Origin of the sequence: Helicobacter apodemus (genome assembly GCF_000765745.2) — a bacterium.
Lineage (GTDB): Bacteria > Campylobacterota > Campylobacteria > Campylobacterales > Helicobacteraceae > Helicobacter_D > Helicobacter_D apodemus.
In genome coordinates this window covers 1-42767 of record NZ_JRPC02000021.1, presented here as the reverse complement: position 1 = coordinate 42767, position 42767 = coordinate 1, and the positions used below count along the sequence as shown (strand labels likewise).

The 42767-nt window shown below is 32.8% G+C and carries 37 protein-coding genes; 9 read left to right on the top strand and 28 right to left on the bottom strand.

Annotated elements, in window-relative coordinates:
• The 3 genes from LS72_RS08080 to wecB all read right to left on the bottom strand — a co-directional run.
• On the bottom strand, positions 1-4166 hold a 4166-nt coding region (locus tag LS72_RS08080), incomplete at its 3' end, for an FkbM family methyltransferase (protein WP_138155254.1).
• The gene (gene wecC, locus LS72_RS08075) at positions 4166-5389 is read right to left on the bottom strand and encodes a UDP-N-acetyl-D-mannosamine dehydrogenase (RefSeq protein WP_034554739.1); all 1224 of its coding nucleotides are present in this window, start codon (positions 5387-5389) and stop codon (positions 4166-4168) included. The genes LS72_RS08080 and wecC, both read right to left, overlap by 1 nt.
• Entirely contained in the window at positions 5386-6534 is a 1149-nt protein-coding gene (gene wecB, locus LS72_RS08070; RefSeq protein ID WP_331250515.1) for a non-hydrolyzing UDP-N-acetylglucosamine 2-epimerase, read from the bottom strand. Before wecB ends, wecC begins: the two co-directional genes overlap by 4 nt.
• A 298-nt stretch (positions 6535-6832) precedes the next feature.
• On the opposite strand from wecB, the gene LS72_RS08065 reads away from it, so the two are divergent.
• The 9 genes from LS72_RS08065 to LS72_RS08025 all read left to right on the top strand — a co-directional run bounded on the left by LS72_RS08065 (position 6833) and on the right by LS72_RS08025 (position 16644).
• On the top strand, positions 6833-7534 hold the full coding sequence (locus LS72_RS08065; protein ID WP_138155253.1) for a glycosyltransferase family 2 protein: 702 nt from the start codon (positions 6833-6835) through the stop codon (positions 7532-7534).
• The gene (locus LS72_RS08060) at positions 7531-8148 is read left to right on the top strand and encodes a hypothetical protein (RefSeq protein ID WP_138155252.1); all 618 of its coding nucleotides are present in this window, start codon (positions 7531-7533) and stop codon (positions 8146-8148) included. The genes LS72_RS08065 and LS72_RS08060 overlap by 4 nt, the downstream gene beginning before the upstream one ends.
• Entirely contained in the window at positions 8145-9434 is a 1290-nt protein-coding gene (locus LS72_RS08055; protein ID WP_138155251.1) for a glycosyltransferase family 2 protein, read from the top strand. The genes LS72_RS08060 and LS72_RS08055 overlap by 4 nt, the downstream gene beginning before the upstream one ends.
• Positions 9431-10138 (top strand): IspD/TarI family cytidylyltransferase, encoded by a 708-nt coding sequence (locus LS72_RS08050; protein ID WP_034554804.1) that lies wholly within the window; start codon positions 9431-9433, stop codon positions 10136-10138. Before LS72_RS08055 ends, LS72_RS08050 begins: the two co-directional genes overlap by 4 nt.
• A complete protein-coding gene (locus LS72_RS08045) occupies positions 10135-11103 on the top strand; it encodes an alcohol dehydrogenase catalytic domain-containing protein (protein ID WP_052087358.1) in 969 nt (322 codons plus the stop codon). The genes LS72_RS08050 and LS72_RS08045 overlap by 4 nt, the downstream gene beginning before the upstream one ends.
• A complete protein-coding gene (locus LS72_RS08040; protein WP_034554805.1) occupies positions 11096-11767 on the top strand; it encodes a ribulose-phosphate 3-epimerase in 672 nt (223 codons plus the stop codon). Before LS72_RS08045 ends, LS72_RS08040 begins: the two co-directional genes overlap by 8 nt.
• Complete coding sequence (locus LS72_RS08035) at positions 11764-13911, top strand: bifunctional glycosyltransferase/CDP-glycerol:glycerophosphate glycerophosphotransferase (RefSeq protein ID WP_034554806.1); 2148 nt, start codon at positions 11764-11766, stop codon at positions 13909-13911. The genes LS72_RS08040 and LS72_RS08035 overlap by 4 nt, the downstream gene beginning before the upstream one ends.
• Positions 13904-15931: a hypothetical protein gene (locus LS72_RS11410; protein ID WP_138155250.1), complete on the top strand. Its 2028-nt coding sequence runs from the start codon at positions 13904-13906 to the stop codon at positions 15929-15931. Before LS72_RS08035 ends, LS72_RS11410 begins: the two co-directional genes overlap by 8 nt.
• Before the next feature lie 149 nt (positions 15932-16080).
• A complete protein-coding gene (locus LS72_RS08025; protein ID WP_138155249.1) occupies positions 16081-16644 on the top strand; it encodes a hypothetical protein in 564 nt (187 codons plus the stop codon).
• Here LS72_RS08025 and nuoN read toward each other — a convergent pair.
• The 25 genes from nuoN to LS72_RS07900 form a co-directional block, all read right to left on the bottom strand.
• Positions 16637-18115, bottom strand: a complete 1479-nt coding sequence (nuoN, locus tag LS72_RS08020) for an NADH-quinone oxidoreductase subunit NuoN (RefSeq protein WP_034553710.1) — start codon at positions 18113-18115, stop codon at positions 16637-16639. The genes LS72_RS08025 and nuoN overlap by 8 nt on opposite strands.
• Positions 18099-19658, bottom strand: coding sequence for an NADH-quinone oxidoreductase subunit M (locus LS72_RS08015; RefSeq protein WP_034553711.1), 1560 nt, complete (start codon positions 19656-19658; stop codon positions 18099-18101). The genes nuoN and LS72_RS08015 overlap by 17 nt, the downstream gene beginning before the upstream one ends.
• Before the next feature lie 12 nt (positions 19659-19670).
• Complete coding sequence (gene nuoL, locus LS72_RS08010; protein WP_034553712.1) at positions 19671-21506, bottom strand: NADH-quinone oxidoreductase subunit L; 1836 nt, start codon at positions 21504-21506, stop codon at positions 19671-19673.
• Positions 21507-21508: 2 nt separating this feature from the next.
• Positions 21509-21811, bottom strand: a complete 303-nt coding sequence (nuoK, locus tag LS72_RS08005) for an NADH-quinone oxidoreductase subunit NuoK (protein ID WP_034553713.1) — start codon at positions 21809-21811, stop codon at positions 21509-21511.
• Positions 21808-22368, bottom strand: a complete 561-nt coding sequence (locus tag LS72_RS08000) for an NADH-quinone oxidoreductase subunit J (protein WP_034553715.1) — start codon at positions 22366-22368, stop codon at positions 21808-21810. The genes nuoK and LS72_RS08000 overlap by 4 nt, the downstream gene beginning before the upstream one ends.
• Positions 22361-22966 carry an NADH-quinone oxidoreductase subunit NuoI gene (gene nuoI / locus LS72_RS07995; RefSeq protein WP_034553717.1) on the bottom strand — a complete coding sequence of 202 codons (606 nt, stop codon included), beginning with the start codon at positions 22964-22966 and terminating at the stop codon, positions 22361-22363. Before nuoI ends, LS72_RS08000 begins: the two co-directional genes overlap by 8 nt.
• Entirely contained in the window at positions 22963-23961 is a 999-nt protein-coding gene (gene nuoH / locus LS72_RS07990) for an NADH-quinone oxidoreductase subunit NuoH (protein ID WP_034553718.1), read from the bottom strand. Before nuoH ends, nuoI begins: the two co-directional genes overlap by 4 nt.
• Positions 23961-26432, bottom strand: coding sequence for an NADH-quinone oxidoreductase subunit G (locus LS72_RS07985; protein ID WP_034553719.1), 2472 nt, complete (start codon positions 26430-26432; stop codon positions 23961-23963). The genes nuoH and LS72_RS07985 overlap by 1 nt, the downstream gene beginning before the upstream one ends.
• A complete protein-coding gene (locus LS72_RS07980) occupies positions 26432-27268 on the bottom strand; it encodes a hypothetical protein (RefSeq protein WP_034553720.1) in 837 nt (278 codons plus the stop codon). The genes LS72_RS07985 and LS72_RS07980 overlap by 1 nt, the downstream gene beginning before the upstream one ends.
• 2 nt (positions 27269-27270) lie before the next feature.
• Positions 27271-27501, bottom strand: coding sequence for an NADH-ubiquinone oxidoreductase subunit E family protein (locus LS72_RS07975; RefSeq protein ID WP_034553722.1), 231 nt, complete (start codon positions 27499-27501; stop codon positions 27271-27273).
• On the bottom strand, positions 27498-28730 hold the full coding sequence (nuoD, locus tag LS72_RS07970) for an NADH dehydrogenase (quinone) subunit D (RefSeq protein ID WP_034553724.1): 1233 nt from the start codon (positions 28728-28730) through the stop codon (positions 27498-27500). The genes LS72_RS07975 and nuoD overlap by 4 nt, the downstream gene beginning before the upstream one ends.
• A 1-nt stretch (position 28731) precedes the next feature.
• Complete coding sequence (locus tag LS72_RS07965) at positions 28732-29532, bottom strand: NADH-quinone oxidoreductase subunit C (protein ID WP_034553725.1); 801 nt, start codon at positions 29530-29532, stop codon at positions 28732-28734.
• Between the two features lie 9 nt (positions 29533-29541).
• The gene (locus LS72_RS07960) at positions 29542-30051 is read right to left on the bottom strand and encodes a NuoB/complex I 20 kDa subunit family protein (RefSeq protein ID WP_034553727.1); all 510 of its coding nucleotides are present in this window, start codon (positions 30049-30051) and stop codon (positions 29542-29544) included.
• Positions 30033-30422, bottom strand: coding sequence for an NAD(P)H-quinone oxidoreductase subunit 3 (locus LS72_RS07955; RefSeq protein WP_034553729.1), 390 nt, complete (start codon positions 30420-30422; stop codon positions 30033-30035). The genes LS72_RS07960 and LS72_RS07955 overlap by 19 nt, the downstream gene beginning before the upstream one ends.
• Positions 30423-30589: 167 nt before the next feature.
• Positions 30590-30967: a chaperone NapD gene (locus LS72_RS07950; RefSeq protein WP_034553731.1), complete on the bottom strand. Its 378-nt coding sequence runs from the start codon at positions 30965-30967 to the stop codon at positions 30590-30592.
• Between the two features lie 9 nt (positions 30968-30976).
• Positions 30977-31954, bottom strand: a complete 978-nt coding sequence (locus LS72_RS07945) for a WD40 repeat domain-containing protein (protein WP_138155248.1) — start codon at positions 31952-31954, stop codon at positions 30977-30979.
• A complete protein-coding gene (locus LS72_RS07940) occupies positions 31947-32477 on the bottom strand; it encodes a 4Fe-4S binding protein (RefSeq protein ID WP_034554653.1) in 531 nt (176 codons plus the stop codon). Before LS72_RS07940 ends, LS72_RS07945 begins: the two co-directional genes overlap by 8 nt.
• Positions 32478-33002, bottom strand: a complete 525-nt coding sequence (locus tag LS72_RS07935; RefSeq protein WP_034554652.1) for a nitrate reductase cytochrome c-type subunit — start codon at positions 33000-33002, stop codon at positions 32478-32480.
• Positions 32999-33826: a quinol dehydrogenase ferredoxin subunit NapH gene (napH, locus tag LS72_RS07930; protein ID WP_084590182.1), complete on the bottom strand. Its 828-nt coding sequence runs from the start codon at positions 33824-33826 to the stop codon at positions 32999-33001. Before napH ends, LS72_RS07935 begins: the two co-directional genes overlap by 4 nt.
• Positions 33810-34589, bottom strand: coding sequence for a ferredoxin-type protein NapG (gene napG, locus LS72_RS07925; RefSeq protein WP_034554650.1), 780 nt, complete (start codon positions 34587-34589; stop codon positions 33810-33812). The genes napH and napG overlap by 17 nt, the downstream gene beginning before the upstream one ends.
• A 5-nt stretch (positions 34590-34594) precedes the next feature.
• The gene (napA, locus tag LS72_RS07920; RefSeq protein ID WP_034554649.1) at positions 34595-37375 is read right to left on the bottom strand and encodes a nitrate reductase catalytic subunit NapA; all 2781 of its coding nucleotides are present in this window, start codon (positions 37373-37375) and stop codon (positions 34595-34597) included.
• A gap of 194 nt (positions 37376-37569) precedes the next feature.
• Positions 37570-38517, bottom strand: a complete 948-nt coding sequence (locus LS72_RS07915; RefSeq protein ID WP_034554648.1) for a chemotaxis protein — start codon at positions 38515-38517, stop codon at positions 37570-37572.
• Positions 38518-38587: 70 nt separating this feature from the next.
• A complete protein-coding gene (locus tag LS72_RS07910) occupies positions 38588-40279 on the bottom strand; it encodes an ABC transporter ATP-binding protein (protein WP_138155247.1) in 1692 nt (563 codons plus the stop codon).
• Complete coding sequence (locus LS72_RS07905; protein WP_034555074.1) at positions 40263-42200, bottom strand: transglycosylase domain-containing protein; 1938 nt, start codon at positions 42198-42200, stop codon at positions 40263-40265. The genes LS72_RS07910 and LS72_RS07905 overlap by 17 nt, the downstream gene beginning before the upstream one ends.
• A gap of 135 nt (positions 42201-42335) precedes the next feature.
• The gene (locus LS72_RS07900; RefSeq protein WP_138155246.1) at positions 42336-42623 is read right to left on the bottom strand and encodes a hypothetical protein; all 288 of its coding nucleotides are present in this window, start codon (positions 42621-42623) and stop codon (positions 42336-42338) included.
• Between the last annotated feature and the right edge of the window lie 144 nt (positions 42624-42767).

The following is a 42767-nucleotide window of genomic DNA, read 5'->3' as shown; positions in this document are numbered from 1 at the left end:
ACCCTATTAGTAACAGGCACCAATCCACTAGATCCTGCTTCATCTCTTGATACACCTTGTGAATCCATACGCGTTGGATTTAAGAAGATTCCATATTCTCTATGGAGTTTAGCGATTTCCTCTTGTTGTAAGAATTTTTGTTGAATGGTTATATTTTTAAAGTCTCTTAAAGGTTTAAGTGTTTCTTTGAATAATTCTCCATCTCCAATGATAAGAAACTCTAACTCTTTAAAAAAGTCTTTTTTACTAAGTGCTAATATGGCTTTAACCGATAAATCATTAGCGTATTTTTTACTAGCAAAAGGTCTAATAGAAAGAATTTTCTTTCTAGCTTCTATGTCTTTTGGGATATAATCAAAGAGAGTCGTGTTAATTGGATTATGAATGATAGAATAAGAATCTTTTGGTAAATCCATTCCAATATCTCCTAAGCATTCATTTTTAAAATGTTCTGAAACAAAGACAAAATGGAGATTTTTATGGTTTGCATGAATAACTTTTTGCCAAAATTTTTTTCTTCGCTCACTCATTGATTTTTGGCGATTGATTTCAGCTTCTCCTAAATGTTCAAAGTTAAATAATCTCCTATGCCACATTTGTATTTCATAGCCGTGAATCCATACAATAATTTTCATTTTATCTATAAATTGGCTTAAAATTTCCCACATCCCCTCATCTAAGAAATGCACCAAAATATGCGTGTATTGCTGACTTTGCAAAGAGTGCAGTAAAACTTCCTTAGAGGCACTCATTACATCAATTCCCTCAAATTCATAAGTGGAGTATTTGCAATCATTATTTAGTCTAAAAACATCCACTAAAACACCCTTTTCTTTATAGGCTTTTATCCTTGTGTGTAAGAACCCAAATTTATAAATGTCTTCATAAGAGGGGTATTGTCTAGTTAGAACTAATGTTTTAGATTTGGCTAACATTAAATAGGGCTCATTACTCACATCATCTAAAATTAGCTCTTTAATCTGGATTGTGCCACTCCCTTTAATCCTTAACCCAAAGCGAATATAAGCGCAATGATTTGGCAAACTTAAAGTAATAATGTCTCCTATCTCATTGAGGCTTTTAGAAATACTATGCTTACCTTTATCTAATAGCTCACAAACACTCCTTAAATCTTCTACATCATATTCACATTTAAAGAGAAGTTTTGAGTTATAGAGCAGATTCATCGCTTCTTTTTCTAAGGGCTTTTTGAAATAGATGGTTTCTTCCTCGTGTTTTTGGAGTTTTGAGGTAAGTATTAAATGAGAATCCTGGAGCTTCATAGAGACTTTGTGGGAGTTTTTAAAAAGCTCATAGAGTTTAGAGGCAGAGAATTTATAAATATCTTTTGTGGTGCATTCTTCTTTCAAAGAAGCGGGAATGAGTTTTGTGATTTTGGGATTTATATGTTTAAAAGTGATGCCGCTATCTTGTAGATACAGATCATCAATAACTTCGAGTTTATCATCAGGAAGTAAGGCTCCATTTTTGCAATAATTAAATCGATCAAGTGCTAACATATGTTCTAAGTGATAATTTGTTTTGCCATCTAAGAATTGGTGAATTAAATCTTCTTTTAGTTCTTTTACACAAAGAATGGATGAGCAAATATCAAGCTCTTTGACTAAGCGGTATTCTAAATCCTCATTTTGTAGTATTAATTTTTCTGTATAAGCATAGAGACAAGCTTTGCCAAAAGCTTTATAATCGGAATATTTTTGTGCTAAAAGTAAATCTGTGAGATAGGATTTGCCATAATAATCCTTAGGATTAAAAATACTAAAAAATCCTGATTCTAAATTTTTTAAATAGTCTGCACATTCTTTTTTAGTATCTTTTAATAAAATATTTTTATCTTGTGCCTCTAAATTTTGGTTGAAGTTTTTATAAAGGATTAAAGTCTTGTTATTAATGGTTTTTTGCTCTTTAAAATAAGCGATAACTCTTTGGTATTCTTCTAAAGAGTTTATTTGGGAGTAGATATAAATAGGAGGCTTACAATAAGGCGTAAAATTTTTAAATATCACAGAACATATAAAGGAAAATCTATCTTTGTAGGTATGCTCACTCATAACCTTCCTAAGTCCTAATAATCGGAATTTTCTGTAATATAAATCTTCTTTTATGAGAGGGCTTAAATTTTTATGAATCTCTTGAATATTATCAGAGGCAATCACTAAATCACCAAAAAAATATCGGAGCGCTCTTGAGAAATTGCTTAATACTATGGTATTGGAGGCTAAAAGTTCAAAAACTCTTCTAGCAAACATTGTTTGTGAGTTTTTAATGCTATTAATGTTAATTCCAAATTTATAGCCTTTATAAGCTTTTTGTATTTCTTCAAAATTTAAGCCTCCAATAATAAGATCTTGAAATTCTTGAGGGTAGGAGTTATGTGCGTGGCTTTTGCCATAATTTCTATCATAAATAGCCACAGGCTTTAGTGCTTTAGCAGCGTCAATAATGGTACTAAAGTCTTTGTGTCGGTTTGGAAAACGCATATAATAAGAACCTGCAAAGCAAAAACCATCTTTTCTGCTCAATTCTTCAATGGGATTGCAAAATTTCGTTTGTGCGGCAAAAGGGAGACAATAAACTCTAGAGTGTTTCGCGTAATATTTGTATTTGGCTACACAATCTATATCACTTGTAAATATAAAATCCACTTTCTTTGCAAGGTATAAAAATCTTTCAAAATCAATAGGGTCTTCTTTGTTCCAAAACGCTGTTGGAATTTTTGCTTTTTTACAAAATTCAAGTAATGTTATAATCTCCTTGCTTGGCATTGATAATTTCTCTTTCCACGAAGTATCAAGCCCACTCCACGCTGATTCTATTAATACAAAATCTGGTTGAAATTCTTGAATTTGGGATTCCCATTTGCTAAATGTAAGATAGAGCAAATTGCATTCATATCTGAAACAATGGTAGCTAAACTCATCAAGGATACAAGCTACTTTGATCGAATTAGGTTTTGATTGAAGGATAAATTGTTTTTGAGCATTGTCTATATTGTGCGTGGGGAATAGGAAGCTATGCTTATTAGAAGTAAATAAAATATTAGGCTTGATTTTGCCTTTAAAGGCTTTATAGTCTTGATGGAGATCATAAGGTAGAGTGAGGATTTTTTTCAAAGACTTTGCTTTAATGATTCTATTCCCCCATCTAAAAGAAAGGGTGTTTTTTAACCGCTCTTCGTTTTGTTGGGAGGTATTGAGTTTTAGTAAGAGATTTTGATTTTGTTCTTTTAGATTTGTGATAGTTTGCTTTAACTGTTCTTCGTTTTGTTGGGAGGTATTGAGTTTTAGTAAGAGATTTTGATTTTGTTCTTTTAGATTTGTGATAGTTTGCTTTAACTGTTCTTCGTTTTGTTGGGAGGTATTGAGTTTGTTGTCTAGTTTTTTAATAGCTCCATAGCTATAGAGTGTGTAATAATTATCATAAGTGAGTTTTGATAATACCTTATTTAACATTTTTTTTTCATCTAAGTGCTCATTGGGAATATAAAGATGGGTAGGTGTGGTATTGAAAGTTTCACAACAGCTAAAATTTAAGGCTTCTAAAAGAGTGTTGATACGATGATAAGAAGAAATATCTATAGCTTCAATATAAATAAGGGGTCGATTTTTTTTAATAGTTTCTTTAGCCCCCAATAAAACTTTTTCCTCCATTCCTTCAACATCAATTTTTATTACCCCTATTTTTTCTTCAAATTTAAAATCATCTAATCTTTTACATTGGATATCGCCTTTTCCTAAAGTAAGTGCATTTCCTCCTAAGTTGCTCGTATCTAAATGTGTAAATTCTCCTAATTCCTCTCTATCACTTAAGCCATAATTATAAATTTTTACATTGTTGGATAATTTATTGAGTTCTATGCTTTTTTGAGTTATTTCACAAAGCTCTTTATTGGCTTCAAAGGCATAGACTTTAATCCCATTAGCTGCTAAAAATAAAGAATGGTTGCCTATATTTGCTCCTATATCTAAAAAGGCAGAATTTTTGTCTATTCTTTTTAGAATATCTTGTAGCATTGCATATTCGTAAGGGATTAATTTAGCAGTAATTTCTTTTTGAATATAATCACTTTCTTTATAAGGGAGATAGAGTTTATAGGTTACATTCTCTTCATTTAATATTAAAGTTGTAATTGTTTGTGTTTCCATTACACTTCTCTAATATTAACAAAATCTAAAATTTCTTGGGTTGGGATATTTAAATTTAAAAATGCTTTATGTGCTACTAAGATAATAATGAGTTGAGATTCATCTAAAGCTTCTTGTAAAGTGCATAGTCTAACATTTGGATAACTTAATTCTTGAGGTAAATGTTTGATATGGGGTTCAACAATGAAAATTTCTCTTTGGGTATCTGATATAATGGTTTTGGTGATTTTTACTGCTGGACTCTCTCTTAAGTCATCAATATCTGGTTTAAAAGATAATCCTAAAATAGCAATTTTTTTATAATCCTTTTGTAAGAGTCTATGCGTGATTTTTTGAGTAACAAAATGTATTTTGTAGTCATTAACTTCTCTAGCGGTTTTAATGAGTTTAGATTGTTTAGGAAAATCACTTATAATAAACCAAGGATCAACAGCAATGCAATGTCCACCAACTCCACAACTTGGCTTTAGTATATTCACTCGTGGGTGATGATTAGCAAGTTTAATAAGCGTATAAACATCAATACCCGCTTCCTCACAGATTAAAGATAATTCATTAGCAAAAGCAATATTAACATCTCTAAAAGCATTTTCTGTAAGTTTTGTCATTTCGGCAGTTTTTGCATCTGTAGGGATACATTCTCCTTTAACAAAAATCTTATAAAGCTCTATAGCTTTTTTTGTGCATTGGGTTGTAATCCCGCCAATAATCCTGTCATTTTCTACTAACTCTTTGAGGATAGATCCCGGTAATACTCTCTCTGGAGTATAAGCTACAAAAATATCTGGCTGTTTATTGTTATGAGGAAATTTCAAATCCTCTCTTATTGTGCTAAGATATTGGGATATTTTTTCTGTAGTGCCGCAAGGAGAGGTTGATTCTAATAGCACAAGATTACCTTTTTGTAAGTATTTTGCAATAGCCTTAGAGGCTTGTTGTATATAATCTATATTGGGTTGATGATTTTGCTTAAAAGGTGTTGGCACACAAATAATAAATACATCTGCATAATTAGGCTTTAAACTTGCTTTTAAAAATCCTTGTTTTACCGACTCAAAGACAAGCTTGTCAAGCTCTGGCTCTATAATGTGTGTTTTGGCTTGATTGATAGTATCAACAATGGTTGGATTAGTATCTACGCCTAAGACTTCTAATCCTTTTTGCGCAAAGATAGCAGCTGTGGGTAGTCCAATATAACCAAGTCCAATTACACATACTTTCATTCCTTATCCCTTTGAAAGTTTTTGATGAAATCTACAATCCTTTCACAAGCCTTTCCATCGCCATATGGATTAATAGAGTGAGACATTGCTTGATAATCTTTAGGATTATCCAAAAGATTTTGTGCCTCTTTTGTAATGCTTTGAATGTGCGTTCCGACTAATTTCACTACCCCAGCCTCTAATGCTTCAGGTCTTTCTGTGTTGTTTCGCATTAATAATATAGGCTTTCTTAGTGAAGGTGCTTCTTCTTGAATACCTCCAGAATCTGTCATTATGAAATAACAATGAGACATTAAATAGACAAAATATTCATAATTTAAGGGTGGAATTAAAAAGATATTTGGGGTATCAGTAAGTAAGCTTTTTGTAGTTTTTTGCACATTAGGGTTAGGATGTGTAGGATAAACAATATCTATTTGTGGATTATTATAGGCAATTTGTTTTAAAGCCTCACAAATTTGGATAAGCCCTTCTCCAAAATTTTCTCTCCTATGAGCTGTTACAAGGATAAATTTTCTTTGGGGGTTTAAAGGATAGTAAAGCGATAAATCTTTTTTAATCTTTTGCTCTAGATTTTGATTGGATTTTATAAGATTGAGCGTTAGAAAAAGTGCATCAATAACGGTATTTCCGCTAATGCAGATATTTTTTTCTTTTTTGCCTTCAAGGAGTAAATTATTTTTTGAATCGTTGGTTGGAACAAAATAGTAATTTGTTAAAGTATCAATCATTTGTCGATTGGCTTCTTCGGGGTAAGGGGATGCAAGATTGTGTGTCCTAAGACCTGCTTCGATATGGGCAATTGGGACTTTTTCATAAAACCCCGCTAAAGCACCGCTTAATGCCGTTGTAGTATCTCCATGAACTAGGATTAAATGAGGTTTAAAGTCTTTTAGAATATCTTTTAAAGCTAATAGGATTTTTGAAGTGATACTAAATAGGTCTTGATTAGATTCCATAATATTTAAATCAAAGTCTGGTTGTAAATTAAAAAAATTTAAAGTTTGATCTAACATTTCTCTGTGTTGAGCACTCACACAGAGTTTGGTTTCAAAATCAGAATCTTTTTTAAAAACATTCACTAAAGGAGCCATTTTTATGGCTTCTGGTCGAGTTCCAAAAACAAATAAGACTCTTTTTATCAATTTATAACCCCCTAACACTATTGAAAATTGCACTTTTCAAACTTTTTTAGTTCATTTACTTTAAAAATAATTAATCTTTTAAGAATGTAATACATTTTGTCGAATGTAGAGCATAATTTAATCTTGATCCCCCTGAAGTTTAAGAAATTTTTATTGAATTTTTAACTATAATCCGCAGCTAGAATTTATACAAAAGTTACTGCAAAAACTCGTAGCGGCTTTTAGAATATTTAAAAAATACAAGTATGTTTTAGTTTGAAAAGTGCAATTTTCAATAGTGTTAGGGGGTTATAAATTAATGAAATCCAAAGTTGCGGTTATTATTCCTGTTTATAATGTAGAACAATACCTAAGGCAATGTTTAGATTCTCTACTCTCCCAAACCCTTAAAAGCTTACAAATCCTTTGTGTTAATGATGGTTCAACAGATGAGAGCTTAAGCATTCTTGAAGAATATGCCAAAAAAGATAAACGCATACAAATACTTAATAAACAAAATGGCGGACAAGGGAGTGCTAGGAATCTAGGTATTGCTTATGTAAATGCTGAATGTGTGTATTTTGTAGATTCTGATGATTGGTTAGAAATAGATGCTTTAGAAAAGTTTTATACCCTACTCCAAAAAAGTAATGCGGATATAGTGTTAAGTGGAGCATTAGCCTATGTTGATGATACGCAAAAATTCTTTCCAACAGACTTTTCTAGTATTCTCCATAAAACCCCTTATGTTTCTGGCAAAACCTATTACTACCAACAAATAAAGCCTCTTATTTTTACAGGATTTGGAGTGCCTTTTAAATTCTACCGCTACAATTTTTTAAAAACCCTTTTAACTAATGAAAAACTCTATCCAGAAAACAATAAAATGACGGGGGGGGGGGCAACAAACTATTATTCGAAGATGTCTTCCCATCTATTAAGGCTCTATTACTTGCAAAAAGAATTTGCATATTCAAAGAAGACTTATACTACTACCGCATACGAAAGGATTCCACGATGAGAAGCAGTTATTCTTGCAATGAGGGAATTTTTGATATTTTTGTAGTGATAAAGCAAGTTGAGCAGTTTTTATTAGCTTATCATATTATGGATGAACTAAAAAATGAATTTTCTCTATTTGTGTGTGAATGTATAAACTTCCACCTTAGACGCTGCTCCAAAGGATTCAAAGAAAGGTTTATTCAACAATCCCAAGAGATTATCAATGGGTATGATGATTCTTATTTTACAGACCCAAAAACAGAAGCAATGGCAGAGCATATCTTAAAACTTCAAGGCAAAGGTGCCACACAAAGAATAAAAAATCATCTAGCCTATAAACTAGGTCAAGAAATGCTAAAAGCAAAATCTCCTTTAAAGGTTTTAAATCTTCCCTTTACTCTTATTCAAACTATTCAAGCTCATAGATTTGAATCTAAAGTTTTAAAAATTCTTTATAAATCTCATCCACAACTTAAACCACCTGCCCTAGAGCATTATGCAGATTATAAAGAAGCATTAAAAGTTAAAGAGTATTTAAGTTATTGCTTAGGAGAGGCTATGCTTAAAAATCCTTTGACTTTTGTGTTTAAAATAACTTTTATTTATAGGGATTATAAAAGGAAAAGATTATGAAATCCAAAGTTGCGGTTATTATTCCTGTTTATAATGTAGAACAATACCTAAGGCAATGTTTAGATTCTCTACTCTCCCAAACCCTTAAAAGCTTACAAATCCTTTGTGTTAATGATGGTTCAACAGATGAGAGCTTAAGTATTCTTGAAGAATATGCCAAAAAAGATAAACGCATACAAATACTTAATAAACAAAATGGCGGACAAGGGAGTGCTAGGAATCTAGGTATTGCTTATGTAAATGCTGAATGTGTGTATTTTGTAGATTCTGATGATTGGTTAGAAATAGATGCTTTAGAAAAGTTTTATACCCTACTCCAAAAAAGTAATGCGGATATAGTGTTAAGTGGAGCTACCATATATTACCAACTCTTAGAAAAATATGATACGAAGTTTTTATCCACTTGCTACGATAAGCAAGATGAAGAAATTTGCGATTTTAAAGCCATAGAATCTAAGATTTTTACTAGAATTGCACCCTTTTTTAAGTTTTACCGCTTTAGCTTCCTCCAAACACTTTTAGAAAATGGAAAACTCTACCCAGAAAATATACTCTTTGAAGATATACTGCCCCATATCAAATCTTTGCTTTTAGCAAAAAAAATCACCTTTTTAAACCAAAATAAATATTTTTATCGCGTGCGAGAAAATTCTACAATGACAAGCCAATATTCTCGTAATGCAGGTATTTTTGATTCCCTTGTTGCGGTTAAACAAATCGAAAAATTTTTATTAACCCACCATTTAATGGATGCCTTAAAAAAAGAATTTTTCATCTTTGTTTGCGAGCATACCCAATACCACTTTAATCGCTGCTCTAAAACATTTAAACCAAGCTTTGCACAAAAGGCTAAAGAATACTTAGCCACCTTTGATAATCCCTATTTTATCGATGAAAAAACACAACCCTATAAAGAAAAAATTTTAAAAACTTTAGATTTAAACAAACCAAGAGGTGCCACACAAAGAATAAAAAATCATCTAGCCTATAAACTAGGTCAAGAAATGCTAAAAGCAAAATCTCCTTTAAAGGTTTTAAATCTTCCCTTTACTCTTATTCAAACTATTCAAGCTCATAGACTTGAATCTAAAGTTTTAAAAATTCTTTATAAATCTCATCCACAACTTAAACCACCTGCCCTAGAGCATTATGCAGATTATAAAGAAGCATTAAAAGTTAAAGAGTATTTAAGTTATTGCTTAGGAGAGGCTATGCTTAAAAATCCTTTGACTTTTGTGTTTAAAATAACTTTTATTTATAGGGATTATAAAAGGAAAAGATTATGAAAATAGCCGTTGTTTTAGCTGGTGGTGTCGGAAAGAGAATGGGAGATGTGAAGCTACCTAAGCAGTTTTTAGAAATTAATGGCATTGCTACGATTATTTTAACCTTAAAAAATCTCCTAGATTCACAACTTTTTGATTCTTTATATATTGTAATCCATAAAGATTGGAAACAATATCTTGAGGAATTGCTTACAAACTCTTGTGTAAATATCCCTAAAGAAAACATTATTTGTGGTGGAAAAGAGAGAATAGATAGCATAGAAAACGCCCTTAATGTTTTAAAGACAAAAGGCACAAAAGATAATGATATAGTGCTTTTTCACGATGCTGTCCGACCTTTTATCACCAAAGAGTTACTCAATAGAGGCTTATTAACAGCCCTTAAATATGACGCTTGTGTCGCCATCACCCCAGTTAAAGATACGATGATTATTGTAGAAGATGAAGTAGCCCTTGCAATGCCTAATCGCTCCTGCTTATTTCACGGACAAGCCCCTGATATATTTAAATTTAGTCTCATTTATGATTGTATCAAGAGCTTAAAAGCTGAAGAAAAAGCCACTATCACCGGCACTGCACAAATTTGCCAAACAAAGGGGATTAAAGTGTATACCTTTTTAGGGGATGAAAGGAATATAAAAATTACAAGCATAATGGATTTATTCTTAGCTAAAGCAATTTATAGAGAGATGTATGAGCAATGAAAGCGTGGGTATTAAAAGGAATTGAAGATATAGAGCAAACCCAAGTGGAGACGCCGCTTATCAATAAAGGTGAAGCGTTAGTGAAAATTAGAGCTTGCGGTATTTGCAGCAGTGATTTAGATAGATTCTACAAAGGGGCTTATCACTATCCCCTAATCTTAGGGCACGAAATCGCTGGAGAAGTCATTGAAGTAGCAGAGGATTTAGATAAAAATCTCATCGGCAAAAAGGTGGTGGTATTCCCCCTACTACCTTGCAACAAATGCCAAAATTGCTATAACAAGAATTACGCACAATGTGAAAATTATAACTACTTTGGTTCAAGGAGAGATGGAGGATTTGCAGAGTTTTTATCTGTCCCATTGTGGAATCTTAAGATTTTTGAAAATAGATTTGATTTTCTAAACGCTTCCCTTTGTGAGCCTGCTGCGATAGCAAAACATACCCTCTCTAAGATTGAGGGAAAAGAGATTTGTATTATAGGCTCGGGCGTAATTGGGATTTTAATAGGCATTTGGGCTAAACTTGCGAATTTAGAGGTATTTTTCTTAATTAGAAATAAAGCAAAAGCAAAATTCTTAGAGCAATTAGGCTTTGGAGTGATTTTTTCAACAACTAAAAAATTTGACTCTTGCATAGAATGTGTAGGTAGTGAAGAATCCTTGCAATCTTGCATAGAAATTACGAAAAGTAGGGGTAAAATTATCCTTGTAGGTAACCCTAAAGCTGCGATAAATCTACCCCAAAAAGTCTATTGGAAGATTTTAAGGGAAGAGTTGCAAATACAAGGAGTTTGGAATAGTGAGTATCCCAAAGATTGGGATTTTGTTTTAAAAAACCTAGATAAAATCCCCGCACAAAAACTCATTACGCACACCTTTAAACTCCACGAATGCCAAAGGGCTTTTCAAACACTCTCATCCACTTCTAACTTCCATATAAAGGGGACTTTTATTAATGAGTAAAATTTCTGCTTCTTTAATGTGTTCTAACCCCTACACCCTACAAAGTGATATACAAACTTTAGAAAATACAAAGATTGATTATTTGCATATGGATATTATGGATGGGCATTTTGTCCCCAACTTAGGCTTTAGCATAGATTTCATACAATCCATACGTAAATGCACCTCCTTGCCCTTTGACTTCCATTTAATGGTAGAAAATCCTCTCAAAATCATCCCTAGACTTTCTTTGCAAAAAGGAGATATTGTCTCTATTCATTTTGAAGCAAGTTATTATTTAGAGGATATTATCGCACTCATTAAAAGCTATGAATGTGAGCTTTTTATCGCTCTAAACCCCCAAACTCCCGTATGTATCCTAGAAAATTTACACCATCATATCGATGGTGTAAATTTTTTAACAATAAACCCCGGATTCTCTGGGCAAAAAATCCTACCTATGGCTATAAAAAAATTTTTATACCTTAAATCCTACCTTTCCAAAAATAATTTAGAGCATATCTTTATTGAAGTGGATGGGAATATGAGCTTTGAAAACGCTAAGAAATTTAAAGAAATAGGAGCAGATATTTTTGTCGCTGGCACTTCTAGTATCTTCCCTAACAAAAAATTGTCCAAAAAGCAAATCCAAAACTTCCAATCCCTACTAAAGGCGAAAAAATGAGATTCTCTATTATCATTCCTGCATATAATGCACAAAAAACAATTGCTGATACTATACAATCCATATTAGAACAAAAAGTAACCCCCGAGTATGACTTTGAGATTATTATTATTAATGATGGGAGTAGTGATGATACCCTAAAAGTGTGCGAATATTACTTACAAATTCATAAAAACATAGAAATTTATACCCAAACAAACGGCGGACTGACAAAGGCGAGGAATAAGGGTGCCTCAAAGGCGAGAGGTGAAATACTGCTTTTTTTAGATAGTGATGATATGCTACCCCCAAACACACTTTGGCATTATTATTTAGTGTTTAGCAACTATGAAGTAGATTTTGTAGCGGGACTTATGGGAATCTATTATCAACACAATAAGCAATATAGCATAGAAAAAAATTATTTAAAAAGCTACAAAGGAATTCTTAATGATAAATCCCTCTTTATACCTATCTTCGCTAATGCAATTAGTCCTTGCACAAAAGCTTACAAAAAAGAATTTCTCACCAAACATCATTTGCGTTTCTTAGAGGGACATCATCTGTGCGAAGATCATTTATGGACTCTATCACTGCTTAAACACGCACAAACTATATTTTTACTCGATGAAGTCGTTTTATATTACCGAATGCACACTAACAACTCTGTAGGTAACTGGAAAAATCGTTATTTAGAAGATATGATAGCGGTGCAAGAGGATATTTTAAAACTCCAAATCCCTTTAGATTTAAACTCCTATTATGAGCGTTTTTTAAAAAACTTTGATTTTAAAAAGTTTATTGTAGAACAGGCTATTATAGGGCAAGATAAGGCTAAACTCCAAGAGTTAGTAGAGCCTTTGCAAAAACTATTAGAAATTATCCCAACCCAATACCAACAAAAATATATGCCTAAGTGGTATGCCTTTAAAGACCCTAGCAAGAATGGAATTTATAAAACCATATTACGCATTAAACGCAATAGAAAGCTTAAAAAAACCTATAAAAAGCTGAAAAAATTTTTTATCAAACCCCTAAAACATCTTTTAGATACGGCTAATGGATTATGGTATAGACGATTGCTTAAGAAATACCAATGCCGCCATAAATTCTTAAAAGCTCTCTACCAAATCTTCTCTTATTTACCCATTACCAAAGCAAAGGTTAGCTTTGGGGAGTGTATCTATGGGATGAAATATCTAGGGGATATTAAGGAAACATTAAAAGATTCTAATCTTATTATCACAACCCTAAATTATAGAGTAACGTTAAGTGATGATATAAAAAGAATGTATCATTTAGCAAAATCGCCCATTATATTAATCGATAATTACTACCAACCCCTCTTTGGCATTACCACAAGGAAAGAATCCCTTGTATTGCAATGCTGGCACGCTGGAGGACTTTTCAAAAAATTTGGCTGTGATAATGCGTTTCAAGGAAGCAAAGCATACGAATATGAAACCAAAATTCATCAATCCTATTCTTATGCTTTCGTATCTGGAAAAAAGGCAATAGAGGGATATATGAGTGCTTTTAATCTCAAAAGGGAGCAAATCCTACCTTTAGGGAATATTATGGCAGATATTCTTATCAACAAGCAAATAGACCAAAAAGAAGCAAAAGTGATTTTAGGGGTTAATCCTCATAAAAAACTCATTGTCTATGCCCCAACCTTTAGGGACTGGGAAAGACCTGATTTTAATCTTCATTTAGACTTCCAATCCTTTATAGAAAAATATTCTGATAAATACGAGTTTGCACTAAGAATCCACCCAACTACCAAACCTACCATCAACCAACAAGGGATTCATAACTTTTCTTTAAAAGAAGAATGGTTAGTTTTAAATGCTGCTGATGCTCTAATTACAGATTATTCATCTATTATATTTACTTATGCGTATTTTGGACGCCCTATTTATTTCTACCCCTATGATTATCCAAAATACCTAAGCCAAAAAGGATTTTATGAAGACTATTTGCATTTTGTCCCCGGAGATATTGCCTTTAGTGAAGAGGAGTTATTAAAGCTACTAGAACATATCCCGTCCATAAGTGTAAAAGTGCAGCAACTATGGCAAGAATATATGGGAGAGTGTGATGGCAATACCGCAGAAAAAATAGCGGATTTTATCAAGACGAGAATGAGTATAAACAATGCTTAAAGACTTAGATTATAGAGCAATAAACTTTATAGAAACCACACAAGCAAGTCAAGATTCTTTTACCCACTATTTACACCTTATAAAAGCACAAGAAATTCATACAATCCAACTACTATTTAGCAAAAATATCACAAAAACCATAAAAATTGCCATTAGCTATAACAAAACCCATTATATCCCTCTGCAAGAATTTTGTGCTAATGGAAAGTTCCATAGGGTAAAAAACACCTTTAGGGGAAATATTGCTGCTATCAAAGTCAAGATTCTTAGCGGAAGTGATGAAAATATCAACATAGCAATATTTGCCAAAAAATATAATTCTTTAATCATAGCTGCTAGAAGTGATGGCATAGGGGCTAGAATGATAGCCTTACTTAATAATATCTATTTAGCTAATCTGCTTGGAGAGCGAACAAAGTTTGGCTTTGTTTGGAAAAATGACTTTCTCTCTAATAATCTTAATCCTATGAGGAATAAAAATGAAATAGAGGGTAATAAAATCGCGGGGTTAGGTTTAGAGGGTGAAGAGGCAATTTTTACACAAGAATTTATCCAACAATTCTCCTACACAAACTCTCTAGGAGTCTATAATGGCTCTTATCCAAGAGGCAATAATCTGCAAGAATTTCTGCAACTCTCTATAGAGGCTACCACAACTAAAGATTGCTTTTTTCTAAGTATCCCTACGCCACTTTATGAAATCTTTAAAGAAATTCAAGAATGTGAATACAGGAAGGGCTTAAGAGAGATTTGGGATACTTTAGCATTCATCCCTAAACTTAAAAATATTATAAATGCTGCTAAAAACATAGCCTTACAAAATCAAGATTTTGTGGCTATACACATAAGGAGTGGAGATGTAATTTTTGTCCCTGAATACCGCAATAACTTAGATAGAATGTTCGCTCATACATTACCCTTAGAATTAGCAATAGCTTGTATTGAAGTGGAACTAAAAACAAACCATAAAGTCGTATTATTTTCTGATGATTTTTCTTCTATGGAGGTTTTATTGGAATATTTCAAGGGGGAGCAAAACTTATATTCCATTAGCTCTTTAATCCCCGATGATTTTCATCTTAACAATACAGAGAGAGTATTTTTTGAAATTACTTTTATGTCCTTTGCTGATAAAATCTATACCTCTAAAACCTCTGTTTATGCTAGACTTAGCCATTATATTGGGGATAATAGTGTCTTAATCAATACCTATGAAGTCTTTGATAAACAAACACAATACCAACTATTACAACAATACACTATAACCCCTCATCGTTTCCAAAGAGCCTTGAGTAACCTTTATAGTTTCTTATTAAGCGGAGATTTAAGCTTAGATTATAATATCCAACAAACCCATATTAAAGCTTGTATGGAAGCAGATAAAGAAAATTTACTCTATAAAATGCTTTATATAGATTTGCTTTTAGAGACTAAAAGGTATTATCAAGCTAATGAATCTTTAGAGGATATTATTAATAATCATCACTCAAGCTTTATAACAATGCTTTCACAACCAAATCATACCGCCCAAAGAGAAAAATACCTAAAAATAAGTTTTGAGTATCATAATATTGCAGCCATTGCTTTAGCATTAAAACATTTAAACATCCAGACCTCTAATAAAGTGCCTATTCCTCCAAAACCTCTAGGTGCCTCCTCCCGCATTAAATCTCATCTTTCTTATAAACTAGGACAAGCTTTGATTTTAAACTCTAAAAGCCTATGGGGATATATAAGAATGCCTTATGTATTATCTTATATCAAAGATAAACATAAACAAGAACAAAAAGAATATCAAGAAAAGATAAAAAAGAATCCTAGTTTAAAACTTCCTACCTTAGAATCTTATAGAGATTATAAAGATGCTTTAAAAATAAAAAATACACTTTCTTATCAATTAGGGGAAGCTTTTATTAAAGCTAAGAAACAAAATTTCTTTAAATTTCCTATTCCTTACTTAAAAGCTAATAATGTTAATTATAGTGGGGGGGGGGGGCATTCTATGGTTTTATTTTGTTGAATCTAAAAGAATAGTAAGGGAGTGGAGAGGGAGGAGTAAGAAATATTCCCTCTAAAGTCCTATCCTCTACAAACATTCATCCTTAAATTCCTTACTCATCGCAAATTTATGTTAAAATTAGAATTATTCTCCTGTATAAGGACAACACGATGAAAAAAGTATCTTTGATAGCTTTTAGTTCAATATGTTTTTTACTACTAAATTCTTGTTCGCAAAAGCCAAATTTAGTGCTTAATGTCAATGTTAATCAATCCTGCAAAGAACCTATTGTTTTTTACCAATTTGACTATATTGCAAAGGGAGAGTTTAACCATTTAAATTTTGAAGAAAGCACGATTAAAAGTCTTTTAAAAACTGCTTTAGAAACAAGTGGTTGCTTTAAAGAAGAAGCGATACTTGATGATAATGTATATTCTTTAGAAGTTCTTTTTGGAAGCATTAATAACCAAAAAGCACAAGGTAATTTTCTTAGCTCAAGCTCTCAAAATGAAGCCATTATTGAAGTTAAATTAGCTTTTCATAATCCTAATAAAACAAGAATCTTTAGCGGAAAATCCACCCTTGAAAAGCAAAATACCAAATATCTCGGCATTGGTAAATCCGCTACTTTAACCTCTAATCAAATACAACAAACACTTACCAACGCAATTAATGTATCTGTCAATGAGGCAATTCAATCTTTTTGGGGCAAGCCTCTAAAACCCTTTAAATAACTAATAACCTACTAATAACCCATAAAATTTTATCAACAAAAAATAAAGAAAAGCAAACACCCAAAAGAGCAATCCCCACAATAATTTTCAATGGCAAAGTAACATTTTGCAAATAGATACTACCATCTTGAATAATAGGTTCTTTTAAAAACATATAGACAATTAACTTTAAATAATAATAAGCAGCAATGGCACTATTAATAGCCATTACAAGTGCTAAAAATAAATAATCATTAGCAAGAGCCGCCCCTATTAAATAGATTTTTCCCCAAAACAATGAAAAGGGTGGAATCCCCGCAAGAGACAACATCAATAACCCCATAATTACTGCCATAAAAGGAGATAATTTGATAAGTCCTGAAAATTTCTCATAAGTGTGATCATAACGCGTATCCCATATTTGCTCTTTTGATCGGGTTATCCAGAGCATTCCAAAAATACCTAAATTAGTAAATAAAAATAAAATCCAATACAAAAACAATGCGCTATAAGCCATATCATTACTAATTAAAATAGCACTAAAGGCAAATCCAGCGTGCGAAATAGAACTATAAGCTAACATTCTTTTCACATCTTTTTGTGTTAAAGCTACGAGGTTTGGTAAAGTCATTGTAATAACAATCAAGGCATAAAATACATAATGAACCCACAAAATATCATTAATAAAAAAGTTAAAAATCCTAATTGATACTATTAAGGCTGCAATTTTTGGGGCAATAGACATAAAACCAGCTAAAAAAGCATTAGAACCCTCATAAACATCAGGAGTCCAAGTATGAAAAGGTACCAATGAACATTTAAAACCAAGTGCAACAATAAAAAATGCAATACCCGCTAAGACTAAATAAAAAGGTTCATAATCAGTTTGTTGTAAAACACCAATAATGCCACTTAAATCTAAATGCCCAGTTGCAGCATATAATAACATTGCCCCATAAGCGAAACAACCCGCAGATAAAGCCCCCATTGTGAAATATTTAATAGCAGCTTCAAAAGCAGTTTTTCTATTATGCATAGCAATGAGTGTATAAAGTGCTAAAGAAGCTACTTCCAAACCTAAGAAAATAACAATTAAATGATCGCTACTCATCATAAATTGCAATCCAGCACATAAAAACAAAAAAAGTGCGTAATATTCGGGATATTCAAATTCGTGAAATTTATTATAATTCAATGTTAGGGGGATAAACAAAATCGCTGCGGTTAATAAAATTATCTGCCCCAAAAGCGACAATCCATCAATTAAAATCAAATCAAAAAAGGCTAAAGAAAAGTCAAAATTTAAAAATACAATATACCCTAAATCAAGGATTAAGAACAAAAGGGCAAGTATGCTGTAAAGCTGCTTATTAGAATCTTTAATACATAAATCCACCACCAAAATAATAATTGCACCTACAATGGCAATCAACATTGGCATAATGCTAAAGAAATTTAAACCCTCTAAGGAAATATTAAAAGCTTCCAACATTGACTACCTCCTCTTGAATATTTTGCATATCCTCTTTTGATACCATATTTAAAAACTCCCAATTTTTCTCATCTACCACCCTTAAATGAGCAATATTTAGCATATTCTCCACCCCTTTATTAATAGGCTCTAAAAGCACTTTAGGATAAATTCCAAGCCATATAACAATCACTACAAGCGGCAATAAAGCAATCATCTCCCTCTTATCTAAGTCTTTTAATTTGAAATTCTTTTCATTTTTTAACTCTCCATAAAATACCTTTCTATATAAATGCAACATATAAATCGCACCTACAATGATACTAATTCCAGCAATTCCGGAAATAATAGGAGAAATGGCAAAAAATCCCAAAAGCGATAAAAACTCTCCGACAAACCCCATAGTTAAAGGCAATCCAGCAGATGCCATCATCATAACCCCAAAAATTGCAGCATAATTTGGCATAACTTTTGTTAATCCGCCAAAATCACTAATAAGCTTAGTATGGCGTCTATCATAAATCACACCAACAAGCATAAATAAAGCTCCACTAATAATCCCATGACTTAACATAAAAAATATAGAACCCGCAATCCCTTCAATGTTTAAAGAAAAAACTCCTATCATAATAACACCCATATGTGAGATTGAGCTATAAGCGATAACTTGCTTCATATCCTCTTGAGCAAAAGCTACCATAGCCCCATAAACCACCATAATTAACGATAAAATAGCTATAGGGAGCAGAAAAACTACACTCGCATCAGGAAAAAGCGGTAGAGAAAAACGAACAAAGCCATAAGTTCCCATCTTTAACAAAACAGCAGCTAAAATGACCGAACCAATGGTGGGAGCTTGTCCGTGAGCATAAGGCAACCAAGTATGGAAAGGAAACATAGGCACTTTAACAGCCAATCCACAAAAAAATGCTGCGAATAACCAAAGTTGCAAATCACTAGGGATAACTTCTATGCTATACCATTGCAAAAGAGAAAAAGTCCATATACCACTGATTGCATAATAATAGTAGGCTAGATATAAAATACCTACTAACATAATCAAAGAACCCAAAAAAGTATAAAGAAAAAACTTCACAGCCGCATAAATTCTACTGCCACTACCCCAAGCACCTATGATATACAACATAGGGATTAAAGAAAGCTCCCAAAAAATATAAAATAAAATCATATCAAGGGCACAAAAAACACCTATCATAATGCCTTCTAAAAATAGCAAAGAAATGACAAGCTTTTTAACTTCGGTTTTTTCATTAAGATAAATGAAGCCAATAAGACTAATAAAAGCACTTAATAGGACTAAGAATAAGGAGATACCATCAACTCCCACTATATAATGAATACCAAAACTATCTATGAGTGGAAAAGCAGTAACAAACTGAAAACTATCCGCTTTAGAATCAAAGCTCATCCAAAGTAGAATCACTAAAGATAATTCAATAATGCTAACAATAATTGCATAGGCTCTAAGATTATTCCTAATAACAATTGCAAATATAGCCGCTAAAAAAGGAAAGAAAATAAGTAAAGTTAAAAGATAATCCATAGGGCTCTCTCCTTAAGATATAAATATCAATAATAATAAAAGAATTAATCCAAAAAACATTATTCTAAGCATATTAGAAAGATTACCACTTTGAATAACTCTTAACCTAAAACCAGCTCCATTAAGCATATAGGCGATACCATCAACAATAAAATCAATGATTTTTTTATCGATTTGCGACCAAAAAAATCTTGAAATTTTGATAAAACTTTGAATAAAAATCTTTTCATAAAGATAAGGAATATAATATTGATTAAACAAAAGCCTATAAATAAAAGTTTGCTCCCAACAAGGAGAAAAACCGCCTTTGTAATATTTAATAACGGCAAAAACAATCCCCGCTAATGCGACAAAAGAGGTGATAAATATAAGATTCCATACTATTTGGCTATCAAGTTTAGAATCAAAATCTGGTAATGTGTGTGTGATAAAATGATGAAAGAAAGGTTCAAAAAATCCACTAAAAACTGCTAATATACCAAGAGGCAACATTGCATAAAGCATATAAGGATAAGCTTCGTGAGGATGCTCTTGATGTTTTTTCTCTCCAAAGAAAACAAGCATAATCAATCTAAAACTATAAAAAGCTGTTAAAAATGCCCCTAAAAGCAACATACCCCAAAGTATATAAGCTCCACTGCCAAAAGCGGCTTCTAAGATTTTGTCTTTAGAGAAAAAGCCAGAGAAAGGATAAATGCCCGCTAGAGCAATAGAGGCTAACATCATTAAAATTGCTGTGTATTTCAAAGGCTGATATAAAGCCCCCATTTTACTAATATCTAATTTATCATTCATTGCGTGCATAACATTTCCCGCACCCAAAAATAGCAAAGATTTAAAAAATGCGTGGGTTGCCAAATGAAAAAGTGCTATCCAATAAGCCTCTAAACCAGCAGCTACAAACATATACCCTAATTGTGAAAGTGTAGAATAAGCAATAATTCTTTTCAAATCACGATTAACCAAAGCCATACTTGCTGCAAAAACCGCTACAAACGCTCCTAAAGAAGCGATAACAAACCCAACTTCTGGAATCATTACATAAAGAGGATTTGCTCTAATAACTAAATAAACTCCCGCTGTTACCATAGTCGCTGCGTGAATAAGTGCCGAAACAGGCGTTGGACCTTCCATCGCATCAGCTAACCAAGTATGTAAGGGAAATTGCGCGCTTTTTCCCATAGCTCCTATAAACAATAAAATACCAATAGCTACCAAAATCCCCTTAGGTGCTTCATAAATATTATTAAATACTTCCTCATAAGTTAAGCTTCCAAAAGTCCAATAGATTAAAAATATGCCAAGCAACATTCCTAAATCCGCTATACGATTCATAATAAAAGCCTCATTAGCGGCAAAACTAGCACTATCCCTTTGATACCAAAACCCAATTAACATCCAAGAACATAACCCAACACCTTCCCAACCAATGAATAAACCAGCAAAATTATCACTAACTACCAAAATAAGCATAGAAAACACAAAAGCACTTAAATAAATAAAAAAGCGATTAAAACTTTTATCGTGTTTCATATAACCTATCGCATAAATATGCACACACAAAGACACTAAGGTTACAACTATCATCATTGTAGCAGTTACTCCATCAACTAAAAAGCCAAAAGGGATATAAAGCCCCCCTGCACCAATCCAATCCATTAAAACGGATTTTAAGATTCCATTTTGAAAAGTATAAACAAAAAGAAATAAGGAAGAAAGAAAAGAAACCCCAATCATTAAAGAAGCAAAAATAGCGACACTTAAAACTTTTTCTCTTGTAGCAAAAGGTATCCCAAACACTGAACCAACCAATGGAGCAAATAAAGCACTATACAAAAAAGCTTCCATTCTTAGCCTTTCATAATTTGAAGTGAATCTAGATCAAGCGTATGGTATTTTTTATACCACCCAATAAGCAATCCTACACCAACAGCAACTTCACTTGCAGCAACCGCTAAAATAAAAAAGGCAAAGAGCTGCCCATTTAAATCACCCAAATAATAACCAACAGCTACTAACCCCACATTAACAGAGCTTAATAAAATTTCGGTTGCAAAAAACAACATTAAAATATTTTTACGTCTTAATATCCCAAAAATACCTATCATAAACATCAAAGCAGACACAATTAAATAGTGATTAAGTGTTATCATTTTAATTCCTCTTTATGGTTTTCACTCTCTCCTAAAGTCAAAGAATATTTCATACCCTTACCTGCCAAAATAATTCCTGCTATCATCGCAACTAAAAGCATAATAGCGGCAATTTCAAAAGGTATTAAAAATTTGGTAAAAAGCACATACCCAACCATTTGCACATTACCTATTCCCTCTTGTGCAGGTAATGAAGGGATAATTTCAGCAAGATTCTCCCCAATAATAGGTGCTATAACGATAATAACAAGCAACAATGCACCAACCCCACTTAATAAAAATAAAATTTTAGGATTCTCAATTTTTTCATTTTGTAAATTTTGTGTATCAAAAAACATCATAGCAAAAGCATAAAGTGCAATAACAGCTCCGGTATAAACAACAATTTGCACCACCCCTAAAAACTCCGCTTCAAGCAAAAAAAAGAAAGCAGAGATAAATATCATTCCTGCTGCTAAGGCACTAAGGGCATAAAGGATATTCTTTGTAGTAACCACCACCAAAAACATTGCCAAAGTCAAGGCACAAAAAGTATAAAAAGCAATAGCCTCAAACATTTTCCTCTTCCTTTTGTAAATATTTCAATGGAGTTATTTTGATTTTTAAATCCGCATCCACACTAACACTCCCTACCCCATCATATTCACAATCTTGACCTTTTAAAACTTTATCAAGAGGAGTTAGCATATCTTGCTTCAAAGAAAAAGATGCCCTTTGCTCACAAGCATTCTCATATCTACCACCATGCACAATAGCAAGCTCTGGACAAACTTCAGCACATAAACCACAATAAATACAACGTCCAAAATTAATCGTATATTCACTCACTTTTTTACGCTTATCCTCGCCATAGCTTGTCTCCATTCTAATACAATTAGCCACACAAATTTTCTCACACAATCCACAACCAATACAACGCTCGCTCCCACTTTCTAAAAGTCTTTTTAACTCATGCACAGCTCTATATCTAGGGCTAATAGGTAATTTCTCCAAAGGATATTGCACGGTATGAATTTGCGCCTTACACAACTCTTTGAAAACTAACCATAACCCTACAAACATCTCTCCCCTAAAGGCTCGATTCCAAAACCGAATAAATCTTTGTCCATCACTTAGTGGCTTTTGTTTATCAACAATTTTTACATACTTACTCATAATCCACCTCCTAAAACTACAAAACCTGTTAGTAAAACATTTAAAAGTGCCAAAGGAAATAAAACCCGCCAACATAATCCTATAAGTTGATCAGGTCTAATATGGGGATAAGCAGCCCTAGCCCACATAAACAAAAAGATAAAAAACATTACTTTTAAAATAATGGCAATGCCTCCGGGGATAAACCATAGAGGATTAAACCCACCTAAAAATAAAAGAGAAACAATAAAAGAAAGTGCAATCATATTAGCATACTCACCAATAAAAAACATTCCCCAACGCATTCCAGAATATTCTGTTGCATATCCTGCAACAATCTCTGCTTCGTGTTCTAATAAATCAAAAGGTGTCCTATTTAACTCTGCATATCCTGCGATTAAAAATAATAAAAATGCTAAAGGTTGAGAAAATATTAACCAATTACTAATTCCACCGCTTTGATAATTATTAATATCAATCAAAGACAAAGAACCAACAAGCATAATAGGTGCTAAAAGCGATAATCCCGACACCACTTCAAAACTTAAAAGCTGTATAGTTGTCCTAGCAGCCCCTAAGAGGGAGTATTTACTATTAGCACTAATCCCTCCTAAAAGAGGACCATAAAGACCAGCAGCACCGACACCAAGCACAAAAAGAATCCCTACATTAATATCAGAAATAATAGGTTGTATAGTCATTCCAAAAGCTTCAAATTCAGGAAAAAATGGAATTGGAGCCATAGCGATAAAAGCCGTTGCAGCAGTAATTGCTGGTGCTATTCTAAAAATAATAGGATTAGCACCGCTAGGAACAATGTCTTCTTTAGTAAAGAGTTTAATTCCATCGGCTAAAATCTGTAAAACCCCAAAAGGACCAACCATTGTAGGACCTAAACGTCTTTGAAAAAAAGCTAATACTTTGCGTTCTACATAGGTAGTAAAGCCTCCTAAGGCAGAAAAAATTAACACAACTAATAAGATTTTAATCAAAGTCTCAATCACATAAACTAACATCAAATAACCTTTATAGAAGCTTTAAGATAACGGGAACTACCGATAAAATCATCAAATTCACAATCACCCAATGCCATAAAATCACCCTCCATACCCAAATCAATGATAACTTGTGTTTGCAAGGTTCTTTTATCATCTAAACTTATCTCCACTCTATCATTAGCACTTAACTGCAGTTTTTGTGCCAAAGAAGCAGAAATTTGCAAACCATTTTTAGAATCAATATATTTAGACTTTAGAGTTTGTTTAGAAAAATGTGCCATAGGGTTTCTAATATAGAGATTATATTCTCGCAATGGCTTTAACGCTATAGGCTGAATTTCGATATTTTCTTCTAAGGGATAATTAGTGTTTAATAAATATCCCCGTATTTCTGTGCCATCATTTGCAAAGCCATATTCTAAATCATCATATTCTACAGATTTAAATCCTTTTTCTAAAGGAAGCAATGGGGTATAATCAATAGTATTTTCACAATCTAAACACAATTCTTTTGCAATATCATTAAGCTCATAGCCATAATAAGGCGTTGCAGGAGATATAGGAATCACTCTTTTATCGATATTAACTAATGTGCCTTCTTGCTCGTTTAAATAAGGCATTATAAGCATATTATCACTACTAGTTCCAATCCTATAATCCCCTTTTGTATTATAGCCTATGCAATATCCCTCTTTTTCTTCATCTAGGTTACAAATAAGCGATATTCCTAAAGCATTAGTTGTAGGTGCAAGTAACAAAATCTTGACTCCCGAATATCTCTCAATCATTCCTAGGATTCTAGCGATGTTTTGAGCATTTGGGGCATTATAAATATCAAATCCAATCACCAAAATCGGATTTTTAGCAACATTTAAAGATTGTTTTAACGCCTCTAGGGATTCTAATAAATCCTTAGAGCAATAATCAATAAGCTGACTACTTGAAATTGTAATAGTTTCTTTAACTTTACTACTCTCCTCTTTTTCTATAAATTTCTCTTTTCCCTCTTCATCTAAAACTGCATTCCCACTCTCATCAAGTTCTAGAATTTTAACTTTTGTTTTAACTTCCCTTTCTATTTCCTTTTCTATGAATGTTTGATAATTTTCAATTTGCCTCTTTAAAGATTCCACCCTCTTATCCTCTGGAATACAAATACTTGCTAACAAAAGGGCAAAGGCTTCTTCAGAATCTGGTTTATAAATACCTTTAATAAGATTTGCAGGTTTGACAAAATTATTAGCAACACAATCTTCCATAGTATGAAAATAGGCTAAAGTCGCACCCTTATTTTGTTTCATAGCATTATTAATAAAATGCGTAACTACTGGCATATCATAACTCATAGCACCACCAAAACAAATCACTAATGTGCTATCCATAATATCTTTTTGGGTGGCTTCCCCTAAATTTCCAGATGTATAAGAAAAAACCTCAAGAAATTTCGAAAACCCCTTGACTTCATCACATAAAAGCCTATAACCCATTTTTTCTTTCAAATACTGCAAGATTAGAGCCTCTTCATTGCTAATATCCCCTCTAAAAGCAATCGTATGGGCTTCTTTAAAAGCTGCTATAGTAGCTCTAAAAGCATTTTCATTCTTTTGTATATTCTGATTATTTACATCAAAGGCTAATCTCCCAGCAGGACATAGGGTTGCAAAATTCCAATCACTAGTAACACGATAAACCTGTTTTTCTGCCCCTCCTATGCCTGCTTGCTTCACTTCATATTCAATAGGACAGCCATTAGCACAATGCACGCAACTACTTGGAATCTTATGCAACTCCCACGCATTAGAGCGGTATTGAAAATGCCCAATACTAAGTGCCCCAACAGGACAAACACTCGCACATTCTCCACAATCACCACAATCTCCTTCACCGCTAAGACCAATTAAAGATTTTTTAAACTTTATCCAAACCCCATAGGCATCTTTTGGCATAATATCTTTATACTCTTTAGAAGGCATATTGCCATCGTGCTTTAGGGCTTTAATATAAGACTTTCCAATCTTATCCTTACAAAGCGTTACACAACGCTCACAAACAATACATAAATTAGGGTCATAAACCGTCTTTCCCCAACTATCAAAAGATTTATATTCATCTTTTAAGGCATATTCTTGAGAATTGACACCAACATAATGCGTATAATTTTGTAATTCACATTCTCCGCTTTTATCACAAACACCACACTGCAAAGGATGATTCACATCATAAGCCTGCATAATTGCTTTACGCTCTTGTTCAATTTCTGGGGTATTTACAATAACTTCTAAGCCATCTTTTACTTTAGCATTACAAGCATAAACTCTCTTCCCATCAACTTCCACCATACACATTTTACAAGCCAAAGTAGGAGAACACGAAGTAAGGTAACAAATAGCGGGAATAAATACTCCATTTGCTCTTGCTGTATTTAAAATACTCTCTCCCTCATTACACTCAATCTCATAACCATCAATCTTGATTTTTACCTGATTCATTACGCCACCTTATTTATACTAATTTTCTTATAACAATAACTATTCTTTTCTTTTTTTGGCAACCATAAAATGCCTATCATTCCCTTTATGAATTGATTTTCAACAAAAGAAACTTTTAAATTTCTATTATCTAGTTGAATATTAATAACTTGATTATTTAAAACTTTCCCCACTCTAGCAAATTGCTTAGAAGCCTCAAGATAAGGAGATTTAATAGTATCTCTTGCTTGAATATAAACCACCATTCCATCAATTCCATAGACTTCATTAATACTACTAATAGGGGTTTTAGTCATACTTGTTTGCACTTTTATAGATTCTAAGAACACTATTTGAATATCTAAGTTTTGACTTATTAAAGCTAAAATTCTAGCAATATTTTCAGCCTTTTTGGAATTATAAAAATCCTCTCCTATAATTAAGGTCTTTTTAAGAGATTTTGCAAAGACCTCTTCAATGGCTTCTAATTCCTCTTCTGATAAATTAGATTCGGATGCAAGATAGCCAATATCAAGATTTTTTTTAAATTCCAAAACTTCATCATTAGCTTGGGTAATCAAATACATCGCCAAAAGAGCAATAACCGCTTCCTCACACTCTACCTCATAAAGAATCTGTTTAATAAAAGGATCTCTACAAAAATTCAAAGGATGCAATAAAAAAGTTTCTTTGTTTCGAAAATGTAAATTAGGTAATAAATTAAAAAACTCTTGAATAAAACCACCCAATAAAATAATACTTTCTTGCTGACTACCCTGCTGCTTTAAATATTCATCAACACAAGTAATCTTCCCACCATTCCCAAGATAAGTATCAAAAAAAATTGTTTTGCTCATTTTTAAGAAGCCTTTTTAACAACAATTGTCCAATCTACTTCATTAAAACGTAAAGAATTCATCAATATATAACCACACTCATCAACAATATCTGCACTCTTTTGAACATTATCAAAATCTATAACTTCAAACAAAAAAATTCCTACCTCCTCTTTTTGTAATTCATTATTTAAAATCTCTTTTAAACGTCCTGCAAAATCATTTTTTAAATGCCTTAAATCAAATCGCTTCATCTATCAATCTCTCCAAAAACAATATTTGTATTACCAATAATTGTAACCACATCTGCTAAATAATGCCCAGGCAATAAATCCTGTAAGATTCCGGTATGAAAAAAACTAGGCGTTCGTATTTTTAAACGATAAGGATAAGGCTCTCCTTGAGAGCAAATAAAAAATCCAAGCTCTCCCTTAGGAGATTCTGTTGGGACATAAATTTCTCCTACAGGAGGACGCATACCCTGCGTAACCAAAACAAAATGCTGCATTAAAGAATAATTTTGAGTCATAATCTGCTCTTTTGGGGCAGAAAAATAACGCGTATCTTCACACATCAAAAGAGTATCAGTTGTTTTTTTGTATTTTTCAATGAGTTGATAAAGGATTCTAACACTTTGACGCATCTCTTCAATATAGAGTAAATACCTACCATAACTATCATTGCTATCACTTATAGGAATATCAAACTCTAATTCATCATACATTTCATAGGGTTCTTCTTTTCTAATATCCCACTCAATACCACTTCCACGTAATAAAACACCCGATAATCCCCAACTTTTTGCCATCTCTTTACTAACAACACCAACATTTTCTAAACGCATTCTCCAAATTCTATTTTCTGTTAATATCCCTTCATACAAAGCAATTTGTTTGGGTAATTCATCCAAAAAATGTTTTAAAGATTCACACCAACCCTCTGGTAAATCCAAAGGCACTCCACCGATTCTTACACTAGAATGCGTTAATCTAGCACCGCAATAATCTTCAATTAAATCAATAGCAAATTCTCTCTCTCTAAAACAATAAAGAAAAATACTCATAGCTCCAACATCTAAAGCGTGAGTAGCCAACCAAAAGAGATGAGAGATAATACGATTAAGCTCTAATAGCATCGTGCGGATTACTTTTGCCCTTCTAGGGACTTCTACACCTAAAAGTCTTTCAACACTTAGAGCAAAGGCATAATTATTAGAGCTCGCAGCAATATAATCCATCCTATCTGTGGTAGGCAAAAACTCATTATAAATCATATTTTCAGCCATTTTTTCCATACCTCGATGCAAATAGCCAATCTCTGGAGTTGCCTTAACAACTCTCTCACCCTCTAATTCTAAAATTAAACGTAACTGACCATGTGCACTTGGATGTTGAGGACCAAAATTCACTACCATTACATTATCGCTAATCCTATCAAAAGCTATATTTTCATAAAAAGGAACTAGTCTATTTGGAGTTTGCATATTATTTCCTCTTTTGTAATTGTTTAATTTTTTCTGGTTTTACCTTAGAAACAAAAAGCACTCCTTCCTCTTCTTGATAAGTAATAGGATGCGCTCTCTCTTCACCTTCTTTAATACTCTCTCCATAATCAACTTCATAACCAAGTCTTGAAAATCTTGTTGTATCATATCTATCTACTCTTGCAGAATCCCTTTGTTCTTTACCAATAACATCACGATATTCCTTACCAAAGATGGTATCAACCTCATACCATTGTGCATACTCATCACCTTTCAAAGGATAGCTTTTCAAAAGTGGATACCCAACCCAATCATCAGGCATTAAAATACGTTTAGGATAAGGATGATTTAAAGGCAAGATTCCAAACATATCATACATTTCCCTTTCGCTCCAATTTGCACTACTAAAAAGAGAGCTAACAGATTCTATTTTAGAATCCTTTTTTAAAAAAGTTTTTACCCTCAAACGTCTCTTTTTCTGCATAGAAAGTAATTGATAAAAAATTTCAAAACCACCCTTTTGCGCAAGATAGTCTATCGCACTCATCTCACTTAAAATATCATAATCTAAAGCCTTCAATGATTCTAAAAGAGAGAATATATTATCTTTATCCACCCAAATTACTAATATTCCTCTTTCTTCATAGGTTTCTAACAAAGGACATTGTGCTTTTAAAGATTCTACATCTTTTAGATAAATAAAATCTGTTACCTCTAATTTGGGTATTTGAGGTGATACATAGAATCTATCCTTATAATAAACTTTCTTTTGTGCATTGGTTTTTGGTTTATATTCTCTCATTTTTCACCTTTACAAAAGACGTTTAGGAGCTAATTTGCGACCTGCTTTTTGTTTTCTGATTTTTTGTTGTAAAACCATCAAAGCATATTGTAAGGTTTCTGGACGCGGGGAACAGCCCGGAAGATAAATATCTACAGGAATAATTCTATCAACCCCTTGAACCGTGGCATAAGTATTAAACATTCCCCCCGTATTTGCACAGCTTCCCATAGAAATAACCCATTTAGGTTCTGGCATTTGATCATAAAGTCTTCTTACAAATTGTGCATGTTTTTTAGTCACCGTTCCTGCAACAATCATTACATCACTTTGTCTAGGTGAAGCCCTAAAAATTGTCCCAAATCTATCAAAATCATAACGACTAGCACCTGTTGCCATCATCTCAATAGCACAACAGGCTAATCCATAAGTCATAGCCCAAAGTGAGTTACTTCTGCCCCAATTTACTAGTTTATCAACACTGGTTAAAGCAACAGGTAATCCTGCACTTTTAAAATAATTTACTTCATGCTCTGCCATTGTAAAGCTCCTTTTCTCCAAGCATACACAAAACCTATTACTAATAAAAACACAAATAAAAGCATTTCAATAAAGCCAAAAACTCCTAAAACCTTGAAATCCACTGCCCAAGGAAACATAAAAATAATTTCCACATCAAATAAAATAAATAATAAAGCCATCAAATAAAATTGTGAAGAAATTCTATTAGGTTGCTTTGTTGGTGCCAAACCGCACTCATAAGGAGCTAATTTTAGTTTTTGAGCATTTTTATTTGCAAGAGATTGACCAATAAATCTTGATAAAAAAGTAGTAGCTAAAAATGCCACAAAAGTAAAAATAAAAATCACAAAAACACCAAAATAAGGATGAGCCAAATCAAGATGAGACATAAATTCTCCTCAATGCTTAAAAATTTTATATTAAATATTATCGAAGTTTTCCTAAAAATCAAAAGAGAAAAAATATTTTTAAAAAAATTTTTGACAAAAGTTACATCTAGCTATACCAAATAAAGATGAAATCATCCTTTAGTTTTGTAATTTTGTAATTTAATAATTTATTTTCGCTTTAAAATAGCCTCCAAAGAGCTTTCAACATCCCCAGCATAAGTAATATCTTGAGCTTGTAATGTATCATCTTGTAAAATTTGGGGGATACTATTAGCTTTTTGTATATCATCCCGCATAGATTCCAATTCAGAGCTATGATAAGAATAAATCATTTGGGCTGACATTACCCCTTTAATTTCTTCTATCCTTTTAAGTGTTTTTATCTCATTGTCAATATTTTCAGATTCAATAGTAATAATAATTTTACCGCTCTGCTCTTTATAATGGCATTCAACATTAGTTATTTGCCCCATCTCTCTCCACAATCTATCTATATCCTCAGGCTGACACATAACGACAACACTAGATACATTAAAATCTTCCATACTCTCTCCTTAAGGTAATTTCCAAAACAAAATTCTCTGTGCATCTTCAGAACTTACAAGAATTGTATCATTAATAAAAAGAATGCTATTTAACAAATTTGTATGCCCCTTTAAATAAGCCACTTCTTCTTTACTCTTAATATCAAAAACAATAATATCGCTATTCTCATTTTTAGTATAAGCACCCCTAGAAGCATTCTCATTAAGACCTACACTATACACCAAAAATTCAGATTCCTTAATATAAAATTGTCTCTTTTGTTGGGAATCTAAGAAATAAACTCCAACTTTCCTATCTTGCCCAGCTGTAATAATAATATTATTACCCATAGAATCTTTTTTCATCTTTACTTCATAAACATTGTCTTTATTAACTTCTTCAAAAGTTTGCAAAATCTCTCCATCTTGGGTTTTACCATAATATAAAATCCCCGATTCTGAAGTGCTTAAGAAATATTTTCTATCTTCACTTAAAACAAAGTCTGAAAATCTCGCTTCAGAGAGTTGTTTGCGGTATAAGATTTTAGAATGCTTTAAATCATATAACAATATCTCATTACTTACTAAGCCCAAAAATATCTGTTCCTCATTGATAAAAAGGGCTTTTTTAATGTTTAAAAAATTCTCCGCACCAAAAATTAATACTAGCTCCCCATCAAGAATAAAAAGATTTTTCGTTCCTTCACTACCTTCACTATTAATTAAATATTTTCCTTTATAAAGATCGACAGAAAAAACTTTAGGGGCATAAAAATCATCAAGAAAACCACGAATATCTGGAAGTTTAACAATACTATGTTCTTGAATATTTTTTAAAGATTCATCAAAAGTTATTTCTAAAACTTCACCAAAATCTGTGGCAACAAATAATCGTCCCTCTATCAACTCCATAGAAATAATATTATGGTTTATATTGAGTTCATAACTAGGGGTTATTATCTTAGCAAAAAGAAAAATAGGTATAAATAGAAACAAAACTCTATACATTCTCTCTCTCCCTAATTCCTATAGCATTAGTAGGACAACTTTTAATACACATTCCACAACCTATACATTCTCGATTAATTTTAGGATAAAAAAGCCCAATAAATTCAATAGCATTAGAGATTCCCAATACACTTTGACAAATATCCTTACAAGTATAACACATTGTTTTTTGATGGGCTATACATAAATTTTCCTCAATGACAATAGCGACATTCCAATTTGCCCTATTCTCCCAACCCTCCTCTCCAACCTCCAATACTCCATTAGGACAAACAATGGCACATTCTCCACACAATTTACAGCCATCAACCCTAAAATCTACATAAACAGATTTGCCATTGCTTTTGATAATTCCTTCTTTACAAACTCTGCTACAAGCATCTACACAATCTTTTTGACATTCTTGACAAAATTTATAAAAAAGGGAGCGGTTAAAGTTATAAGGAGGTAGAACAAAAAGATTCTCATCTTTTTGTTTCCCATAATTTAATAAAGAATGAAAAAACTCCCTCCTATTAAGCATTTATTTTAACCCCTCATTTAAAACATCAAGGAGATTAGAACGCACATTTCCATTATCTTGACGAAAATCTGCTTTAAAATTATTCCCAACAAGTGCTGGAGCATTGACTTGTGTTGTATGACAAATCACGCAATTAAAACGGGAATCATCCATCTGTCCTTGTAAATCAACATTATCCCTAAAATTATAAAAATGTGATTTAGGCATAGAAACAGCACCTACTGCTTCAGCAATATCAGGTAAATGGCAAGAAGTGCAAGCATTATTATCCTTTGTAATAGGCAACATACCCTCTGTGCTATGTGGAATCATTGGCGGAGCATTTTCAAAAGCTCTCTCAATAAGCATTGATTCTCCTGCTACCTTGCCACTATAATCATAAGCCTCTATGGTTGCATTTTCATTAAATAAAGTAGTTTTTCTTAAACCTAATTCATCCTCTGAATAACTCTTTAAACCTTGACAGCCTAAAAAAATAATTCCTAATACCGCAATACTCATCATTGCTACTTTTTTAAAATTCATTGTTTTTCCTTTTTTGCAAAACTCAAAAGATTAAATGTAAGGGCATTATCCCCACAAACCTCAATACATCTTCCACAACGTGTACATTCACCACTTATTACATTTCCACTATTTTTACCAATAAGCCCTAAAACCTGTTTTTCTGGGCAGATATGTTTGCATTCCATACAATGTGTGCAAGATTCCAAGTCATATTTAACCCTCAACAACGCAAATCTACCAATGAATGAATAAAAAGCCCCAAGCGGACATAAATGCCCACAAAAAGCATTTTTAGTTACAAACAAATCTAGCAAAAAAACTATTAGCAAAGAAAAGCCACCTAATCCCATCCCAAAGACCAAACCTCTATGCAACATAGAAATAGGACTAATAGCTTCAAAAGCAGCTAATCCAAAAATACTTGAAAGGATTAAAGAGAGGGCTAATACGATATAGCGGATTTGTCTTTTTAAAAATACAAAACTTCCTAAATTCCCAACTTTTAAGATTCTACGCAAATAATTGGCTAAATCTGTAATTAAATTTATCGGGCAGACATAAGAGCAATAAGCTCTCCCAACTAGCAATCCATAGAATAATGTAACAATTAAAGCCCCTATTAACGCATTACTCCCTACAATAGCCCCACTAAAAAAGAGTTGTAAGATAGCAAAAGGATCACTTAAGGGAATCACACCAAAAACTAAAGAACCACTAAGATTGCCTTGTAATATTTTCCAACCTGCATAATTACCTAAAAAATACAAAAGAAGCAATCCTACTTGAACCAATCGTCTTAAGATTAAAAACTGGTATTGCCTCATCTTAAATCTCTCCACCATTTAAATAATCTTGCACTTTTGAAGGATTAAGAATTTCTGGTAAATTACGCGTTTTTGCCTTTTTCAAGCGATTTTCATCTTGGGTTTCCCAACCTTTAATATAATTTGTCCCAACACTGCCTGATGCAATTTCTCGGGGCAAAACAATAATAGAAGCCTTATCAGTTACACAAGCCTTTTCGCATTTACCACAACCCGTGCAAACTTCACTTTCCACAACAGGTAAAAGATAAGAATGCTTACCCGTTCTATCGTTGCGTTTTACTTCTAGCTTAATTGCCTCACCAATTAAAGGACAAGCACGATAACAGGCATCACATTGAATTCCCCAATAGGCAATGCAATGTTCTTTATCAACAATAGCCACGCCCATTTTTGCATCCCTAATCTCCCATAAACCATTTTCATCTTGAACCAACTTAGGCTCTAAAGCCTTTGTAGGACAAATAGGCACACAGGGAATATCAGGACACATCTCACAAGGAATATCTCTTGGTTTAAAATAAGGCGTCCCAATAGGCATTCCATCTCCTGCACTAGCAAGCTTTAAAGTATCAAAAGGACAAGCCTCTACACATAAGCCACACTTAATGCAATGCTTTAAAAACTCTTTTTCCTCTAAAGCGCCTGGTGGTCTTAGTATTAAGGGGTTAGCTTTGCTTTCTTTTAAAAAAGCACTCCAAACTAATCCACCAATAGAAGCTAATGCAACAGCTTGAGCACTATTTAATAGAAATTTTCTTCGTGGATTATTTGCACTCATATTGTTTATGCCTTGTAAATTTTAACCGCACATTTTTTAAAATCTGTTTGTTTAGAGATTGGACAAGTCGCATCAAGACAGACTTTATTAATATAAACCTTCTCATCAAACCACGGCACATAAACTAAGCCCATAGGGGGTCTATTTCTACCACGCATATCAACCCTAGCTTTTACCTTCCCGCGTCTTGATTCAACCCAGATAAGATCATTTTGTTGTATGCTTAGCTTCTCTCCATCTTTTGGATGCATATAACATAACGCCTCTGGCACTGCACGATAAAGCTCTGGAACCCTCATTGTCATAGTCCCACTATGCCAATGCTCTAAAACCCTGCCTGTGCTTAACCAAAAAGGATATTCTTCACTTGGCATTTCTGGTGGGTCCATATAAGGGCGAAAGAATATTTTTGCTTTATTTTTAAGTGAATAGGTTTCTTGTGTTTTTGGACTTAGCAAGTCTCCTCTAGGAAGGGATTTTTGCAATTCACCATAAAAGGCAAAATCACCATTATTTTGTTTTCTGGCATAATAATCATATTTAGCGTTAAACCTCCATTGAGTTTCTTTTCCATCAACAACTGGCCACCTTAAGCCTCTTACACGATGATAAGTATCAAAATCTGCTAAATCGTGACCATGCCCTACACCAAATTTGCGGTATTCTTCCCAAAGGTATTTTTGGATAAAGAATCCATAACCTTCAAAAACTTTCCCATCACTTCCAATAACATTTCGCTTATCACCAAATACTTCGGAATTTAGAGTGTTTTCTAATGTTTTATCAGAGATGGAATAGCTTTTTGCCTCTTTATTAGCAAATAGCACTTCAAAGAGTGTTGTATCCTCATTATATCCCATAGCTTTGGCTGCCTCTAACACATTAGGGAGTGTTAATTTATCATTGATTCTTTGCTCACCCCATACTTCTTTTAGCGTAAAATATTTAGAAAATTCCATCATTTGCCAAATATCACTCATAGCATCACCTTGGGGTAATACTTGCTGTTTCCAATGTTGTGTTCTTCTCTCAGCATTTCCATAAGCACCCCATTTCTCATAAATCATCGCAACGGGCAAAATCAAATCTGCCACCTTTGCACTAATACCCGGATAAGCATCAGAGACTACGATAAAATTATCCATTTCTCTAGCAGCTTTTATCCAATGGTTTGCATTAGCGGTATTTTGCCAAGGATTATTGACTTGAACCCACGCCCATTTAATCTTTCCATCCTCTAAATCACGCATAATTTGCATAAAATGCGCTCCAATAGCTGGATTAATGGTTCCTGAAGGTAATTTCCAAATTTTCTCTGTAATATCTCTATGTTTTTTATTTCCCACTATCATATCAGCAGGTAATCTATGGGCGAATGTCCCTACTTCTCTTGCTGTCCCACAGGCACTTGGTTGCCCCGTCAATGAAAAAGCACCGCTCCCAGGTTTTGCTTGTTTGCCTAAAAGCATATGCACCATATAAGCTTGTTCATTAACCCAAGTTCCTCTTGTATGCTGATTCATACCCATAGTCCAAAAACTTACGATTTTTCTATCTTGTTGCGTATAATAATTTGCAAGTTGTTTCAACTTTGCTTTAAAATCCTCCAAACTCTCAGCAGAATCCCCCTTAGCAAGTTGTGCGACAAAATCTAATGTATAAGGTGCTAATGCCTTTTTAAAATCCTCAAAAGAGATTTCCCAATGATTCCCAGCTTGAGCATTATGTTTATTTTCCATAACATCGCCAGATTTCATTCCTAGATATTGCAGGGTTACCCCCTCTCTATCACTAAGGACTTTTGATTTTTCTTTAGCTGCAATATCAAGCTCTTTGGGATCATAATCAGAATGCTTAATATCTGTTCGCATACCATAGCCAATATCCGCAAAACCTGTTGTAAAAATACAATTTTTCTTAACAAATCCCCAATCAATGCTTTTAGGATTATTATAAACAATTTCTCTTGCGATATAATTCCAAATTGCCAAATCTGTATGCGGGGCAAACACAATTTCAATATCTGCTAAATCCGAAGTTCTATTAGAATAAGGCGTAAGATTCACAATCTTTACTTTATCAGCATTAGATAGCTTCCTATCTGTAACTCTAGCCCACAAAATTGGATGCATTTCCGCCATATTAGCTCCCCAAGTTACGATAGTATCAGTTAATTCAATATCATCATAACAGCCCGCTGGTTCATCAATACCAAAAGTTTCTATAAACCCAACAACCGCACTAGCCATACAATGTCTAGCATTAGGATCAATATTATTACTTCTAAATCCACCTTTAACAAGCTTAACTGCCGCATAACCCTCTTGAACTGTATATTGCCCAGAGCCAAATACGCCAATACCTGTAGGTCCAAGCTCCTTATAAGTTTCTTTAAATTTTTGCGCCATTACATCAAAGGCTTTCTCCCAGCTTACAGGCTTAAACTTTCCTTTCTTGTCAAACTCACCTTTAGAATTTACACGCAATAAAGGTTGGGTTAGCCTATCTTGTCCATACATAATTTTTGCATTAAAATAACCCTTAATACAATTTAAACCTCTATTTACAGGAGCCGCTGGATCTCCTTTAACAGCAACAATTTGTTCATCTTTAGTTGCCACCATAATCCCACAACCCGTTCCACAAAATCTACAAACTGCTTTATCCCACTTCCAATTACTTTCAATTTCTTTAGCCGCTGCTAAACTTGAAGTAGGCACAGCAATACCAACTGCACTAGCAGCACTAGCAGCTGCAGCAGTTTTTAAAAATGCTCTTCTATTCATAACTATAAGCCTCCCTATAAAGTCTTAAATTCAACATCATTTTTGATGTTATAGAAAATTATAACACTTTAAGAATTCTTAAAATTTGATTTAAGTCAATATATACATTTTGGTATTACGGTTTTTTAGGAATTTATCGAAGTTAAGAAGTTTGAAAAGTTTTTCATAATTATGCGGTCAAAATAAGGTTTTACTTATTTAACCATTAAACGTCTTAAAGCATCCTCTACTTGAATAGGGTCGGATTTAGAAATAAATTCATCAGCATTTAAAGAACGTGCCATATCTTCATTACTACTACCACTCATAGAAGAATTTACGACAATAGGTATATGAGAAGTTCTAGAATCCCCTTTCATTTGCTTCATAACTTCAAAACCACTTGCCTCTGGCATTTCTAAATCCGTAATAACAATGCCTATATTAGAAATATCTGCTCCACCAAAGATATAATCTAGCAATTTTTGCCCATTTGAAAAAGTTTTATAATTAACACCTAATTTATTCAAAATATTTTCCATAGTTTTAACAACAGCTAAAGAATCATCGGCTAAAAGAACTTCTTTATCACTAACAATTTGCTTAACTCTGTTAATTTGATCGTTTTTTTCATCTTCAACCCAAGGAAACACATCCACAAGCATTCTCTCAATATCTACTACTTGAACCAAGCTCCCATCAAAATATCTTGTACGACTAACTAATTTAGTATTTAAGCCTGTATCTGAACTTTGTTCAATTTCTGTCCATTTTTTATTAAGAATCCTATCAGCCTCATAGATACGAACACCCACTGTCCATCTAGAAAACTCGCAAATCATAACCACTTCATCCTCACCCTCTTCCCTCTTAACACCATAATTTTCAAGATTCTTAAATTCGTTATTAGCATCATAATAAAACCATTTCTTTAAATCTATTAAAGGAATAGTAAGTTCTCTAATAGTGATTAATCCCTCCACTAAAGAATTTCCTTCGTGAGATATTACCGTAACATCCCCACGATACTTAACAACCTCCCGTATCTTAAAAACATTAACCGCATATAGATCCTTATCTTTTTCAAGCCTAAAGCACAAAAGCTGTAACTCATTATTTCTATGTAAATTCGTGGTTTGATCAACGCTAGATAAATTAGACATAATCATTTCCTCTTTTTGAGAATTTCTCTGCATTATAACATACTTTATACTAGATATACTTTAGATATTTTTATACATCCCCAAAAGCTTTTGATTTTTCAAATACTTCCTCCATACTCCCACTATTAGTAATTTCGCCATTTTGAAAAAAATAAACTTTATTAGCCAAAGCAATCGTTGAAGGACGATGCGCAATAATAATAACAATCCTATTTTTGATAATCTTTGCCAAAGTTTCTTTTAATTCTTCTTCTATTTTACTATCTAAAGCACTGGTTGCTTCATCCAAAATTAAAATTTCAGGATTCTTATACAATGCTCTTGCAATGGCTATCCTTTGTCTTTGGCCACCGCTTAAATTAGTCCCAAATTCATCTAAAATACTATAAATTCCTTGAGGGAGAGATTGGACATAATCCCAAATCTTAGCTTGTTTTAAAGCATTTTTTACTTTATCCTCATCAACTTCTACATTATAAGCAATATTTTTTGCAATACTATCATTAAAAATAAAAATCCTTTGGGTAACAATAGCAATTTTACTCCGCAAAGATTCTTGTGTATAACTTCTTATATCTTTTCCATTAATAACAATCCTCCCTTTACTTGTATCATAAAGACGCAAAAGCAAATTCACTAAAGAGCTTTTCCCTCCTCCACTACTTCCAACTAAAGCAATACACTCTCCCTCGTTAATGCATAAATTAATATTCTTTAAAGCCTGTTTTTCTTGATAAAACAAATCTACCCTTTCAAAAACTATGCTCTTTATCCCCTTTTGTAAAACTTCAACGCCATCTTGTATTTTTTCTTTCCTATCTAAGATTTCAAAAATCCTATCTCCAGCCACGAAAGCTATCTGTATCTTCCCATAAAGGTGGCTAACTTTTTTTAAAGGAGTATAAAGCATAAATAAGGCTGTTACAAAAGAAAAAAATGCTCCTGTGGTAATCTCTCCATCAATAACTTTATGCCCACCAATAAAAATCACGCCCGCAACAGCAATAGCCCCTAAAGTCTCCATTAAAGGCGATGTTAATTCAGAAATACGCACTGTTTTCATAGAGAGCCTAAAAAGCTCTTTATTTTGGTGAGAGAATTCATCAAGCTCTATTTTATTCCCATTATTAGCCTTAATAATCTCTATATTATTGAAAATTTCGATAAGTTTTGCGGATAAATCCGCATTTTTCTCTTGCATTTTTTTAGAAGTTTTACGCATTTTTCTAGCGATTAAAACAATAGGATAAAGGGCTAAAGGCATAATAAACAACCCAAAAAATGCTAACTCGGGGCTTTGATAAATCACAACAGCAACAAGCCCTATGATCGTTAATCCCTCTCTAATTCCCTCAATAAAATAATTTGAAACTGCACCTTGAATCGCTCCAATATCACTTGTAACCCGCGAAAAAAGTTCGCCATTACGATAACGATTAAAAAACTCCATTTCAAAAGTTAGCATTTTTTGTAACAAAATATCTTTCAAACGTCTTGTAATATCTTGCCCAACAAAATTCATAAAATAAGTTTGGATATAAGCACCCAATCCTTTAGTAAAATAAGCTAAAACAACCAAAAAGGGAAGTATTACAAGCATTGCTTGATCTCTTTTAATGAAAATATCATCAAGCACAGGTTTCACAAGATAAGCACTAGCACTACTAGCAAGGGCAACCATAATAGTCCCCAATATAGAATAAATAAAATATAATTTATACTGCTTAATATAAGGATAAAAACGTTTAAAAAATAATTTCATTATTTTGTATGCTTTGATTATGTTTTAGAGGTGTTTTATCAGTGTAAAAATATTTCTCGCCATTAATAACACTACTCCTTACTCCTTCAGGGATATTAAAATTACGTTGCAATCCTGGATCAATTTCTAAAATCCTATTAAAAAAATAAGAAAATACAGGGGCTGCAGCAACTCCCCCTGTCTCACTATCCCCCATAGAGGTATTATCATCTTTCCCATACCATATAATTGTCTCTATGCTAGGTGAAAATCCAGAAAACCACGCATCAATATTATCATTAGTCGTTCCTGTCTTTCCAGCTATTTCAATCCCTGCAACTTTAGCACGTCTTCCTGTTCCATTTTCGATACTATTGCGTAAAATATCCATCACCAAAAAACTCTGTCTTGCATCTGCTAACTCTGTCTCTATCGCCTCACTAAAAAATATTGTATTCCCCCTAACATCTACAATCCTATCAACTAATCTTGGTTCAACTACTACACCATAATTAGAAAAAACCATAAAATTTTTCGCCATTTCTATTGGGGATGTGCCAAAACTTCCTAAAGAAATCGTTAAATCTTTTGGAATATTTTTAAAACCATATTTCATTAACTCATTATAAATCCTATCAAATCCCACCTCTTCTACTAAATTAATAGTCGCTAAATTAAGGGATTTTGACAAAGCTTCTTTGAGCGTTACAAAACCTCTTAAAGTGCTTCCATAATTCTTAGGTTGCCATCTTTTTTTCTCATTATTAACCCTATAATCATAAGTCCTAGCAATATCAGGTATTTCATAATTTTGAGAAAGTCCAGAATCCATTGCACTTAAATACAAAAAAGGCTTAACACTACTTCCAATTTGTCTAGAACTTTGTGTTGCACGATTAAAATTACTTTTCTTATAATCCACACCACCTACTAATGCAAGGATTTTCCCACTTTGACTTTCTAAAACAACAAAGGCTCCATTTAGCTTATCTTCCAAACTTTTATTATCTTTATGTCGTGACAATATCTGTTCATAGCCAAAATAAAGGGATTCTTGAGCAATCTCTTGATAATCAAGATCAATATTTAAATAAATCTTATAACCACCACTTTTTAAATTTGTTATCTCCTTAAGTTGTCTTTGCACTTCATCTACCACATAAGGAGCAACATTCTTTGTTAAAGTATCATCATAAACCTGTGGAGCTTGGGCTAAAGATTCTTCTAATTCCTCTTGGGAAATCCAACCTAATTCATTCATCCTTTGCAAAACATTATTAGCCCTTGCTAAAGAAAAATCATAATTTTTGGTTGGGTCATAAAAACTTGGTGCTCTTGGGAGGGAGACAAGCATAGCAATTTCTTTTAAAGTAAGCTCATCCATATCTTTTCTAAAATATCCTTTTGAAGCTGTTTTGATACCATAAAATCCGTGTCCAAAATAAGTATGATTTAAATAACGTTCCAAAATCTCTTCTTTGCTTAAAAGAGTCTCTAAACGTAGAGCCAAAAGAATTTCTTTAAGCTTTCTTTCAATGGTTTTATCTCGGGTTAAAACAATATTTTTAATAAGTTGCTGTGTAATAGTGCTTCCACCCTCTGCATAACGAGCACTTTTGATATTCTTAAGCATAGCACGCATGATAGCATCTAAATTAACTCCAATATGTTCAAAAAACAAAGTATCCTCAATGGTTAATAAGGCTTCAATGATTCTAGGGGGTATTTCTTCAAAGTTTGCATAAAAACGAAATTCTTTATCAAATAGATTAGCTATTAAACGTTCTTTTCTATCAAAAATTTGTGTAGCTATAGGAGGATTATAATGCAAGATTTTATCTGTATCATCTCTAATTTCTGAATAAATACGACCAACAACAATGATAATAATAAGAACTCCAACAATCCCAACAACGCCTAAAAGTCGTAAAAAAATTCTCATTAAAAAACCTAAAAATCCTAATTAAGATATAAAACGCTTTAAAATTCTATCATACAAAATTTTAAAAAAATATTGCCTATTGATTCTTTAAAATTTGCAACTAAATAACACTCTAAGATTCTTAAATAAATTTCACTAAACTATAATATGCCATAATCTAATATTTATAGTAATACTTTTATAGTAATACTTTTTACAAGAATCATCATTTAAAGGAATAACTAAAGTAGTCCCTAAAGCATATTCTAAATTATCTAATTTACTCTCTCCCCCTCCATAATACCCTATATTAGAATATCTCCCTTTAGGATTAGCAACATTAGGATTAATAGTCCAATCTACTCCTGCATACACTAAAGTCTTAAAATGTTTATTCCAATCACTATAAAAAGAAAGAGAGGTTTTAGTTTTAAATAAATTCATCTTATGGGTATAAGTTCTTCTTTTAATGGTATTACTTGCCCCTCTTTTTTGTTATAATGCCTACCTTAATTTTAAGATTAAGGAATCTCTAATGAATAAACTAATGCTTAATCTCTCTATTAACTTTCATTTTAAAGGATTCTT

Bases quoted from the DNA above. Each gene is read 5' to 3' on its own strand.
- wecC (WP_034554739.1), bottom strand. From the start codon at position 5,389: ATGAAAGTATGTGTAATTGGACTTGGTTATATTGGACTACCCACAGCT.
- LS72_RS08065 (WP_138155253.1), top strand. From the start codon at position 6,833: ATGAAATCCAAAGTTGCGGTTATTATTCCTGTTTATAATGTAGAACAA.
- LS72_RS08060 (WP_138155252.1), top strand. From the start codon at position 7,531: ATGAGAAGCAGTTATTCTTGCAATGAGGGAATTTTTGATATTTTTGTA.
- LS72_RS08055 (WP_138155251.1), top strand. From the start codon at position 8,145: ATGAAATCCAAAGTTGCGGTTATTATTCCTGTTTATAATGTAGAACAA.
- LS72_RS08050 (WP_034554804.1), top strand. From the start codon at position 9,431: ATGAAAATAGCCGTTGTTTTAGCTGGTGGTGTCGGAAAGAGAATGGGA.
- LS72_RS08045 (WP_052087358.1), top strand. From the start codon at position 10,135: ATGAAAGCGTGGGTATTAAAAGGAATTGAAGATATAGAGCAAACCCAA.
- LS72_RS08040 (WP_034554805.1), top strand. From the start codon at position 11,096: ATGAGTAAAATTTCTGCTTCTTTAATGTGTTCTAACCCCTACACCCTA.
- LS72_RS08035 (WP_034554806.1), top strand. From the start codon at position 11,764: ATGAGATTCTCTATTATCATTCCTGCATATAATGCACAAAAAACAATT.
- LS72_RS11410 (WP_138155250.1), top strand. From the start codon at position 13,904: ATGCTTAAAGACTTAGATTATAGAGCAATAAACTTTATAGAAACCACA.
- LS72_RS08025 (WP_138155249.1), top strand. From the start codon at position 16,081: ATGAAAAAAGTATCTTTGATAGCTTTTAGTTCAATATGTTTTTTACTA.
- nuoN (WP_034553710.1), bottom strand. From the start codon at position 18,115: ATGTTGGAAGCTTTTAATATTTCCTTAGAGGGTTTAAATTTCTTTAGC.
- LS72_RS08015 (WP_034553711.1), bottom strand. From the start codon at position 19,658: ATGGATTATCTTTTAACTTTACTTATTTTCTTTCCTTTTTTAGCGGCT.
- nuoL (WP_034553712.1), bottom strand. From the start codon at position 21,506: ATGGAAGCTTTTTTGTATAGTGCTTTATTTGCTCCATTGGTTGGTTCA.
- nuoK (WP_034553713.1), bottom strand. From the start codon at position 21,811: ATGATAACACTTAATCACTATTTAATTGTGTCTGCTTTGATGTTTATG.
- LS72_RS08000 (WP_034553715.1), bottom strand. From the start codon at position 22,368: ATGTTTGAGGCTATTGCTTTTTATACTTTTTGTGCCTTGACTTTGGCA.
- nuoI (WP_034553717.1), bottom strand. From the start codon at position 22,966: ATGAGTAAGTATGTAAAAATTGTTGATAAACAAAAGCCACTAAGTGAT.
- nuoH (WP_034553718.1), bottom strand. From the start codon at position 23,961: ATGTTAGTTTATGTGATTGAGACTTTGATTAAAATCTTATTAGTTGTG.
- LS72_RS07985 (WP_034553719.1), bottom strand. From the start codon at position 26,432: ATGAATCAGGTAAAAATCAAGATTGATGGTTATGAGATTGAGTGTAAT.
- LS72_RS07980 (WP_034553720.1), bottom strand. From the start codon at position 27,268: ATGAGCAAAACAATTTTTTTTGATACTTATCTTGGGAATGGTGGGAAG.
- LS72_RS07975 (WP_034553722.1), bottom strand. From the start codon at position 27,501: ATGAAGCGATTTGATTTAAGGCATTTAAAAAATGATTTTGCAGGACGT.
- nuoD (WP_034553724.1), bottom strand. From the start codon at position 28,730: ATGCAAACTCCAAATAGACTAGTTCCTTTTTATGAAAATATAGCTTTT.
- LS72_RS07965 (WP_034553725.1), bottom strand. From the start codon at position 29,532: ATGAGAGAATATAAACCAAAAACCAATGCACAAAAGAAAGTTTATTAT.
- LS72_RS07960 (WP_034553727.1), bottom strand. From the start codon at position 30,051: ATGGCAGAGCATGAAGTAAATTATTTTAAAAGTGCAGGATTACCTGTT.
- LS72_RS07955 (WP_034553729.1), bottom strand. From the start codon at position 30,422: ATGTCTCATCTTGATTTGGCTCATCCTTATTTTGGTGTTTTTGTGATT.
- LS72_RS07950 (WP_034553731.1), bottom strand. From the start codon at position 30,967: ATGGAAGATTTTAATGTATCTAGTGTTGTCGTTATGTGTCAGCCTGAG.
- LS72_RS07945 (WP_138155248.1), bottom strand. From the start codon at position 31,954: ATGTATAGAGTTTTGTTTCTATTTATACCTATTTTTCTTTTTGCTAAG.
- LS72_RS07940 (WP_034554653.1), bottom strand. From the start codon at position 32,477: ATGCTTAATAGGAGGGAGTTTTTTCATTCTTTATTAAATTATGGGAAA.
- LS72_RS07935 (WP_034554652.1), bottom strand. From the start codon at position 33,002: ATGAATTTTAAAAAAGTAGCAATGATGAGTATTGCGGTATTAGGAATT.
- napH (WP_084590182.1), bottom strand. From the start codon at position 33,826: ATGGTGGAGAGATTTAAGATGAGGCAATACCAGTTTTTAATCTTAAGA.
- napG (WP_034554650.1), bottom strand. From the start codon at position 34,589: ATGAGTGCAAATAATCCACGAAGAAAATTTCTATTAAATAGTGCTCAA.
- napA (WP_034554649.1), bottom strand. From the start codon at position 37,375: ATGAATAGAAGAGCATTTTTAAAAACTGCTGCAGCTGCTAGTGCTGCT.
- LS72_RS07915 (WP_034554648.1), bottom strand. From the start codon at position 38,517: ATGTCTAATTTATCTAGCGTTGATCAAACCACGAATTTACATAGAAAT.
- LS72_RS07910 (WP_138155247.1), bottom strand. From the start codon at position 40,279: ATGAAATTATTTTTTAAACGTTTTTATCCTTATATTAAGCAGTATAAA.
- LS72_RS07905 (WP_034555074.1), bottom strand. From the start codon at position 42,200: ATGAGAATTTTTTTACGACTTTTAGGCGTTGTTGGGATTGTTGGAGTT.
- LS72_RS07900 (WP_138155246.1), bottom strand. From the start codon at position 42,623: ATGAATTTATTTAAAACTAAAACCTCTCTTTCTTTTTATAGTGATTGG.